We start from the raw sequence: 57,671 nt of genomic DNA on the forward strand, positions 1-57,671 counted from the left end.
CCATTGGTCGGCGGCTTTGAGCGCTTCGGTTACGCCTTCCTGCTTCGCCATAGCTTTTACAAGGCTATCCATCCGCTCGGTACATTCTTTCTCAACCTCTGCCAAATGTTCGGACAGTTTGCAAGAGGTAAGCAAGTTGGTGTAGATGATCGGGCGGTGCTGCTTTAGGTATCTCAACCGCAAATGCCCATACTTACCAATCACATATTCCTTTGCTTCGGGTAAAGATAGATTCGGGAGCAAATAATCTCCCTGTTGGCTGTATGTACCGCCAAGCTGTTCAAAAATAGTTTTCTGTTCCATAACAGGCTCCTTTCGTAGTAATAGGTTTACAGTGCGGATTGTAGATTATACTCCTTTCCTACAACTGCTTTTCAGTTTACCACAAATGAGCCGCAGTCATATATGTATTAGGCGGCAGAAACCACCCTTTACATATTAACTCTTGATTGGCAACCGAGTTGCTGTCACCTTCCACGCCGTCATCACGGGACAGGCGGCAGTACAAGGCGGTAATGCCTGCCTTATCCTGTTTCTTCTTCGACTGCAATGTTGTCCTCCTTTCCGGCAGCCGAACACACATTTTCTGCTGCCATAGTATCATTTTCCTCAGTGATTATCAAATGTGCGAAATCGCTGTTTATAATCTTTTTAACGCAGGTCGGGAAAGAGGTGTTGTCCTTTTTCCGTCCTGTGTGCTTGAACGCCGCCGACACAATGTAGGTAGCGCCGCCAATTTTGTATTCGTGTTCTTCGCCGTAAAGCGACTGAATGATGCTCATTATCGTTCCTCCCTGCTGCGCTGCCTGCGCCTATAATCGTCCTGCGCTAATTTGAGTAAGCGCTTGTAAATATCCTGTGGTGTGTATTTCTTCGGGAAATACTTGCTTATTTCATTGAGTTGGAAACTAATTTTCTCACGCTGATTTGGTTTTTCCTCGGATATGATTTTTGATATGGTTTCGCTGTCAAGTTTGCCTGCCTGAGAGAGCTTTTTCATTTGGATTGCCTGTGAGAGCGAGGGCGTTTTGTCCTCCAACTCTATTACTTCAAACAAATCCTGCTGCTCATTTTCGGTTAGATAAGATAGCTCCACGCCGACACTTAAAGCAATACGCTGTTCATCGACCATTTTGAGAATATCGGGGATAAGTTTTGTCAGACGGATGTAGCGATGAATCTGTCTTGCACTTTCGTTAGCCGACTCTGCAACTTGTTCTACGCTCCACTTCTCGCCAACTCGGCGAGAAGCACCTTGATGTGACAGGGCTTCCATCTTTAGCTTATACGCAAACGCCTTTTCCGACGGCAGCAAATGCTCTCTGTGAAGATTGCTGTCTACCACCATAATCGCCGCATCGTCACGGCTGACGGGACGAATAAAGGCAGGAACTTCTGCAATCCCTGCCTTCTGTGCCGCACGAAAACGGCGGTGTCCCGATATGATTTCATACTCATCTGTTGTGCCTTCAAGCGGTCGTACAATCAGCGGCGTCATAATGCCCTGCTGCTGAACGCTCTCGATTAAGCTGTTCATTTCTTCGTTGTCGAGCACCTGATACGGGTGGTCTCGGAATTCGTGTAATTTGTTGATTGATATATTGGTCATCGTTCATAACTCCTTTGTTTCGTTTTATTTTGGTGATAATATTTGTACTTGTATCTGCCTTGCTCCAACTGCTTTTCCTGTTCGATCAAAGCACGGAGCCGAGGCACTTTGTTTTCAATGCGCTCGCAGATAATGAGTTGCTTGCGCAAGGGTGTTAGCTTCTTTGTGATTTCTCTGCATTGTTCTTTCAAAGAATTATCTTCTTCAGGCGTTTTCGCCCTGCGGATTCGGTTGCGGATATGCTGACGCTCGGTTTCATAAGCATTGATTTGCTCGGCAATTTCCTTTCGGCAAGACACAAAATCCTCTGCGCATTCCACATTGTGGTCACGGAGGAAATAGTATTCCGCCAGCGTTCGGTCGAGATTTCTGATTTCTGCCCGCAGCTCAGGTGATACTGGACGGTAATCTCTCTTATGAACGTTGTTGCCCGTGATAAGCTTTACAATCGTGATAATCAGGTCGAACAGCGCAGTGATAACATCGGGCTCTGTTCTTTTCTCAAAATCCCTGATTCTCACTATCAGCGGTTGGCGCTGATAATAAGATTTCGGCGTATAGGAATAGAAATCCACAAAGTATTTATCCTCACGCTGAGATTGCAGCCTCCTGAGTATCGCTTCTCTGGAGTAATCCTTGCCAAGACTGCTTAACCTGACAGGCTTCCGCCAGTCGGGAGCGATCACGGAAGGATGCTGATATTTGAAAGTCCGCACAAACTGATAGCCGAGCGAGCGCAGATATAATTCAAAATCAAACGGCTTGATCGTATTGGCTAAGGCTTCATCAACATCGTGCCGCAGCATATCCTTGTGTGGTATTCGTCCGCTCCTGCGTACCCAATACGCCTTGTCACCGCCGTAGAACGGAGCGTTTTCAAGCACAGATTTTCCATATTCACGACAGATCTCGTCGGAAATCTCACGCAGCTTGTAATGGTCGGAAATGTGATTTTCAAACTTTCTCCCGGTGCGGAATGATACACTATTTACGACGATATGATTGTGTAGGTTTGCCGTATTTAGATGCGTCGTTACAACTATCTCATAGTCATCGCCCCACATTCGCTTGGCAGTTTCAATGCCGATACGGTGCGCTTCTTCGGGTGTGACTTCGCCTGCCTGAAAGCTCTGATAACCGTGATACGCTACGTTACCGCCGAGTTTACCGTAACGCCGCTTGGTAGCCATCATCTGCTCATAGGCTCGCTTCTTCGTGCAGTTGATACCGCTGACATACATTGTCTGATCTGTTTTGCTGCTGTTCTCAACGTAATTGAGGGTAGCAGCTAAGTCATCATCAAGATATTTGCGCTCGATTGTTTTATCGGGGTTCTCTGCGTAATTGATAACATCCTTTAACCGTCCTTTGACGGGCCAGAAGCCTGTTGTCGCCACGTCGCTACCTCCTCACGGATTTGCTTGGCGGTAGATTTTACTGGCAACAAAAGCTGTCGTTGAATTTCGTCTACGACTTCAAGCAGGCTTTGCTCAGTATCCGGAGATACCTTATCGGCGACCTCGTCACACAAGCGGCAGAGCATTTGGTAGAATTGAAAAAAGACATCAGGCAGCACCGTCCTTGGTGCGTAGCCTAATGTCCTTTGTCTAACATATTCAGATTGAGATAAGCCGCAGCTCTCGGCGAGCCGGGCTATCTTCTTTTTCTCGGACTGCGTAACACGCAGCTCGATTCTTGCGTTTTTATCTGTCATTTTATTCCTTCTTTCTTCGGGTGTTAGGGTTTCCCTAAAGATTTACAACAGCTTTGGGCTGTTGTATTTGGAATTTGCCGTACAAATTCCCTGCTTGCTACAGTATAAGACAAACCCGCCCTGCGGTGATACAGGACGGATTATGTTTGCCTTATACTTTGTATAGCGCTGTCTTGATATACTCAAATATCTCGGTGACAAAAGTGCAGTCAATCTTTCGACAAATGTCGCCGTAAATATCGGGATTTGTACCGTATAATAAAAGCGGTGACATATTGCCTGATAATTGGCTATCTTTTGACAGCAAAAGTGTGCCTAAAAGCTATCGAGGAACTCAAGCATATTTTTTTCTGCAGCACTGTCTTTTTTCTCCGAAACAGTAACAGCCTGCTGTGGCTGTGCAACAGGCTGAGTAAGTGTAAGCAAATTCAGCAAAGGCGTGAGCGCTTTCAGATTGTCCTGAATCGTAGCGGTAACACGGTCAAGAAATCTGTCCTCATTCTTTCGTTCCTCTATCAAATCGAGATACTCATTGATAGAATGTACCGCTTCCTTACTGATAGAGCGCTCGGAATTTTGAAGATAGTCATATACCCGTCTCTCCGCTTCAACATCCAAGTTGAGTCGGAGCTTTAAGTTCTTAATCATACCGCACCGCCGTTCTTGCTGAGCTTGGTGTAGGCGATATACTCATAGCCCTTTGCAGTTGCGCAAATATCGGAATTGACAAATACTCTGTCTTTATCGTACTCTCCGAAATGGCGGATCAGACAACCGCCGCCACCGACAGCATATAGCTTCATCAGCTTTGGGTTGTAGTCGTGTTCACGGAGCTTTCGAAAAATCTCGGCAGTATAGACTTTCGCTGCCGTAATGATTGTCTTAAGATATTCACCGTCAATATCCGCCGTTCCTTTCTTGAGAACTTCCGTGATGATACTCTCGTCAAGGTTAGTGTGGTGTTCTCTCATCATCGCTTCACGGACGGCGAGAGTACATTGATATACGCCGTATTTCTCGGTATACATATTGAGCATATCGGGCTTACGGTCGGAAATCTTCAAGAGATTCATCGTACCGTTACCGATATCGCAGAGCATTGTCGTACCCTTAAATTCACCGAGCCTTTCGGCAATCGCCGCAAAGCCCTGCGGAAATACGTCAGCTCCGATGATTTCAATATGATAATCAGTCTTGCGGAAGTTGAAATCTACCGTTCGATGTTGAAGCAGGTATTTCTTGAATTCCTCTTTTTGCCGTGTTACCCAAGTCAGCGGAAGCCCGGCGGCGATAAATACCTTTGTATCGGTGATACGTTCACGGTTAAGCTCTCTGGCAATAGCGGCAAGAGTGAGGATATAGTAATCCTCATCAGTGAACTTGTCCGCCGTAAACTCCTTGTGCCCAACGCCGATAGAATAATACTTGTTATTCCAAATGAGTAGGTCGTTGGTAAACGGCGGCTCGTTATCACTCGCAATCACGCCTGTGGGGAAACAACAGTTTGCGGTTTTCATATTGCCGTAACCGTGGTCGATACCGATAATCTTAAAATCGTTTAGTGTTTTCATATAATCATCCTTTCAGTTTTTCGTTGTAGGCGATTATGTCGCCGTAGAGTTTTGGAAAAGCGGGCAATACGCATTTCAAAAGATAGTTGCAGTAAATGCCGTACTTGCTGATCAGCTGCACACAGCTGTGTTCTTCGCCGTCGTCGAGTAACAGGCAGTTGTTGTCAACGCAGTTGCAGCACGAATGACGAACAATGCGGTTTACCCTGTCGGACAGCTCTTCGGTAATTCTCAGTACCATAGCTTGTACCTCCTTTCGTGTATTTTTGAGGGCTTTTCGTCCCTCTACTGTATTAAATACACGAAAAAACGGAAGTTAGGGGTTTTAAGAAAACATAGTAAAAACGAAAAAGAAAACACTAAAAAACGGCTTGAATACTGAACAATCAGAATTCAAGCCGATATTTTTATACTACAGAAAACAATATTTTGAAATTTTTTTCAAAAGTTTTCTCAAAACCGGAGCAAAGGGCGTTTTATGGGACACCTGTTTTGGTAGACTTGATAGTGAGGAGGTGTTGATTTTGGAAAAAATCAGCTTTTTCAGCGCCGATTTTCGTGACGGAAGAATACGGATCGGCAATAAAACTTATCCTGCGGGAACGTTCGCTACGCACCTTTTGAATCAATATTATAAGGACGATACGGCGGCTCGGTTGGCTGTATACAAACAATACAGTTGGCATTTATACGATACGATCTCTGCCGGTTATCTTGATAACAATGATGTTTTACGATCCGGGTGGGAGATCCAACAAATCTTAAAAACCTTACCCAAGCTGCAACCGTTCACAAAGCTGGATGTTGAAGCAGAACGTATAAGAATATCTGAACTTTTTACAGAGGATAACGCAAACTTTATCCGAGATTATTTCAATGCAAAGGCTCAGATTTTAGCTATGGGAATCAATGAATCTGCTTTGGATTTACTGCCGATAAGGATTGACAAGGAACAGCAAAATAAAGCAGATAAGCTTATAGATGATATGATGACGACACTGACTTTCTATGATCGTATCAGCAACGATATGAGAGAAGCGTTTGAGGGATTAACCGAGTTCTGCGACAGACTTGACGAAGCTGAGCGCTTTGACGAGGCGCACTTGCTCCCGATAGCTCTGGATATATTCGGCAATGAAAAGCTTGATGTAACATCCGAGTATGTCGCTATACGAAAGACAGCAAAGAGCAAAACAATGGTTACAGCGAGAAGGATGTTTTTTGATAATTACTACAGCTTTGTTCTGACGGACTTTTTCGTGGGCTTGCATTACGGGCACTATCCGAGAAGGTGTCCGATCTGCAAGCGATATTTTTTGATGACTTCTGCAAGGCGGCAAGTATATTGCAACGGAACTGCTCCATACACGCTGAAAGGCAAGCCCATTACTTGCCGAAAATATGCGGCGAGGATGAAGGAAAAGGAACTTTCCGAAGGCAATCCTATCAATCCCATTTACAAAAACCGCTGTTCCGCAATTCGTGTAGAACAAAAAAGAAGCACCATCACAGCAGAGTTTGCTGCAATGGCGCTGAAGGTCGCTAAAGATTATTGGCAAAAAGCGAAGTATGATGACAACTACGCTAACGGTCAATTCAAAATTGATATGAAGCGTGAGAATTTGTATAGAGAAACGGACAGGAGAATTAAGCAAAAGTGAGCCATATCGGAAAAAAGAATTTGAAATATACCGCATTACGCCGCCACCTCCTGAAATGGATTTGCAGGAGTATATTCGTCAATATGTACAGAGCGGAGACGACAAATATTTCTATTGGTTCTTACACTATTACGAGCCGACGCTAAATGAAAAGGCGAAGTCCTTTAGGAATAAATACTCAATGGAAGATCACTTTGCCGATATAAAGCAAAGCCTTGTAACAGGCTTGTGTAAGGCGCTGATCAAATACGATATTACCATAGCTCCTTTTCTGCCGTATGCTCAGAGGTATATGGAGTGTGAGGCGCATAACTATATTCGCACAATGCGGACGGGCTATTCAGTGCAGAGCGAATTTGAATACGCCCGGCTTCGCAGAGCTATGGCAATTTACAAGGATTTAGGCGGTGATTTTACAGAAGAAACCATTTCACAGGTTGCAACGCAAATTAGCGAAAGCTATGAGAAAACAAAGTTTATCATCGAGGGCGGTATTCTTACTGAAAACTATGTAGATGTTCAGAGTAATGATGAGGACGATGAACAGACAATAGACTTTCTTCTTCCGGATTCCTCGCTCAATCCTGAAAATATTTATTTTAAACAGGAGCTTTATGATAAGCTGTATGAAGCCTATGACAGCTTGGAATATACGGAAAAGATAATGCTCGCCCAACATCTCGGCTTTTGCCCGGAGTGTTTCAGTACTCGCTACGCTGACAAGAATGATTTAGATGAAAGCGGCAAGCCAAAAGAAAAGCCAATCAAACCGCTTCCTTATACCGACATCGCCACCGATCACGGCTTTAGCGATGCGAGTACAGCAAAGAGAGTTTGTGAAAGAGCGATTACAAAAATCAAATTTCTTGTATGAAATTCATCAAAATTGATTGAGTTTTACAAAAAGCTGTGATATAATTTTCATATATTTATGAATTTTCTATCAAGGGGGTTGTGATTGTGGCTGTTAGTTATAAAAAGCTTTGGAAATTACTCATTGACAAAGATATGAAGAAAAGCGATCTTGAACGTGAGGCAAAAATCACTCATTATTCTCTGAGTAAGCTTTCACAGGGCAAGGATGTTTCTACTGAAGTCTTAGGCAAAATATGCGAAACGCTTAATTGCACGATAGACGACATTATGGAGTTCGTACCGGAAGAAAAATAATGGTTTTTATATCAAAGAATCATCTTTATTTGGTACGATAAAAAAGGAGTTATATAAATGAACAAACAGCAATTAGCGTCATTGATTTGGGACACTTGTAACGATATGCGCGGATCAATTTCCGCCGTTGAGTATAAGGATATTATTTTAGGTTTTATCTTCTACCGTTTTGTATCCGAAAATGAAGTCTCTTTCCTAAAAAAGCAGGATTGGACAATGGAGATTATGGCAGAGGAACTGACGGAAGAAGATAGTGAAACCGTCAAGCAGTGCAAAGATCACCTCGGCTATTTTATTGCTTACAATGACCTTTTCTCTACTTGGAAGGATCACACGGCAACATTTACGGTGTCTGATGTAACTGACGCCCTAAATGCATTTGTCAGAAATATTGGCAGCAATCCCGATCATCAAAAGCTTTTCAATGAGATTTTCAAATCCTTGTCTGAAAAGCTGAGCAAAATGGGTTCTATCAGCAATCAGACCTCTCATATCAAGAACATCATAAAGATAGTCAGTCGTATTCCTATGGACGAGAATCAGGGCTACGACGTACTCGGTTTTATTTATGAGTTCCTGTTGAAGAACTTTGCGTCCAACAGTAAAAAAGACGGAGAATTTTACACGCCTCACGAGATTTCGATATTGATGTCCGAAATCGTTGCTCATCATTTGCGTGACCGTGAGCAAATAAATATTCTTGATCCAACCAGCGGATCGGGATCTCTGCTTATCAACATCGGTCAGAGTGTGCAAAAGTATTTGCAGGACAGCGGCAATATCACTTATTATGCGCAGGAGTTGATTCAGGAAACCTTCAACCTGACACGAATGAATCTTGTTATGCGCGGCATCAATCCGTCCAACATCAAAGTACGTCGTGGTGATACATTAGCGAACGACTGGCCGTATTTTGATGATAATGATGAAAACAGCTACGAGTATGTCCCTGTTGATTGTGTAGTATCTAATCCGCCGTATTCACATAAATGGGATGCAGATAACCACACAAACGATCCTCGTTATAAAGAATACGGAATTGCTCCGGCTTCAAAGGCTGATTACGCTTTTCTATTGCACGATTTATACCATCTGAAAGACAACGGTATTATGTGTATCGTAATGCCTCATGGTGTATTATTCAGAGGAGGCACCGAAAAAGATATCCGCACTCAGTTGGTAGAAAACAATAATATAGAAACTATTATCGGACTGCCGTCAAACTGCTTTTACGGCACCGGCATATCAACCATTATTATGGTGTTGAAAAAACACCGTGAAGCCAGTGACGTTTTATTTGTTGACGCTTCAAAAGAGTTCTTTAAGGACGGCAACAAAAACCGTCTGTCCGGTCATCATATCAAAAAGATAGTAGACGCAGTTTTGAACAGAGAGAACATTCCACATTTTGCATCTCTTGTTTCTAAACAAACGATTAAAGATAACGACTACAACCTCAATATTCCCCGTTATGTTGAATCGGAGGAAAAGGTTCCTGTTGATTTACACGCAACCGTATTCGGCGGTATTCCGAATTATGAGGTTGAGCATCTCAAAAAGTATTGGGAAGCTTTTCCTTCATTATGTGATGAGCTGTTTACACGCATTAATGAACACACCTCAGAATTATCCTGCGATTCAGTTATTGATGCTATCAAACAAAATGCTGATGTTATCGCATTTGAAGCGTGCTACAAAAGTGCTTTCCAAGCACTGGAGGCACAGCTCTATGAGCTTTTGATTGACAATCAGGTAGAAAATGTTGCGGCTTTGAAAAAAGAAATCACTAATCGTATTTTTGAACTATGTCAGCAGTTTGGCATTGTGGACAAGTATCTTGTATATAAAGCCTTTGATGATATTTGGGAACAAATCAGCCTTGATTTGGAAGCGATTCGCTTGCAGGGCTTTGACGCCGCACGTAGTATAGAAGATATTGAAGTATATGATAAAAAGGAAAAAGACGCCGTAACCAAAGGAAAAGAAGGCAGAGTTATTCCCTTCACTTTGATTCAGAAACATCTTTTTGCCGATGAATACATACAACTGGGCAGTTTGAATAAAGAGCTGTCCGGCACAACATCGGAATATGAATCTTTCTGGGAAGAACTCGACGATGAACTCAAGGACAAACTGAAAAAGACAGATAACGGCGATGAACAATCCGAAGCAAAGCTTGATACAAAGCAGCTAAAAGCAAAGTATCAGGAAGTTTTGGCAACGCTCTCTGACGATACAACGAAGATGTATGCGGAATACGCTGCGCTGAAGCCGAAGCAGAAGGTGGAGTTTCAGGAAAGTCACCCAGAACTCGTTTGGCCCGATGATTCGGAAAAAGTTAAAAACGGCACCTATAAACAATCGGCTATCAATGCGATTGTTGAGCAAATCAAAAACAACATCGAAATTGACGAGGAAGAAGATGATTATAAGATTCGTCATTTATATCTACTCGGTCAGCAGATTTCTGCTCTGAAAAAGCAAATCAAAGAGCTCAAAACCGACCTTGATATCAAGGCACAAGAAGCGATTGTAAAGCTGTCGGATGATGAAATTAAAATGTTGCTAAAAGAAAAGTGGCTGACGCCTGCGATGGAAAACATCAACGCCATCCCGAATGCCATAATTTCCGAGATAAACCATTCCGTAAATGGTATTATTGCAAAATACGATAATCCGCTTCTTACCCTGGACACCGATATAGCAAAAACAGAAGAATCGTTATCCGTAATGCTGAACGAGTTAACAGGTGACGATTTTGATATGGCGGCAATTCAGCAATTCAAAGCACTGTTGGGAGGAAATGAAAATGAATAAAACTCCGGCAGTTAGATTTAAAGGATCTACGGAAGAGTGGGAGCATCGTAAGCTGGGAGAGCTGGTTCGCCTGAATGGTCGAATTGGATTTCGAGGTTATACACAAAATGATATAATAACGAAGGACGAGGGAGGTATTCTTACATTTAGTCCAACAAATATTATTAATAATCAGCTGATTCTCAATGTCAAAAACACTTATATTACTCAAGAAAAATACGACGAGTCCCCTGAAATAAAAATACGCAATGATGATATCTTGTTCGTGAAAACTGGCTCAACACTTGGAAAAAGCGCTTTAGTTACAGGACTTACTGAACCTGCATCAATAAACCCTCAGATTGTTGTTATGCGGACAAAGCCAGAGCTAAGACGTTATCTTTCCGCTCAGCTTACATCCGTTTTTATTCAAAAGCAAGTGACTGTCGAAAAGATTGGTGGAGCCGTGCCGACTCTGACGGAGACAAAAATTAAAAATTTCGATGTTTTTATACCAGTAGATTCAAAAGAATCAACAAGTATAGGGGATTGCTTTTCTAATATCGACTCTCTTATCACCTTTCATCAGCGCAAGTATGAAAAGTTGAAAAACATCAAAAAATCTATGCTTTACAAAATGTTCCCGCAAAACGGTAGCAAAGTACCCGAAATACGATTTGCAGGTTTTACCGACGAATGGGAACAGCGGAAGTTAGGTGAGCTTGCTGATATTGTAGGTGGCGGAACGCCTAACACTTCAAATCCCGAATATTGGAACGGCAATATTGATTGGTATGCTCCTGCTGAAATTTCCGAGCAAATTTTCGTTTCATCAAGCATAAAAAGAATCACTAATCAGGGATATGACAATAGCTCTGCAAAACTGCTTCCTGTTGGAACTGTGCTGTTCACTTCTCGCGCAGGCATAGGAAAAACAGCGATATTATGTAAAGAAGGCTGTACCAATCAAGGTTTCCAATCAATCGTTCCGCACGAAAAATTGCTAGATACATACTTCATTTTTTCAAGGACAGAGGAATTAAAAAGATATGGAGAAATAATGGGAGCTGGCTCAACATTTGTTGAGGTTTCTGGTAAGCAAATGTCCAGTATGGAGCTCATGATACCTAAAACAATAGAGGAGCAGAAGAAAATTGGAGCATTTTTCTCTCGGATCGACAATCTTATCACCCTTCATCAGCGTAAGCTGGAAAAACTAAAGCAATTAAAACAAGCAATGCTTCATAAAATGTTCGTGTAAAAAGCGGAGGCAACTATGTCATACAAAAACGAAACAGAATTTGAGAACGCCTTGATTGCCAAGCTGACGCAGCTCGACAATCAGTGGTCAAGAGAGATTCTGGAATACAAAACCGAAGAAGAGCTGATTGAAAACTGGGCAAAAATCCTTTTCAGCAATAACAATACAACCGATAAGCTCAACGGCTGTCCTCTGACCAAAACGGAAATGGGACAAATCATATCCCAAATCAACGGCGAAACTCCCTTTGCCATCAATCGCCGATTGAACGGCAAATATATCTCTATCATCCGTGATAACGCCAAGGATACACAGCATGTCGGAAAACGTGTGGACCTGTTCCTCTTTGACAAGGATGAGATTGCTGCAGGAAGAAGCGTGTACCAGATCGCACGTCAGCCAAAGCTCCCCATCTCGTCGGAAATTCTCGGCGACCGCAGAGGCGATTTGATGCTGTTGATCAACGGTATGCCGCTGTATCATATCGAGCTCAAAAACAATCCCGTACCCGTTGAACAGGCGTGCAATCAAATCAGCAAATATATGCAGCACGGCGTATTTACCGGCTTCTTTTCACTTGTTCAAGTGTTTGTCGCAATGACGCCGACCGAAACGCTGTACTTTGCGAATCCCGGACGTGAAAGAGCTTTCAACTCCGACTACTATTTTCATTGGGGTGACTTCAACAATAAGCATATTGACGACTGGGAAGAAGTTGCGGAAAAGTTCCTTTCTATTCCGATGGCGCACAGACTGATCGGTTATGGTACGATTGCGGACGGAACGGATAACATTCTCAAAGTAATGCGCAGTTATCAGTATCACGCTGCTTATAAAATCTATTCGCAGGTGGTCAAGCGAGTAGATTGGGATGATGACGGACAAAAGGGCGGCTATGTGTACCACACTACCGGCAGCGGTAAAACAGTGACGAGCTTTAAGTGCGCACAGCTGATAAAGTCCTCCGGTAAAGTTGACAAGATTGTTTTCCTAATGGATCGTGATGAGCTTTGGAAACAAACTTATGATAATTACCGAAACTTTTCGGACTGTGATGATATTGAAGATACCGCAAACACAAACAGCCTGCTCTCAAAGTTGGAGAACGACACGCCCGACTTGCTGATTGTTACGTCTATTCAGAAGATGAGTAACCTGACAACCGTCAATTCTACTCCGAACGCTGCTCGCATTGCAAAGGTGCAAAAGAAAAAACTGGTGTTTATCGTTGATGAAGCCCATCGTTCTACCTTCGGCACAATGCTCCGTGATATAAAGCTGACCTATCCGAGAGCAATGTTCTTTGGCTTTACGGGTACTCCTATTATGCAGGAGAACGCGGTTGACGGTATTACGACCGACGGCTTATTCGGCACGTGTCTGCACAAATATACAATCTCAGAAGGAATCAGAGATAAAAATGTTTTAGGGTTCAAGCCTTCAAAAGTCGTAACATTTGACGAGGAAGATTTCAGAGAAAAGATTGCTCTGATGAAGCTCGGCAAAGATAGCGTCGAAGGTCTTACCGATGAAGAATTCAAAAAATATCACGCTCTTGCTTCCCGAGATATGGACAAGGTGGAAGCAGACGTCAGCAACAGTCTGTATGCAGACGGAGATACCGGAAAAGAGCATCGCAAAAATGTGGTTCAGGATATTCTTAATAAATGGGAGCGAATCAGCTTTCGTGGTAAATTCCACTATATTCTTGCTACATCCTCCATTCGTGAAGCGATTGAATACTATCGTTTATTAAAAGACAATGACAAAGACCTGTTTGTCACTGCTGTTTTTGATCCGCATACAGATAACACAAACGATGATATCTTCAAAGATAAAGCAGTAGAAGAAATCCTAATTGACTACAATAACCATTTTAACTTTAAATTCACAGTCGGCGCTTATCGTCGATTCAAGGATGATGTTTGCTCTCGTCTTGCGCACAAAGAACCTTACAAGGATATCGACACAAGAAGAGAGGAAGCGGTTAATATCGTTATCGTTGTTAATCAGCTGCTTACCGGATTTGATTCAAAATGGATTAATACCTTGTATCTGGACAAAGAGATTGATTACGAGCAGTATATTCAGGCTGTTTCAAGAACAAATCGCCTTAATGGTTATGAAAAGCAGTACGGAATCATCGAGTATTGCAGAAAGCCGTACACGATGGAGAAAAACGCGGAAGAAGCTCTGCGACTATATGCGGAAGCTGGTTATCAAGATGTATATGTTCCGTCTTTAGGACAGAACATCATCGGAATGAATAACGATTATCAAAGCATCATCAAACTGTTCGAGAAAAACGGTATTGAGCATTTCAGTAAGCTCCCCGACAATCAGGGCGACATTAAGCTGTTTGCTGACTTGTTCAATAATATCAGCAACTACTATTATCGCTCTATTCCTCAACTGTTTACTTGGACGAAGAAAACATATATCACAGAGGATGCCGGAGAGGTAACGGTTGACCTCGACGAAAAAACCTACGAGATTCTTCATCAGAGGTACAGTGAAATACCAAGTACTGTTCAGCCCGGCGGCGATATGATATATGATATTAAGGCTTTTCTTACGGAGGTATCATCAAATGAGATTAACCGTGCGTTTATGGAATCTCAGTTTGCCGAAGTATTGAAAGACCTTTCCAATGGCGCAAAACCGGAAGAAATCAAGGCATTGCTCGATGATTTGAAATCCAGTTTTGCTCAATTGCCGGCGGAGGATCAGATTACTGCCGAAGCTATTTTGGAAGATATTTACTCCGGCGCGCTCAAAGATTTTGACAAAGGTAAAACTCTTGCTGAGTACATCGAGATTTATAAGAGAAATAACCTGAAAGCAAATATCAAAGCATTCAGCGAGGCGTTTGGTTTTGATAAAGATAAGCTGGCAAGAATTATGGTTTTCCACCTTAAGGAAGAAAAGCTGTATGAAGGCGGGCTTTTTGATCAGATAATGGAAACACTTGACCGTGCAAAAGCGAAGGAAACTATGGAAGCACTCGAAGGCTGTGTTGTCCGCCAACACCGTGTAGTTCAAAAAGCAGAAGGATATCTGAAGAAGTTTATCCTATCCGGCGGGGATGTTAGCTTTATGGAGAAATAGTATTTGCTGAATCTGAAAACTGTTTATGACTATTGATAAGAAACGAAAGAGGATATTATGCCAAAGAATATAACACAATATGAATTATTAATCTCTTGTCCTGGAGATGTTAAAGAAGAGTTACAAGCTATAAATAGGTGTGTGGATCGATTTAATGAAATGTACAGTAAAGCACTAAGCATTAATATTTTAACTCGGCACTGGAGTAAAAGCTCATACTCACAATCAGGTGACAAACCGCAGAATATTCTCAATGAACAGTTTGTAAATGATTGTGATGCTGCGGTAGCTATATTTTGGACTCGTTTTGGTACACCAACTGATCAGTATGGTTCCGGAACCGAAGAAGAAATTTGCAAAATGCTGGATTCAGGAAAGCAAGTGTTTATGTATTTTTCCGATGCACCCATTTCTCCATCTATTATGCAATCTGACCAGTATAAAAAGGTCTGTGACTTTAAGAACAAATACAAGGATAAAGGGTTGTATTTTACATATAATTCTGTTGATAATTTTGAAAATCTCTTTTTTGCACACCTCTCGAAGCACTTCTTAAGCATCGAAAAAGTAGCTGAAATCAGGAACGAGAGAGTGCCTGTTTTAAAAGTTCAATCAATAGATGAAAGTTGCAAACTTAATGATCAATTAATTGTCAATCAATTCATTCCTTGTCATAAATCTGTTAAAGACTTTGTTACTGAAGTTGAGAATAACATATCAACAATTAATTCTTTGCATTTTTCAAGAGTAGATAGCTCTAATAAAAACATGTTGATATTAGGTTCAAAAGTTGAAATAGATCAAACCGAAAAAGAGGTTTTAGAGATATTTGCAGAGACAAATAAGATAGATTTGAGCAATGATTTTTTTGACTTAGGTAATCTTAGAAATAGTGTAATTCCTTCATCTTTGGGTGGTAAGGGTATTGAAGGGACTCCCCAGGAAGAAGAAAAGTATATACTAATATCAAATACAATAAAACTAATTTACAACTATATGCTTTGGTCAGAAGTTGAAAATGCACTCTCTGGGTTATCTTGTATTAAAATGGCATTAACAAATGCCGGTACAACTTACGATGAAGATGTAGAGATCTCGTTGACCATTCCAAATGAATACTATGTAGAACTTTCAGATGTGTTTCAGTTTAATAATTCAGTTATGGGTTATCTTCTCAATGATTGTGAAATATCAACTCTGTTTGGAATAAAAAGCACAGCAGAATATTCAGATTATGAATCATCAAGCAAAACTCATCCTCCTATCATTCATTCTCCGAATCTTCCGTTTATTAATTCGGAACCAGATTATAACGACGATTTTTTTGCAGAAATAAATGACACTTTTTATTATGATGTCTTTGAGAAAGGAAACGACAAAGTTATTAAAATCAAATTCGACTATATAAAGCAACACACATCTACTGCATTCCCTTCAATAATTTTCGTAAAAGAAGGGCTAAAAAGTATAGCGTATAGAATTTCATCAAAACACAATCCAGAAATTGTTGAGGGTATTATTCGTACCGCAAATGAATAAGTGTAATAAACCTGTCGCACAAAGCACATTTTGGTTTTTATTGAATTTCTAAACGTGTGTGCTATAATGCACATAAAGAAAGAAGCAGTATGAACTATAATTCAAATCAAAAGAAGAATATACTTTGGATATAAACAAAACGCTTGAAGATATAGATAATCCCTCACATACTATAATACAACAGGGATTTCCAGCGCTGACTATTTCAAGCAAAATATTTTTCATTAATGAATGGTGCAAAGATCAAGTAAATCTTTTTTATGAAATTTCTAAACCGCAAACTTTCTTTACTATCTATGACCGTATCGCAAGAAAAATTCATTTGACTTTTTAAATTATTTTTTGTTTTCTACTTGACAAATCCTCTTAAATATGTAAAAATATATTTACAAAATTTAATTTGGAGGTAACTTCCTTGAACAACTATTCAATTAACAAGAAACTATTAAAGAGAATAGTCTATTCTATCAATAAAGCAATCACTCAAGATATTCCAGAATATTTAACTGAGAGCGCTAAGGAAACAAATAACGCCGTCATCCATCTACGTGGGGATTATATTAATCACAATTTAAGAAGATATGCCTTGTACAATAATGAAATTGATCTTATTCCTTTTCGTAGGTTCTTTTGGCAAGGAAGAATACTTCTTGATAGTACCAACAAAATAACTTATAGCATTTGCAGCTCAACAACATTGCATAGAATTCCTAAAAAGAAGGACAGATCAAATCCGCATTTTTTACAATCTATCTTGGCTGTAGAAAACAGTGAGTGCAAATGCGAATATGTTCAGGACTCTTTGTTTCCTATTGATGCTTTTGATTATGAAACTTTGGAAGACGATTACAAGAATACTTTTTCACTTTTAGCCAATTCCGAAGAAGGATTCACTCATTATGTTATTTCGTATGAAGCGAATAATAATCAGGTAATTTCAATAAATTTGGAAGTTCTCGATCCGCATTTTAATGTAGTGTTTGAAAGGTCATTAAACGATTATATTGTGCCAGATTTTGCTGATTTGACACAACCTTCCGATACGTCTAATAATACGCAAACAGAATCTGAAAGCACAAAATCATTAATTGGATTTAAACCAGGAATTAGACCTTCCCTTATTGAATTTGAAAAAGAAGGATAACGTTAGGGAGAGATAACAATGGATAAAAGCGAGTTCAGAGGAACAAGATTAAAAAGCGCACGATTATTCCGTGGGATGACTCTTACAGGATTATCCTCTGCAACCGGAATAAGCAAACAGTCAATTTCACTTTATGAAAATGATAAAAACAAACCTGAGTTTGATAATATTCAAAAGATCTCAAATGCGTTGATGTTCCCCACTGAATTTTTTTTGCAAAAGGATTCTTGTAAAACATCTACAGAAGTAACATATTTTAGATCTCTTGCAAGTGCAACAAAAATGGATAGAACATCTCAGAGTATAAAATTGGAATACGTTGCTAAGATATATGAAATTCTATCCAACTATATAGATTTTCCTTCATTGAATCTACCAACTGTGGATTTCACAGATAGCTTTAGTGATAGTTTTGAAGAGAATAACAAATTACTATGCAACGAGATTGAACGCATTTCCTCTACATTAAGAAACTATTGGGACATTGGTGATGGTCCTATCGGTAATCTACAGTTTATTCTTGAAAAAAACGGTATTATTGTTACCGGATTCGACACAAATGAAAATGCAATTGATGCTTTTAGTCAACATACTGTATTAAATAACGGCGATGTTTTTTTTATTTCGGTAGATCAAGGCAAAAAACCAGAAGGAAGAATCCGTTTTGATTTATCTCATGAACTGGGTCATATTCTTTTACATCCGTGGAGTGAAAGTTTAGACCTAATCGATAAAGACGAGTTTAAACTAAGAGAAAAACAAGCTAATATGTTCGCAAGTTCTTTTCTATTGCCTAAAAGTAGTTTCGGTAAAGAAGTCCAAGCATACCCAACAAGCTTACAATATTATGAAATGCTTAAAAAGAAATGGAAAGTTTCTATTCAGGCTATGATATATCGTAGTTATCAACTGAATATCATTTCTAATAATCAGTTTCAATATTTAATGAGACAAGTTTCAAAAAAAGGTTGGCGACAAAAAGAACCGGGCGATAAACCTTATTTTTTGAATGCGAATATTTTTCAAGGTGCTATTGATTTATTAATTGAAGAAAAAATACTATCTCCCGAAGGATTAATGCGGCTTTTTAGAAAATATGGTATTACAATGTATTCTAAAGATATTGAGTGTTTGTTATCTTTGAAAAAGGGAACGTTATCATCAAAAAATGAATTACCGCCGATTATTCAGTTGAAGTCGTATCAATAATGAATTGAAAAATAGATCCTTAACTCACAAAAACGCCTGAGTGATTCTCAGGCGTTTTTCCACTATTCGACTATCTCATTAAAACAATCAATAATATAATCTAATTGCACCACCCCATTTTCTTTATCAATCTCAATCGTTCTATTTTCTTCAGTTTTTTCTTTTGTGTCAAATGACAAAAGATAGTCCATAGACATACCTTCATAAAAACTGAAATCTTCTATGAATTTATTGATAGCATTTCTCTTTTCTGGATTTCTTTCATAAAGTACCGCCAATCCCTGCGTCATTGACAAAAATGGATGCTTTCGAATACGATCAGCACTAACTTGCCCTCCGAATCCTAATTGTTCGCAATCAAAAATACGTCTCAATATCCATTCTACAGACACAGCTTTGCCTTGCGAAAGCATAACTTGCTCTCTTTGTTTTTCATTCAACATAATAATTAACCTCCTAAAAAAATATATACTTGAAAATATATTATATACTTACAAATATATTATATCATTATCTATAAAAAAAGCAAATGGAAATAATTAATAGTCAACAATACACATATGAATTATTATATAGCTTTCTATTGAATACTATCAGCAGATAATAATCCCACTTGACGGCTGTGCAAATCAGGTGTAAATCATTTCTGCGTTGACTATCTCTATTGCTCGGTTGCGGATATTATTCATTCTCGCAACCCAGATCATCTGGTTATCTGCTTTGAGCTTTTCGTTGACGCCTTCTTGTTTTGCAAGTTGATTTACTAACCGAAAAAACATATCCTCTGCCTGTTTGTCAATATCGGTGAGGTAGGCGGTGAGCTTACAGCTCGTCAGAAGGTTAGTATAAATGATGGGATGATGTTTTTCGAGGTATCGTAAATGTCGCTTGCCCCATATACCAATCTTAACAGTTGGCTGTTCGGGCAATTTCAAATCCGGCAGCAAGTAATCTCCCTGCTGTGTGTATGTAATCTTTGTCGCCATAATTCAGACCTCCTTGAACTTAATCTTCTTTACTTTAGCTTTCGTGAGCTTGATCAACAGCTCGTCAATGACATCGGTATATTTGCCCCGTGAGATGAGGTCATTCCTCAAATCAATCAGGCTGTTGATTACCGTACGCCGCTCATCGGGCGTTAAGTAAATGTGATATTTTGGATTTCTCATAGTCATTTCCTCCTTGACTTAAATTTACATTCACATTATAGGAAGAAATTGAATAAACCACAAATGTGCGAGCGAGAAATGTGTGTAACTGCCGATAAAACCTGTATTTTTTCATAAGTCCGTTATAAACACTCGTACCAGTAAAGGTGGCCTTTTAAGCACCTTTTATTTTTTGTAATTTGAAAAATAAAATAATGAATAAAAACAGGAGTTCAAAATTCATTCAGTCTGAATCTTGAGCTCCTGTTGCCTTATGTTTAATTAAATTGCCGAAACATTCAATTTACAAAATTGTATCACTAATTTTAACAATCATTTATTTTTGAGATTTGAATGAAGATGCTTTTTAAGCGCACTGAAAGTTTCATTGCTAATGACATGCTCAATTTTGCAGGCGTCTGCGGTAGCGATGTCTTTATCTACACCTAAGAGTTCAAAAATTTGCGAAAGAACAGTATGACGCTCATATGTTCTTTCTGCAATTTCAAGTCCTGCTTCTGTCAGTTTCAAGGCGCCGTCTTTGCCAACGGTAAGGTAACCGCCTTCTTTTAAAATCCCCACAGCTCGGCTCACACTCGGCTTTGAATAATTCATTTCTTCACAAACATCAATAGAACGAACATAAGGGGATTTTTTGCTGAGAACATATATAGTTTCCAGGTACATTTCACCTGATTCTTTTAATTGCACAAAATCACTTCCAAAATATACTTATATAATAATAATACCACATTTTTGCAAGATAATCAATATTAATAATTTTTAATAAAATAATTTAGTTATCTCTGAATTGCTGAGCTAACCATATTTTTTATATTTTTGCAAAAAAACTTGATTTTACTTGCATATTGTTATAAAATAAGTTTTAATCAATTAACTATCAGCAAAGGAAGATGTAGTATGCTTACACTCGACAAAATCTACCATGCGTCATATGTTCTTAAGGACGTAATCAGACCGACACACATTGTAAAAGCACCTGCAATTACAGAGGATTGCGAAGTTTATCTTAAACCCGAAAATCTCCAGATTACGGGTTCATTTAAGGTTCGTGGAGCAGGCTACAAAATTTCCCAGCTTTCCGAAGAAGAAAAGGCAAGAGGCGTTATAGCCTGTTCTGCCGGTAATCACGCTCAGGGCGTTGCCCTTGCCGCAACAAAATACGGAATTAAATCATTGATTTGTTTGCCTGACGGCGCACCGATTTCAAAGGTAGAGGCTACCAAGGGCTACGGTGCGGAAGTTTGTATGGTAAAGGGCGTGTATGATGACGCCTATAATGAAGCTTTAAGGCTTCGTGACGAAAAGAACTATACTTTTATCCATCCGTTTGATGATGATAATGTAATGGCAGGTCAGGGTACAATCGGTCTTGAAATTCTTAATGAAATGTCCGATGTAGACGCCGTTGTCGGAGCAATCGGCGGAGGCGGACTTATGTCCGGTGTTGCCTGCGCAATCAAAAATTTGAATCCTAATATTAAGGTTTACGGCGTTCAGGCAGAAGGCGCTCCGTCAATGCTTGAATCAATTAAACACGGCAAGCCTGTTTGCCTTGACAGCGTTTCAACAATTGCAGACGGCATTCAAGTTAAGGCTGCCGGAGAACATACATTCAAATATATTCAAAAATATGTTGACGATATAGTAACTGTAAGTGATGATGAAATTTCATCTGCAATTCTAAAACTTATAGAAAGTCAAAAAATGATAGCAGAGGGTGCCGGTGCGGCTCCGCTTGCAGCTGTAATGTTTAACAAACTTCCGGTAAAAGGCAAAAAGGTTGTTTGTATTGTTTCCGGCGGTAATATTGACGTTACAATTCTTAACCGTGTAATCAAAAGAGGTTTGCTTAAATCGGGAAGACAGCAGACATTCTGCATTGAACTTCAGGATAAGCCGGGACAGCTTGTCGCTGTTTCTAAAATTATTGCCGACAGAGGTGCAAACGTAATATCAATTCACCACGAACGTGCAAGTGAGGGAACAGATATTACTGCTTGTTACCTTAGAATTGTGCTTGAAACAAGAAATTATGAACACGTAAAAGAAATCTCTGACGCTCTTACAGACGCCGGATTTAAACTTATTTAATATCTCGGAGGTAATTATTATGGAAAAGATTTATACTAAAAATGCACCGGATGCAATCGGTCCGTATTCTCAGGCAATAAAGGTTAACGGATTGGTGTTTACTTCGGGACAAATTGCAATTAATCCTGCAAGCGGAAATGTTGAAGCAAACACAATTGAGGGTCAGACAGAGCAGGTTTGCACAAACCTCAAAAATCTTCTTGAGGCTTCGGGCAGCTCACTTGAAAAGGCTGTAAAGACTGTATGCTTCCTTAAGAATATGGAGGATTTTGCAGCCTTCAATGCTGTTTACGGTAAGTATTTCACAGAGAAACCGGCACGTTCCTGCGTAGCTGTAAAACAGCTTCCAAAGGACGTTTTGGTTGAAGTTGAAGTAATTGCAGAAGCTTAATCAGTATTTTAATATCGGACTGTGTTGTTAATCGACACAGTCCTTTTTTATTTATACGAAGTATTATTAATACAATCGCAATACTGCTTTCACACAAAAATAACCGCGGCATAATATGCAGTATAGCAAATAGTCTTGATACTAATCATCTATCAATAGGCAAAACAGAATCATGGGATTAGTATTAATTGTCTGCACAAACAAAATGAGATTCGGTATGGGTTTGTCAAGTTAATATATTGGTGTGGTGTGGGTATGGTTGACGGTAAAATAAAAACTTTCGGCATAATCGGCGGAGATAAACGCCAGCTTTTTCTTGCAAAAGCAATTTCAGACAGATGTTATGAAGTCCTTCTCGGCGGTTTTGATAAATTGGAAAGCTTTGGTGCTTTGCAAATTGCAAGTTTAAAAGCAACAATTTCTAATAGTGATGCGGTGATTTTTCCTTTGCCGTCCGTCAGGGCAGATAAATCAATTAACACTCCCTTTTCAGATGAAAAAATAATACTTGATGATGACGATTGCAGGGAGTTGTGCAAGAAACCTGTCTTTGTTGCAATGCGTGAAAAATTCTTAAAAGCATATCCGATTTTAAAAGACGGCAGCGTTTTTGATTATTCGGCTCAAGAGGAGTTTGCAATACTCAATGCACTTCCGACTGCTGAGGGTGCGATTGAGTGTGCAATGCAAAATTTTGAGGGAACAATTGCAGGAAGCCGATGTCTTATTACCGGATTTGGAAGAATAGGCAAAATTCTTGCCAAACTTCTTAAAAGCCTTGGCGCTGACGTCACGGTAACCGCACGCAAAAAATATGATTTTGCCTATATTTCAGCCCTGGGCTATAAATCCAAAAACACCGAAAAGCTCAGAAGCGTGAGGGGTTATGATATTGTGTTTAACACAGTTCCCGCATTGCTTTTTGACAAGCACCTGCTTGCAAGCACCGACCGCAACACATTGATAATTGACCTTGCTTCAATGCCGGGCGGGGTGGATTTTGAAGCGGCGCACAAACTGAAACTTGACGCAGTAAGAGCCTTGTCGCTGCCCGGAAAGTGCGCCCCTAAGACAGCGGGGAAAATAATTGAAACAACAGTATTTAATATAATTGAGGAGGTTTACAGGTGACAAAAGCAACCATAGGATTTGCAATGTGCGGTTCCTTTTGCACCTTTTCAAAAGCATTTCCGCAGATGCAAAAGCTTGTAAAACTTGGATATGACGTTTTACCAATAATGTCGCAGAACGCATATTCAACAGATACTCGCTTTGGAAAAGCAGAGGAAATGATAAAAAAGGCAGAAGAAATTACGGGGCACAAAGTTTTGCACACATCAGTTGAAACGGAGCCTCTCGGACCGAAACAGCTGTGTGACTTGCTTGTAATTGCACCTTGCACAGGCAACACACTTGCAAAGCTGTCATTGGGAATAACCGATACTTCGGTGACAATGGCGGCAAAATCACACCTAAGAATACTAAGACCGGTGCTGTTATGTGTAGCAACCAATGACGCACTCGGTGCTTCAGCGCAAAATATCGGAAGACTTCTTAATACCAAGCATATTTATTTTGTTCCGCTTAAACAGGATGATATTGAGAAAAAACCAAATTCTCTTGTAGCGGATTTTGAAAAAATACCAATATGTGCAGAGTATTCTCTGTCTGGAAAACAGTATCAGCCGATTTTTGAATAACTTTTAATTTTAATAAATGGCAAATATATATAAAATTTTTATCAACTTTAACGGTGAGGTATTGCTCTCACCGTTATTTTATGTTAATATTATATCATCAATATTAGGAATGGTAACAAAATGAAGTATTGTAAAAAATGCAAACATATTCATAATGACGGAGACCAACATTGTCCTGATTGCAAAGTGCAACTTGTCGATGTTTCAGATAATAACACACCCGTTTATCTTTTATCGGCTTCGGGTTTTGAACTTGAACGTGTGAAATCTGCTCTTAATGACAGCGGAATCCCAAGTGATGCGGTTTTAAAAAAAGATAGTTCTGCTGATGCAGGAATGGGCTGTGATTTTTCAGAATATGATTTGCTTGTGCCGTTTCAGGCATACGAAAAGGCATATGATGTTTGCGTGGGAATCGGAGCAATCAAAGAAGAAAACGAAAAAATTCTTGATGAAGATGTTACAGTTCCGACAAACAGCGGTGTTAAACCTGCTGATGAGCAGTTTGAAGAGATGAGCGGTGCAAAACGCACTACCGTTAAGGTGGTTTCTGCAATTCTGTTTTTGCTTTTAGTTGCAGCAGTAATATACGGTACTGATTTTATTACCGGATTTATCAAGAATTTATTTGGATAATTGAGGAGAATTAATTATGAAAACGGAAACAAAATGTCTTCATTCGGGATACGAACCTAAAAACGGTGAACCAAGACAACTCCCGATTTGTCAAAGTACAACTTTTAAATATGATTCAAGCGATGCTATGGGCAGGCTCTTTGACCTTGAAGACAGCGGATATTTTTATACAAGACTGCAAAATCCTACAAATGATGCGGTAGCGGCAAAAATTGCCGACCTTGAGGGCGGAGTTGCTGGAATGCTTACATCAAGTGGACAGGCTTCAAACTTTTTTGCTCTGTTCAATATTTGTGAGACAGGAAGCCACATTGTTGCTTCATCTTCAATTTACGGCGGTACATACAATCTTCTCGGAGTAACAATGAAGAAGATGGGGATTGACTGTACATTTGTTGACCAAAACCTGTCGGAAGAGGAACTGGCAAAGGCTTTTAAGCCAAACACTCGTGCCGTATTTGGCGAAACCATAACTAATCCCACCGTTTCGGTGCTTGATATAGAAAAATTTGCCCGCCTTGCACATTCACACGGTGTTCCGCTTATTGTTGACAATACATTTGCCACCCCTATAAATTGCAGACCTATCGAATGGGGTGCCGATATTGTAACTCACTCTACAACCAAATATATGGACGGCCACGCAATCGGTGTCGGCGGAGCTATTGTTGACAGCGGCAACTTTGACTGGCTTGCACACTCAGACAAATATCCCGGACTCACAACCCCCGATGAATCATATCACGGAATAGTGTATGCTGAAAAGTTCGGTAAGCTTGCGTATATTACCAAGGCCACTTCCCAGCTTATGCGTGACCTCGGTTCAATTCAGTCGCCGCAAAATGCGTTTTATCTTATGAACGGCCTTGAGTCACTTGACGTAAGAATGGAAAGACATTGTAAAAATGCCATTGCAATTGCAAAATATTTAAAATCCTGCGACAAGGTCGAATGGGTTGATTATCCCGATTTGGAGGACGATAAATATAACAGCCTTGCAAAAAAATATCTGCCTAAAGGTTCATGCGGCGTAATGGCATTCGCCGTAAAAGGAGGAAGGGAAAAGGCTGTTGAGTTTATGGATAGTCTAAAGCTGATTACCATTGTTACCCATGTTGCAGACGCACGCACATGCCTTTTGCATCCTGCAAGTCACACACATCGCCAGCTTACTGATGAACAGCTGAAAGAGTCAGGTGTTGCTCCCGACTTAATTCGTTTATCGGTAGGTCTTGAAAGTGTAGATGACCTAATTGATGACCTCAAGCAGGCTCTTGAGAAAATCTGATTTTGGAGGAAGTTATGTCAGCATATGTTTCTGCAATAATTGTTGCGGCAGGCGGCTCTGTAAGAATGGGGATTGCCGACAGCAAGCAGTTTATTCCGCTTTTGTCACACCCGGCAATTGAATACACGCTTACAGCGTTTCAGAAATGCCATCTTATAAACGAAATTATAGTTGTATGTCGAAATCAGGACGCAGACAGAATTCGTGAAATATCCGACAATAACGGATTTACAAAGGTTAAAAAAATTGTTGACGGCGGTGATTCACGTGCTGAGAGCGTAAGAAACGGAATCAATTCCGCCGATGAAAAAGCAAAATATTTTGCAATTCATGACGGAGCAAGACCGCTTATTACTGTTGACGAAATACAGCGTGTGGTTGAAGCCGCATTTGATACGGGTGCGGCAACGCTCGGAACTTCTGTAACAGATACAATTAAGATTGTTGACGGATTTAATAAAATTGAGAGCACTCCTTTGCGTTCACAGCTCAGAGCAGTTCAGACTCCGCAGGTTTTTGAAAAAGATTTGTACAAATTCGCCTTAGATAACGCCGGAGATGATGTTGCAAACTTTACCGACGATTGTTCTTTAATAGAAAAAATGGGCGGCGAAGTTGAAGTCGTTAAAGGCAGCAGAGAAAACATAAAGCTGACTACTCCGATTGATGTTATTATCGCTGAAAGTATTTTGAATGCAAGAAATTCGGAGGTAAAATAATGCGTATAGGTCACGGTTATGATGTTCATAAATTTGCAGAAAACAGAAAGCTTATAATCGGCGGAGAAGAAATTCCGTTTGAACTTGGATTGCTTGGACATTCCGATGCCGATGTTTTGCTGCACGCAATTATGGATGCTTTGCTCGGTGCCGCCGCACTGGGAGATATAGGCAAGCTTTTTCCCGATACGGATGACCGATTTGAAGGGGCAGACAGCGTTGTTTTGCTAAAAGAGGTTTGCCGTGTGCTTTCCGAAAATAACTATAAAATAGTCAATATTGATTCAACCGTTATTGCCCAAAAGCCAAAGCTCAGAAACTATATTGACGCAATGCGCAGGAATATTGCCGATGCTTGTAACATAGATATTTCTTGTGTGAGCGTAAAGGCTACCACCGAAGAAAAGCTTGGTTTTACAGGCAGGCTTGAAGGAATTTCGGCACATTCCGTGTGCTTAATTGATTAATAGGCTGAAATTTGCTTATTGTATTACCCGTTACTCTAAGCAATTTAAATTTTACGGGTTGAAAGGTTAGGGAAATGTAATTATGAAAGTATGTCCAAAATGTAATACTCAATGTTCTGATGAAGCTATGTTCTGCACATCTTGCGGAACATCCTTTAACGAGAATGTAAATCAACAGGATCAAAATCCAAACGTAGGCGGACAGCCTGAACAGCAAGGCGCACCAATTCCGCCTGCACAGCAGTATTCAGACCCTTGTGACCATACTGCTGAGTTTAGTGATGCAGAAATTCATGACAATAAAATATTTGCCATCTGCGTTTATTTGTTTGATTTTCTCGGTGTTATTATCGCATTGCTTGTAAGAATTGCAAACAGGTCTTCATATCTTGACTTCCACATAAAACAGCAATTGAAAATAACAGTTGCTGAAGCTTTGGTGGCAATTATTTCCGGTGTCCTTTGCTGGACTTGTATTGTTCCGATTGCCGGCGGCATTTGCCTTATAATTCTTCTTGTACTAAAAGTAATATGCTTTGTCAGAACTTGTTCCAACAGATCGGCTGAAGTTCCGATTTTAAGCAAGTTCGGATTTATGAAATAATCATTACACATTAAATTTATAAAATCATACTTTATACACCTTGTTCATATTATTGAACGAGGTGTTTTATTATGTTAAGAAAGGCAATAATATCGGCAGTTTTGTGCATATCGTTACTTCTGCCGTCTGCTATTCCGGTTGCGGCTTTAGGTGATGACAGCGTATCGGCTCCGTCTGCGGTGCTTATGGAATCTTCTACGGGCAAAATTGTATACGAAAAAAATTCTCACGAACAGCGTCCCTGTGCTTCCGTAACAAAGGTTATGACCCTTTTGTTGGTATTTGAAGCAATTGACAGAGGAAAACTAAGTTTGGAGGATACCATAACTGCGAGCGAACACGCTGCTTCTATGGGAGGAAGCGACATCTGGCTTGAAAACGGTGAGACAATGTCTGCTGATGATATGATAAAGGCAACCGTAGTGGCTTCGGCGAATGATGCCGCAGTTGCGCTTGCAGAGCACTTGAGCGGAAGCGAGGACGCATTTGTAGAACAGATGAATAACCGTGCAAAGGAACTCGGTATGAATGACACGGTGTTTAAAAACTGCAATGGGCTTGACGAAGAGGGGCACGTTACCTCTGCAAATGACGTTGCAATAATGTCCCGTGAACTTACTAAACACGAAAAAATCTTTGACTATACGGCAATATGGCTTGACAATTTACGTGACGGAAAAACCCAAATTGTTAACACCAATAAGCTTTTAAAAACGTATAACGGCATAACCGGGCTTAAAACAGGCACAACCGATGATGCAGGTTGTTGTATGTCCGCCACGGCAACAAGGGGAGATGTATCGCTGATTTCTGTTGTTTTAGGCTGCGAAAGCGGAAAACAAAGATTTGCGGACGCGGCTGCCTTACTGGATTACGGTTTTGCAAATATTGCTGTAAAAGAATTAAAAATTCCTGAAGAAATGCCGCAGTCGCTTGATGTCGTTGGAGGTATGGAGAAAACCGTTGATTTGCAATGTGACGTCGATTCAAATGTTGTGGTTGATAAGAGTGCCGATGCCGACATAAAAACCGAGCTGGATTTACCTGAAAACCTTGAGGCTCCGGTTGAAGAAAATCAGGTTGTCGGTTCGCTTAAATTTACGGTCAACGGAGAAACCAAGATTTTTGACATAACTGCACGTCAACAGGTTGAGGAAACATCTTTCGGTTCAATATTTAACGTTGTTTATAATTCTTTGTTAGCGTTATAATCGAACCGTAAATGCTCACGACATCTGAAACAGTGGATTACATTCGGTATTTTAAGTTGAGATTTAATATTCAACTCGACCTATGATAAGGCTGACGTTCCCTTTGCACTTATTGCAATCTGTCGCAAGTTTGCCCCTTAAACGTCGCTTCAATTTAAAAAAATGACGAAATTATCTTGCAAAAAGCCTCGTGTTATAGTATAATAAAACAACAAACATATAGATTTTGTTAATAATTCTGAATTAGAATTTTGGAGGAATTTAAATGGCAACAACTCTTACAGACAAATATTTGAGAGGCTTTATCGGCGAACACGAGTATGAAGGTGTTGCGGCAGAAGTTAAAGCTGCACACAAAACTCTTCACGAGGGCTCAGGCTTGGGCAACGATTTTCTCGGATGGCTCAATCTTCCTACCGATTATGACAAAGATGAGTTCGCAAGAATTAAAGCTGCAGCAGAAAAAATCAAGAAAAACTCCGATGTATTCATTGTTATCGGTATCGGCGGTTCATATCTCGGAGCAAGAGCTGCAATCGAATTTTTGAATTCTCAGAATTACAATCTTACCTGCAAAGATACTCCGCAGATTTTCTTTACCGGAAATTCTATCAGCTCATCTGCACTTGCAGAGATTATGGAGCTTTGCGAGGGCAAGGATGTTTCAGTTAATATGATTTCAAAGTCAGGCACAACAACTGAGCCTGCTATCGCATTCCGTGTTTTCCGTGAAATGCTTGAAAAGAAATACGGCAAAGACGGCGCAAGAGAGCGTATTTTCTGCACAACTGACAAGGCAAAGGGTACTTTAAAGGCTCTTGCCGACGAAGAGGGCTACGAAACATTTGTAGTACCTGATGATGTAGGCGGACGTTTCTCTGTGCTTACAGCAGTAGGCCTGCTTCCGATTGCTGTTTCAGGCGCCGACATTGACGCTCTTATGCAGGGTGCTGCAAAGGCTCAAAAGGAATTTGATAATGATAATTTGGCAACAAACGATTGCTACAAATATGCCGCAATTCGTAATATCCTTTACCGTAAGGGCAAAGTAGTTGAAATTATGGTTGCCTATGAGCCTGCATACACAATGATGGCAGAGTGGTTTAAGCAGCTGTTTGGCGAGAGCGAGGGCAAAGACAACAAGGGTATTTATCCGTCAAGCGTTGTATTCTCAACTGACCTTCACTCACTCGGACAGTATATTCAGGACGGCAGACGTACAATGTTTGAGACTGTTGTTTTGTTTGATAAATGTAAAAAAGAAGTTACTCTTGGCACAGAGCCTGCAAATGTTGACGGCTTGAACTTCCTTTCGGGAAAAACTATGGATTATGTAAACCGTAAGGCTTTTGAAGGCACAGTTCTTGCTCATAATGACGGCGGAGTTCCTAATGTAGTTTTGAATGTTCCTGAAATGAACGAAACAGAACTTGGCTATCTTATCTATTTCTTTGAAAAGGCTTGTGCAATTTCAGGATATATGCTTGGTGTTAATCCGTTTAACCAGCCGGGTGTTGAAAGCTACAAGAAGAATATGTTTGCTTTGCTCGGAAAGCCCGGTTACGAAGACCAGAAAGCTGCTCTTGAAGCAAGATTAAAGTAATTTCTAATTATAAAGTATAAAAATGGAGGACTGTAATATGGTTACTTTACTTATCGGTAAAAAAGGTACAGGAAAAACAAAAAAGCTTATTGCTCTTGCAAATGAGGCTGTTGCAGCATCAGAGGGCAATGTTGTTGTAATTGAAAAAGGCTCAAAGCTTACATATGATGTTACACATAAGGCAAGACTTATTGATACAGAGCAGTATTCTGTATCAGGCTATGATATGCTTTTCGGTTTTGTAAGCGGTATTTGCGCAGGTAACTATGACGTTACCGACATCCTCGTTGACTCAACTTTCAAGATTTGCCCAGAGGGTATAGAGGGACTTGAGACATTTACAAAGAAACTTCAGGATCTTTCAGAGGCTTCTTCAACAAATATCGTTCTTTTGATTTCTGCTGACGAAAGCGAAATTCCGGAATCAATCAACGCTGTTTGCCAGAAAGTATAATTTCTTATTGAGAATTAAAACGGTGCAGTCTTTTGATTGTGCCGTTTTTTAATGTTTAAAAATTGGTTTTATGGGTAATATCTGATAAATACTCTAAATTGTTTGCAGAATTAAAATATATCCGTAAAATGCTTTTATTTGTGGTGTCAATATGAATAATGAACAACTTGAGATAACTTTAGATGCTCTTGATACTCTTGACAGTCAAAGTTCAATGATAATAGATATCCGTGACGAATTTTCTTTTGAGTACGGCAGTATTCCGAATGCTGTCAATAATCCATTAGACAAGCTAAAACAGGATTTTTCTGTTTTGCCAAAGGATAAATTGCTTGTAATCTGCTGCAAAAGCGGACAGATAAGTGATACCTTAGCCGAAAAACTTCGTGAGAACGGATATAATGCCGTTAACCTAAAAGAAGGATATTACGGTTGGTTAAAACGCAAAATGACTGATGAAATTTGCGCTGATGAAGTCGAAAAGAGCATACGAAAAAAGTTCAGCAAAACAATATGGAGCCGTTTTACTGCCGCCGTTGTTGAATATGAACTTGTAAAGCCGAACGATAAGATAGCTGTTTGCATTTCGGGCGGAAAGGATTCCATGCTAATGGCTAAACTGTTTCAGGAGTTAAAACGGCACAACAAGTTTCCGTTTGAGCTTGTGCATCTTGTAATGGACCCGGGATATAGCCCAGTCAACCGCAGTGTAATTGAAAGTAATGCACGCAAACTGAATATTCCGATTACTGTGTTTGAAACCAATATATTCGAGTCGGTTTACAATGTTCAAAAATATCCCTGCTATTTATGTGCAAGAATGAGAAGAGGGTATCTTTACAAACAAGCTAAATTACTGGGCTGTAACAAGATTGCCCTCGGTCATCACTATGATGATGTAATTGAAACTATTCTTATGGGAATGCTCTACGGCGGTCAGGTGCAAACTATGATGCCCAAACTTCACAGTACCAATTATGAGGGAATGGAGCTGATTAGACCGCTGTATCTTGTTCGTGAAAATGAGATAAAGCGTTGGCGTGATTATAACAACCTGAACTTCATTCAATGCGCCTGCCGATTTACCGATAACTGTACAACCTGCAATAACGGCAACACCGGCTCGAAGCGACAGGAAATCAAACAACTAATAGCCAATTTAAAAAATATAAACCCACAAATTGAAAGCAACATATTTCACAGCGTTGAAAATGTGAATCTTGAGACAATAATTTCATATAAACGCGGCGAGGAAAAGCACAGTTTTCTTGATGATTACGACACCGATTGATGTCTAAACACAAAATTAATTCCTGCAAAGAATTATGCGTCAGATTAACAGGTTTTAACAAAAAATAATGCCGATTTTACCGCAATTTTTAGTTGACAAAGCCTTAAACCTTTTGTATAATAATAAACAGCGTTTTAATATGCGTTTATGCGGTCAACTTCGAGGTGCAGTTATGCTGTTTGAGCTTAAGTCCGTCTTTCAGAATGACGGCGAAACAAAAGAACTAAGCTATAAACTTGATATTGCAGACATTGATATTGACGGCGTTTTTCCATTCAAAACACCGGTTAATGTTACTGCAAAGGCTCATAACAGAGCAAGCCTTGTTACACTTTATCTTGAGTGCGGTTTTGATTATGTCAGAAACTGCGACAGGTGCGGCGAAGAGTTTACAAAGCATATGAAGATGGAGTTTTCTCATAAGCTTGCACAGACTCTTGTTGACGATGGCAATGACGATTATATTGAAACACCGGATTTCAAACTTGAGCTTGACGAAATTGTCGTAACCGATATTCTTTTGTCTTTACCTCAAAAGAACTTGTGCAAGGACGATTGCAAGGGCTTGTGCCAAATTTGTGGTCAGAACCTTAACAAAGGCGAGTGTTCCTGTGATAAGCGACAAATTGACCCAAGACTTGAGATTCTTAAACAGTTTATTGACTAACATATATTTATAAGGAGGTCTTTGTAATGGCAGTACCTAAGAGTAAAACATCACACGCAAGAAAGAGTTCAAGACGTTCAACAGTATGGAAGCTTGACGCTCCGGCACTTACAACTTGTCCAAACTGCGGTGAGCTTACAGCAGCTCACAAGGCTTGCAGCAACTGTGGTATGTATAACGGCAGACAGGTTATCGTTAAGAAAGATGCACAGTAATCATTTTTGCATTTAAGAACACTATGGGCGGCAGGCATCTGTACGCCCTTTTGTTTTGTCTGAGAATAATTTGGCATACTATTATTTAGCGGTTGCAAAGGCAAACGCATTAATAATATGCTTATAATATAGAAAGGTAATGTGGTTATATGAACAAACCCGTAATAGCCATAGTGGGACGCCCAAATGTGGGCAAGTCAACGCTTTTTAACAAACTTATCGGTCAGCGAATGTCTATTGTTGACGATACCCCCGGCGTTACCCGTGACAGAATTTACGGCGAGGTTGAGTGGTGCGGAAAAAAGGCATTTGTTGTAGATACAGGCGGTATTGAGCCTAATTCTGATGATATTATTTTATCGCAAATGCGCCGTCAGGCTCAGCTTGCAATTGATACGGCAAGCGCAATTATCCTTGTTACGGATTTAAAGTCTGGACTTGTTGCAACCGATATGGAGGTTGCTCAAATGCTTCAGAAGTCGGGAAAGCCGGTTGTTGTCTGTGTAAATAAATGTGACGGAGTTGGTGAGCCTGACCCTGATTTTTATGAATTTTATAATCTCGGACTGGGTGACCCCGTTCAGGTATCTGCCGTTCACGGTCACGGCACGGGTGATTTGCTTGACCGAGTTTTTGAGCAGATAAATTTCGGTGACGAGGAATTTGACGATGATTCAATAATCAAGGTTGCGGTAATTGGCAAGCCGAATGCAGGAAAATCATCGCTTATCAATAAAATTACCAACGAGGAACGCTGTATAGTTTCTGACATTGCAGGTACCACAAGAGACACAATTGATACCATTGTTGAAAACAAGTTCGGTACATTCAGCTTTACAGATACCGCAGGTTTGCGCAGACAGAGTAAAATTTACGATAATATCGAAAAATACAGCATTATTCGTGCAAAAATGGCAATTGAACGCAGTGATGTATGTGTTATTATGATTGACGCAACCGAGGGAATAACCGAACAGGATACCAAAGTTGCAGGTCTTGCTCACGAGGCGGGCAGAGCTTGTATTTTGGCAGTAAACAAGTGGGATGCCATCGAAAAGAACGATAAGACGATGCAGGAGTTTCGCAAAAAACTTGACGCAGACTTTGCGTTTATGTCTTATGCTCCGCAGGTGTTTATTTCTGCCAAAACAGGAATGAGGCTTGATAAGCTGTTTGAGCTTATCATCAGTTCAAATGAATCCGCCAATCGCCGCATAAGAACCGGAATGCTTAATGAGCTTTTAGCACAGGCTACCACAAGAGTTCAGCCTCCGTCAGATAAAGGAAAAAGGTTAAAAATCTTTTATATGACTCAGGCATCAGTAAAGCCGCCTACCTTTGTTTTCTTTTGCAATGACGCCCAGCTGTTCCATTTTTCATATCAACGCTATCTTGAAAACAGAATCCGTGAAACCTTTGGGCTTGAGGGTACTCCTATAAGAATAATCATCAGAGAACGAGGAGAAAGATAATGGATTTTTATTTAACCTTTTTTGTCGAAAATTGGTGGAGATTTTTATTAGCTGCAATTTCAGCCTATCTTCTCGGCAGTATTAATACCGCAATCGTAGTCACAAAGATTGTGACAAAGGGCAAACAGGACATCCGTCAGCTTGGCAGCGGAAATGCAGGTTTTACCAATGTTTTAAGGAGCATTGGTAAAGTTCCCGCAATTATAACAATAGTCAGCGACGCACTCAAATGTATTATTGCTGTTTTAATCGGCGGTTTTATATTTTCTTCCATTTCGGCAGATACCCAGATGTTACAGGGAGAATTTATAAACTGCGGCAAGTATGTTGCCGGAATTTTCTGTATTCTCGGTCATTCATATCCTGTCTATTTCCACTTTAAAGGCGGTAAGGGTGTCGTAGCTGCAGCGGCGTTAATGGCAACTGAAGACTGGCGAGTGTTTATTTTAATAATAACAACCTTTTTGATATTGTTTTTTGCCACAAAGATTATTTCACTTTCAAGCATAATTTGCTCAGGTCTTTATCCGATTTACACATTCTTGATAACATTTATATTCGATTATCTTAACTCTGATTATTCAGTTTCATATGTTGTCCTGTCAACGCTGGCAACGTTAATTATCGGCGTGTTTGTAATTGTTAAACACAAGTCTAACATAGGACGGCTTATAAGAGGAGAAGAAAAGAAAATCACAGCCAAAAAGAAATGATATATTGACCTTGTACAATATTAGTTGTAGAATATATACGGAATATTTATGAAAGGAAGATTAGCTTGGCTGATTGTATTTTTTGCAAAATAGTTGACGGCTCAATTCCGTCAAAAAAGGTTTATGAGGACGATAAAATCCTTGCTTTCTATGACCTTGAACCACAGGCACCCGTTCATGTGCTTGTTGTACCAAAACAGCACATTTGCTGTGCAAATGAAATTAATGAATCAAATGCAGAAATTGTTGCATACATATTCACAAAAATTCCGGAAATAACCAAAAAGCTCGGACTTGACAATGGATACCGTATTGTCAATAACTGCGGCGAGGACGGTTGTCAGAGTGTAAAGCATCTGCACTTCCATATTCTCGGAGGTAAAAAGCTTAACGGTGCTATGTGTTGAGGAGAGTTGAAAAGATGAAATCATATAAAATGAAAATTGCCGGACTTGAGCGTGAGCTTGAACTTTTTCCGGTAGACGACAAAATTGACATTGCGGCATTCATTATGTTCGGCGATGTTGAAATCACCAAAAAGGTTGCGGAAGAACTTTTGAAAATTTGCCCCGAACACGACGTAGTTGTTACAGCCGAGGCAAAAGGTATTCCGCTTTGCTACGAAATGGCACGCCAGGGCTGTCAGAATTATGTTGTTGCCCGCAAAGGCTTAAAGGTTTATATGCGTAATCCTATCGAAGTTGAGGTTAATTCTATTACTACCCTTAAAACGCAGAAACTCTATTTGGGCGAAAATGACGCCGAGTTCCTTAAAGGCAAGCGTGTACTCATAGTTGATGACGTTGTATCAACAGGAGAAAGCCTTAACGCTCTTGAAAAACTTGTAAAACTTACCGGAGCCGAGGTTGTGGGTAAGGCTGCTGTTCTTGCCGAGGGTGACGCTAAAAACAGAAAAGATTTTGTTTACCTTGGTGAACTTCCTCTGTTCTTTAAATAATTGCTACTAAATTATAATAAAAAGTATTACTTGTATTAATTGTTGATTTAATATTGGAGAATCACTATGAAACGACCGCTTGGATTGATTGGAATAACCTATCTGTCTGTCCTTGCGGTCGTTTTTTACTTTTATAACAGCGTGATTATTATTGCAGTCTTATGTCTGTCTGCCTTATCTGTAATAGTTGCGTTTGTTTTAAAACTTCGCAGTTATAACAAAGCAATTTGCAATTCCTTAATTGCAGTTGGAATTACTTCACTTTGTGCAATAGCTGCAATTACCCTGTATACAAACTTTGTTTATAACCCTATTATACAGGAATATTCTGATAAAGAAATAAAAATCAGCGGCTATGTGTGCGACGAAGTGCAAAAGCGTGAAAAATCCTGCACATATACAGTGCACGCTGATGAAATAAACGGCGAAAAAGCAAATGTAAAAATTAACTTTATCTCTTACAGTTATTTGGATATATCGGAATTTGACCGCATTACCGCAACGGTCACGCCGCAGGCAAACGATACATCTTACCTTTTGAGTAAAGGTATATATTTTTCGGCATATGAGGATAGTTTTGAAATTTCAAGTACAGGCGAAAAACAATTTTCATTGTACGGTTATGCAGTGAACGCACGCAAAGCCCTTAATAATTCACTTGACAGCCTGATGTCCGAAAGTCCGTCATCACTATGCAAAGCGGTTTTGCTTGGCGAAAAGCAAGCACTTTCCTATGATGTTAAAGACATTTTTTCAAAAACCGGAACTTCGTTCTTAATTGTAGTTTCCGGAATGCATTTGGCTATTGCGATGGGACTCATTTTATTTCTGATAAAGATAATCACAAACAATCAAATCGTACATTGCGTTGCGGTTCTGCTGATTGTTACTGCGTATTCTGCTGTTACGGGATTTACTCCGTCAATAGTGCGTTCGGGTATTATGGTTGGACTTACGTACTTGGCTCCTGTCTTTTTCAGCCAATCCGACAGTCTTAATTCACTTGGCATTGCCGCAATTATTTTAACGGCGTTTAATCCTTATTCGGTCGGAGATATAGGAATATTACTTTCGTTTTCTGCAACTCTCGGAATAATATTGTGGGCAAAAAGAATTTATGTTTACATAATAACAAAATTTAAACTTAGACGGAGAATATTAAAAAACTTGGTTAAAGCAATTGCTGTTTCACTTTCAGCTACATTGTGGGTAATTCCGATAACTGTTATCGCATTTGGCACAATTTCTCCGCTTACTGTATTTATTGCATTTATTTGCGAGCCTTTGGTCAGCCTTATACTTGACTTTGCGTTGATAGCTTCGGTTTTGTATATTTGTCCGATAATATCGTTTTTGGCTTATCCGTTTGGTTTGGCGGCAGGCATAGTCAGCAAATTTGTTATACAAATAATGAAGTTGTTTGCCAAGGTTCCGTTTTGCACCGTGCAGGCTGATAAAATTTATTTTTATGTTTGGCTTGCAGTTTCTGTTGTGCTGGTTATAGTTGGCTATTTGATTAAGGTAAAAATATTCTACATAAGAACTTCGGTTGCTCTGTCGGCGGTCACACTTGTGCTTGGCTGGGCATTATATTCGATAGTTGATTACAACAGCGTAACTTTAAATGTTTATTACAGCCAAGGTGTTACTGCGGTTGTCAGGAACGGAAACAATGCCACAATTCTGTCTTGCGGCGGAACAAATAAGTATCGATATGCTGTTACTCAGTCCTTATCAACCGACTTAAGTTCTGTTGATAATATAATAATTCCAAATCAGAAAAATAAATATTCTAAATATCTTCCGTCATTACTTGATGAATTTGACGTATCCAATGTTTTGGTATATGATAAGAACAGCGAAAATCAGGAAATGCTTGAAAACTATGACGGATTCAGGCGCAGCGTCTTTGGGGACAATGTCAGTTTTTCGCTTAGGCTCAACTCTAATACTAACGACACGATATACGCTTTTGACGGAATAACCGTGCAGTATATAGTGACAAACAATTCCTCAATATTATTCCTACCGTCGGGTGCCGATATATCTAAATTGCCCGAAAATATTTTAAGCGTTGATTATATCTTGACGGACGGAGTATCTGAAAATTCTGACCTGCTTAACTGTCAGAGCATAATTTTTGCGGGTAAAGAAGAAGATTTTGAAAAATCAGAGTATGAGCTGAGTTTGATTTCAGAAAATATTATAACGGCGTTTGATGATAAAACCGAAATAAAACTTTAACGGAGGAAAAATGGCTTCTATAACCGAAACTGAACTAAAAAAACAAATTAAATCAAAACAATTTTCACCCGTTTATCTTATTTACGGTTCCGAGCAAATGTTTGTAAAGCATTACACGCAAAAGCTTGTCGATGCGATAGTCGGCAAAAAGCCGTCCGAGTTTGGATTTCATCAGTTTAGCGGACAGATAAATCTTACCGATTTTGCGGTAGCTGTTCAGGCTGCGCCGTTTTTCAGCGAGTATAATTGTGTTCTTGCGACAGATGTGTTTTTTGATTTGATGAAACCGTCCGAAATTGACTATTTTAAGGAGATTGCCCAGTCAGTCGGCGGCGCTTCGGTTTTAATAATTTCTATGCCGTCCTATGTTCCGATAAAGCAGGCAAAGGCATTTCAGTCTATTGTAAAATCTGTTGAAAAGCACGGTTCGGTTTGCAAATTTGATAAGCTCAGTCAATCTATGCTTGAGCGGTATATTGCCAAATGGGCAAACGAAAACGGTAAAACTATTTCGCATATCAATGCTTCAAAGTTGATTTCTTACTGCGGACAGGATTTGAACCTGTTGAAAAATGAAACCGAAAAAATAAGTGCGTATGCCTCCGGAGCGGAGATAACGCTTGATGATATTGATAAACTTGCAACTACAACAAACGTTGAAATTAAGGTATATGCAATGTCTGACGCCGTTTTGAATAATGACGGACAAAGAGCTTTCACAACTCTTGACAATCTTATGTATCAACAGGAAAAGCCCCAGATAATCCTCAGCGCGCTTTCTTCGGCGTATGTTGATGCATATAGAATCAGGGTTGCCGACGAGTGCGGAGTTTTGCAAAATGAGCTTGTCTCCGATTTTGACGGCTACAAGTCACGGGCGTTTGCTCTTGGAAAGGCTCGAACAGCCACCAGAAGAGTGTCAACCGAAGCTTTACGCAAGAGTCTTGATGTGTTGGTTGAGGCTGATACAAAAATGAAAACAAGCCTGAAAGATCAAAAAACAACTTTCAGACCATTTATGGAACAGCTCATTGCTCGGCTTTTGCTTATTGCAAAGGAGGGCAGGGTGTAGATGATAAAAATTAAAGAAGCGGTAATTGTTGAGGGTAGATATGACAAAATAAAACTTTCATCAATCGTAGATGCGCCGATAATTGAAACAAACGGCTTTAGGGTATTTGCGGATAAAGAAAAACAAAACCTGATTAGGCAAATTGCCGAGGCAAGAGGTATTCTTATTCTGACCGACAGCGACGGCGCCGGGTTTGTCATCCGCAATTTTCTTAACGGTGTAGTTGATAAATCAAAAATTAAGCATTGTTACATTCCTCAGATTGCAGGCAAAGAAAAACGCAAAGCACAAAAAAGCAAAGAGGGCTTTTTGGGAGTAGAGGGGATAAACGATGACGTGATTATTGATGCAATTCGCAAAAGCGGAGCAACGATAATCGGCAAATCCGAATCTCCAAATCATAACATTGAAAAGGCTGATTTATTTTATCTTGGACTTACCGGTTCGCAGAATGCTGCCGAAAATCGAAAAAAGTTATTAAAACACCTTAACTTGCCAAGCTATCTTTCTACCAATGCTATGCTTACCGCAATTAATTGTCTGTATACATATGACGAGCTGAAAAATATGCTCTGTGAAATTGGTATCAATTGATATAATCTGATTTTAAGATTGTGGGGAATATTACGTCTTTTAATGTAAGTTGTAATCTTCCGCAGGAACCAAAAGAATCTAACGCTCACTTTGAATTTGCAAGCGTTTTTTGTTTGCTATAAGCAAAGCAGAGTGTTGCTTTAATTTGAATATTTAATGCTTAACGCATAAAAATCACCGACTTTTGAAACACTAAAGTCGGTGATTTTATGATTAAATTAAAAATTAAGCATACATTAAAATTGTTTGTATTCGGAGGTACAGGCTACGGATTGCTTGAAATTCTTTGGAGAGGAAAAACGCATTGGTCAATGCTTATTACCGGCGGAATGTGTTTTGTGTGGCTTACAAGCCTGTTCAAAAAATGCGCAAAGATGAAAATGCCTAAAAAATGTTTGCTTGGCAGTGCGGTGATTACATCAGCAGAATTTGTCTGCGGATGTATTGTGAACCTAAAGTATAAAATGAATGTTTGGGATTATTCCAAGTGCAAATTTAATATCAAAGGACAGATTTGTCCGTTTTACAGTATGTTGTGGGCATTGCTATGTATCCCGATAAGCATGGTTTGTACCGTTGTTTCCAAAAAAGAAAAAGGTTGACTTATTCGTCAACCTTTTTTTCATCATCAATATCTTTTGGATTTTGGTCGTCGTTTTTAATTTCCGTTTCTGTGCCGTCAAGCTTTTTTACAACAACACGCAGGATTCTTTGGTTCTTAACTTCCATAACCGTAAATCTAAATCCGTTGGCATCAAAGCTTTCACGCTTATGCGGAATTGTTCCGGCACGCTCAAGTATAAATCCGCCGACAGTAACCGAATCGCTTTCTATTGAATCTTCGTCCATATCAAACAATCCGAGCAAATCGGAAAAATCCATATCTCCGTTAACCAAAAATTCATTTTTGCCGATTTTGTAATAGTTATGTTCAATTTCTTCGTCTTCGTCCCAAATATCGCCGACGATTTCTTCAATAAGGTCTTCCATGGTTACAATTCCCAAGGTTCCGCCGTATTCATCGGTAACTATGGCAAGATGAATTTTGGTTCGCTTAAAAGCACTTAAAATTTTTGATAATTGCTGAGATTTAAATACAAAATACGGCGGCTGTATGATGTCACGAAGTTTCGGAGCCTTGCCGTCCGCCAATGATTCAAGGTAATCCCTTGTGTGAAGGATACCGATAATATTGTCGATTGTATCTTCATAAACCGGAATACGTGAATATCTGTTTTCTATAATTATTTCTTTAATCTTTTCTTCCGAATTGGCAATATTTATAAATGTTACATCAACTCTTGGGGTGAGAATTTCTTCTGCCGTGGTTTCGTCAAAATCAAGTGCGGAACGAACCATTTCGCTTTCGCTTTCCTCAAGAACGCCCTCTTCTTCAATGCTTTCAACAATGTATTTAAGCTCGTTTTCGGTAACCGACGGCTTTGCATCCTTGCTTCCCGCAATTTTGAGTGCAAGGGTTTTCAGATTTGAAAATATGAATATTAACGGCGTGAGTATAATTGTCAAGGTTTTTAAAAAACCGGCTACTTTCATTGAGTAAGAATCACAATGTTCTTTTGCAACGCATTTTGGAATAATTTCACCAAAAGTAAGAACCAACAGCGTTGTAATACCCGTTGCAATTGCAGAACCGGCGTCTCCGAAAAGATTTAAACACAGCACGGTTGCAATTGAGGATGACGCAAGGTTTACAACATTGTTGCAGATTAAGATTGCAGTAAGCGCATTGTCAAAGTGATTGATTATATACAGCACATTTTTTGCCTTTTTATCACCGCTTTCGGCGCGTTGTTGAGTACGAATTTTGTTTACAAACGAAAATGCCGTTTCTGTCGCCGAAAAAAATGCCGATAGAGCAACAAGAATTGTGATGATGATAATCATAACAGCTTCTGATGACAAGTAAATATCACTCCATAAATTTATATATTTTCTTTTATAGTACAATAATTCTTTTAAATAATTATTACTTATTAGAAAAAAGAATAAAAAGATTGAAAAATACTGCCATAAATGGTATAATCAATTTGTAAACATTCTTAATTGTATTTAATTGTTGTATTTGTTATTCTGTATGGTATAATCATATTAAATACATTTTATCGCACTTTCGGGAGAACATATATTTCGGAGGTGCATTGTTATGAAAAATAAGCAGTCAAAGGCACGAGGTTCGATAAAAGAGCGTGATGATTTTGTAAAAAATCCGTGCGAGGGCGATGAATCCGCTTCTTCGGAAAATGATATTTCAAATTCCGACAGAATTGAAAATACAGGTTCTGTTCTTACCTGCCATAAAGACAGTGTTATTTATTGCCTTACAATCATCGGTCAAATTGAGGGCCATTATATTTTGTCTCAACAGAATAAAACAACCAAGTATGAGCACGTTATTCCGTTGCTTGTTTCAATTGAAGAGGACGAAAGAATCGACGGACTCCTTGTTATGCTTAACACAGCAGGCGGAGATGTTGAAGCAGGTCTTGCAATTGCCGAGCTTATTTCGGGAATGAAAAAGCCTACTGTTTCGCTTGTGCTTGGCGGAGGCCATTCCATCGGTATCCCTCTTGCCGTTGCCGCCAAAAAGAGTTTTATAGCCAAAAGTGCGTCAATGACCGTACACCCGGTCCGCACAAGCGGCCTTACTATCGGCGTGTCACAAACCTTTGATTATTTTAGAAAGATGCAAGACAGAATCACAACATTTGTTTGTGAAAATTCCAAAATTTCAAAGGGACGTTACAACAAACTTGTTCTCAACACAGGAGAATTGGTTATGGATGTAGGAACAATTCTTGAGGGACAGGAAGCTGTTGACGAGGGACTTATTGACAATGTCGGCACGGTTTCTGATGCAATTGACGAACTTTATTCGATGATAAAGAGCAATAAGTCAAAGCATGCAAAAGCCAAAAGAGCATCCGATAACTCAAAGGGTGCGGAAACAGACAAAAATTAGTGATTTATTTAACTGAGATAACATAAAATTTAGAGAGCTTGACCGTTAGTTTATGTGGTTAACGGTCAATTCTCTCTGTTAAAATAACATAATATTCTAATCAGTAATATCTTTATCGGTATGAAAAATTAGGTTTAGAAGGAGTACATAATTATGACAATTTTAGACGCAATCATCCAGGGCATAGTTCAGGGACTTACTGAATTTCTGCCTGTTTCTTCAAGCGGACATCTTGCAATTACACAGCATATTTTAGGCACAAGCGGAAACAGCAATTTGTTTTTTAACGTAATGCTTCACGTCGGCACCCTTATTGCTGTTATTGCATTCTATCATAAGCTTATATGGAACTTGATTAAAGAGTTTTTCAGTATGATTAAAGATATTTTTACAGGAAAATTCAAGTGGAGTCAGATGAATTATGAAAGAAATCTGATTGTTATGCTGATAATCGGACTTTTGCCGCTTTTCCTGTTATTCCTGCCGATTCCCGGAACGGACTTAAAGATAAAGGACTTTGCGGACATTCTTTCTGAAAGTCCTGTGCTCACAGTTACCTCGGTAGCACTCATCGTTACAAGTATTTTGCTTGCGGTGGGCATATACTTTAATCGCAAAAACGTCGGCAAATTCAGACACCTCAAAAATTCTTCTGAAGAATCAAACGGTCGTGAAAACTATACGGTTCTTGATGCTGTATGCGTTGGTCTTACTCAGGCCGTAGCTGCGGTTTTCCCGGGACTTTCACGTTCAGGTTCAACACTTGCAATCGGCGAAATGCGTGGTATCAACAAGCAAAAGGCACTCGATTATACCTTTGTACTTGCAATTCCGTCAATTCTTGCCGCTGCTCTTTTAGAGGGCGTTGATGCGGTAAAATCACCTGAGGCAATAAATATTGATCCGCTGATGATTATCATCGGCCTTGTTGTTTCGGCAATTGTCGGCTATTTTTCAATTGTTATCTTCAAGTGGTTCTTAAAATCCGATAAGATGATTATTTTTGTTGCGTATACAGCTATTGTAGGCGTTGCATTTTTGATAATTTCAATCATAGAGATGACTACCGGCTCTAATATTTTTACAGGCGCACCGATAGTATTTAATTAATAGGAGTGAATTTTCTTGCCAGCACCAGAAAAAAAAAAGACAGCTAAAAAGCCAGCTTCTCAAAAAAGGCCTGCTAAAAAGGCTCCGGCAAAAAAAACTGCTCCGAAATCTGCTCAAAAATCAGCAAAGAAACCTCAGAATACTCCAAAAAAAACCAAAGCAAACAACAATTCTGCAAAACAGCCGAAAGCAACCGTAAGCCCAAGAGTAAGGGCAATATGGTTTGCTACTCTTGCGGCAATATTTACGGCGCTGATTTTCTTTAAGGGTCAACATGTTTGGGCTGCAATACGCAGTTTCTTCTTTGGATTGTTCGGACTTGCAATAGTGCTTGTTCCGGTTTTCTTTGTGTATCTTTGCATAATTACCGAAAAAGAAAAAAATGTTGCAAGATTTAAAATTAAAGTTATTCTATGTATACTTACTGTACTGTTCTCAAGTGCTTCGGTATATTTGATAGACGGCGCAGAGTTTAATGACGGTACTAAAAATTTCTTTTCCTGCCTTAGCGGCCTTTATTTGCAAGCTTCCGGTGCTTCGCCGTTTATAAACTTCAGTTGCGGAATGATTGGCGGAATCTTAGGTTATCCTATGGCAGAGCTTTGCGGAAGCGGTGTTGCGCTAATTCCGTGTATACTGCTTACTGCGGCATGCCTTTCAATTGTAGCCGACATTTCAATCAAAGACGTAACGGCAGTGGCTTCACGTAAAATGCATATTGAAGCGGAAAAAATAGCCGCAAATCATAAAGCACGCCGTGAGATGAGGCTTCAGCAGCAAAATCAAGGACAAATTCCAAATGGAGCGGTTAATCAGCAGTATCAAAACCCTCACCAAAAGCAAAATCAGAGAATCATGCAAGATTCAAGACAGGCCCAAAGTGAACATCCTGAACAGCAGCATCAGTATCCCACAAAAAAGCAAAGTCCAAGGAAAATGAAAAAGCAAATGCAGAATCAAATGCAAAAGCAGTTGCAAACTCAAAATTCGGTTTCTAATGTACCAAATGTGCCGAATTTCAATCCGGGAGAGTTTTCTGGTCATATTGATATTCCGCTCGGAGACGTTAAGAAAAAACGTAACAAAAAGCAGGCAATTAATAATGCTGTTGTAGGACTCGACGTTGATTATACAGAATCCAATGAGCCGAATGCAGAAGATAAAGATTTGTCTGCGGATTTAATAAATATTATCAACCGTGCGAGCAAACCTGTTGAAAAGCAGGGCGAGTCCACCGTTGAAGATATTGCAGGTGATATATCCCAAGAAAAAATATCGGGTATACTTGTTAATAACGTGAACGGTTTGAATGTTTCAGAAGCCGAAAGAAAGTCAGAGGAGGATTCCGCTGACAAACCCGCAGGGCTTGAGAATGCGGGATATATGGCGAATATTTCCAATGAAGAAAAAAAAGAAGAAAAAGTATACCGTTTCCCGCCAATTCAGCTTTTAAAACCGAGTAACAATAATAATGACCGTTCGGCTATGGAAGAAATGCAGAATAATTCCAAAAAGCTTATTGAGACGCTTCACAGCTTTGGAGTTAATGCAAACATAACCAATATTTGTCGCGGACCTTCGGTAACAAGATACGAGCTTCAACCTGCTCCGGGTGTTAAAATCAGTAAAATTACAAATCTTTCGGACGATATAGCCCTTAACCTTGCTGCCAACGGCGTAAGAATAGAGGCGCCCATTCCGGGCAAAGCCGCAGTCGGAATTGAGGTTCCGAACAAAGTTGTTAGTATGGTTTCAATGCGTGAGCTTATTGACTCTGAAAAATTCAGAAGAGCCAAAAGTAAGCTTACCTGCGTTCTCGGACGTGATATAACAGGTGACATAGTGGTTACCGACCTTGCAAAGATGCCTCACTTGCTTATTGCGGGCACAACCGGTTCAGGTAAATCGGTTTGTGTAAACTCAATACTTATGAGCATACTTTTCAAAGCTACGCCCGATGAGGTAAAGCTTTTGCTTATTGACCCTAAAATGGTTGAGTTCTCAAAGTATAAAGGTATTCCTCATTTGCTTATCCCCGTTGTATCCGACGCCAAGAAAGCGGCAGGCGCTCTTTCTTGGGCGGTAAACGAAATGCTTCAAAGGTATAAAATTTTCTCTGAATTTGACTGCAAAGACATAGATTCATACAATGCATTGATTGATAAAAATCTTGAATACATTTCATACCATCCTCCCGTTCAAAATGAAGAAGGGGAAATGATTCAACCGGTTATGGAAGTTAACGGACTGCCGGTTGCAAAAGAGAAAATGAGCCGTGTTGTAATAGCAATCGACGAGCTTGCCGATTTGATGATGGCGGCTCCGAGTGAAGTTGAAGATTCAATCTGTCGTCTTGCCCAGATGGCTCGTGCCGCAGGTATGCACCTTATTCTTGCAACTCAGCGTCCTACCGTTAATGTAATTACAGGTCTTATTAAGGCAAACGTTCCAAGCCGTATTTCCCTAAGAGTAAGTTCAAATATGGACTCAAGAACAATACTTGACCAGGGCGGCGGTGAAAAGCTTATCGGCAGAGGCGATATGCTGTTTTCACCTGTCGGCGCACCAAAACCGATGCGTGTGCAGGGTTGTTATGCATCTGATGCAGAGATTGAGGGAGTTACATCATACATCAAAAAGTCTTATTCGGCTCAGTATAATGCTGATATTGAAGAAAAAATCAAACGCATTGCAACCGAAGAGATTGCCGCAGGTAAAAAGTCGGGAAATAATTCTGATGATGACGGACTTGACGTTGATTCAAAGATGGACGAAGCTATTCAGTGCGTTATTGAGGCAGGACAGGCTTCAACGTCATTGCTTCAGCGCAGGCTGAAAGTCGGTTACGCAAGAGCGGGAAGAATGATTGACGATATGGAACAGCTTGGAATTGTCGGCCCTCATCAAGGCTCAAAACCGAGAGATGTTCTTATGACATACAATGAATGGCTTGAACGAAGAAACGTACTTCAAAACAGGTCAGAATAATCTAAGTGCAAATGTATCTAAATCTAAGACGGCGGATTCTATTCAGTTTTTCGGCAGAAATATAAAAATAATAATTTCTGCCAACTGAAATTCTAAGAAGTTAATGCTAATTGCACTGATTGCAATCCGTCAAAGGCTTTGCTTTTTGCAAGCAAAGTATTGCTACGATTTAAATTATTAAAAATATTGTAAGACAGGAGGGTGAGTTATGGCTTTTTTGCCAATGAACAGGCAGGAGGTTATTGAACGAGGCTGGGACAGCGTAGATTTTGTCTACGTTTGCGGTGACAGCTATGTGGATCACCCTTCTTTTGGTGCCGCAATAATAACAAGAGTGCTTGAGGACTGCGGTTGCAGAGTAGCTTTTCTTGCACAGCCTGATTGGAAAAACGACAATGATTTTACCCAATTCGGCAAGCCTCGGCTTGGATTTATGGTGTCGGCAGGAAATATTGACAGTATGGTTGCTCACTATACGGTAGCACGCCGCAAACGACACGATGATGCCTATACTGCCGGCGGAAAAAACGGAAAACGACCCGACAGGGCTGTTACTGTATACTCAAATATTATTCGCAGACTTTATCCCGACAGCCCAATAATAATAGGCGGCCTTGAAGCTTCTTTGAGACGATTTGCTCATTACGATTATTGGAACAACAGCGTTATGCCGTCGGTGCTTTTTGACAGCAAGGCGGACATTATTGTGTACGGAATGGGCGAACTTCAGACTATGGAGATTGCAAAACGCCTGAGTGAGGGTAATCCTGTTGAGGCATTATATGACATCAGGGGAATTTGCTGCAAGATAAAAACGAGCGACTATGTTCCAAAATCTGTTGTTGAGCTTCCAAGCTACGAACGTGTTAAAGAAGATAAGCGTGATTACGCCATAGCTTCACGCAGAGAACTTGAGGAAGCCGACGCTGTAAGAGGGAAAACTTTGATTCAGCGTCACGGCAATTATATTCTTGTGCAAAATCCGCCTATGCCGCCGCTAAATACCAAACAGCTTGACTATGTTTACTCTTTGCCGTATGAGCGTTGGTATCCAAAGTGTTATGATAAACTCGGCGGTGTTCCGGGAATTGAAGAAGTTCTTTTTTCAATAACACATAACCGTGGCTGTTTTGGAGCGTGTAACTTTTGCTCGCTTGCTTTTCATCAGGGTCGAGCTGTAACAGTTAGAAGTGAACAGAGTGTAATTGATGAAGCAAAAAGCTTTTTAAAAAATCCTCGTTTTAAAGGTATTATCAGTGATGTCGGCGGACCGACAGCAAATTTCAGATTGCCGTCATGTGAAAAGCAAAAGCGACTTGGATTGTGCAAGTCAAGAAGATGCCTTGCGCCGACCGCCTGCCCGAATATGCAGGTGTCTCACACAGAATACCTTGATATTTTGAGAAAGCTCAGAAATATTGACGGAATTAAGCGTGTGTTTATTCGCAGCGGAATACGTTTTGATTATCTTATTGAGGACGAAAGCGACGAGTTTTTGCAGGAGCTTGTTAAGTATCACATAAGCGGTCAGCTCAGAGTTGCTCCTGAGCATTGTTCGGCGGCAGTTCTTGACAAAATGGGAAAACCGCATATTGAAGTATACAAAAAGTTCTGCGATAAATTTTATAAATATACAAATCAGGTTCATAAAGACCAGTACGTTGTTCCGTATTTAATAAGTTCGCATCCCGGTTCAACACTTAAAGATGCTGTTGAGCTTGCCTTGTTTTGCAAACGAGAAAATATACATCCAAAACAGGTGCAGGATTTCTATCCCACTCCCGGAACAATTTCTACGAGTATGTTTTATACAGGCCTTGACCCATATACGCTGAAAGAGGTTTATGTACCGAAGACCGAGAGCGAAAAAGCTATGCAAAGAGCACTCTTGCAGTATTTTATTCCCGAGAATAAGCCTCTTGTAGTTAAGGCACTTATCAAAGCCGGCAGACGTGATTTAATCGGAAATGACAAACGTTGCCTTGTAACTCCGCTTGCCGGACAGACGTCGGGCGGATACAAAAAGTCATCAAACACAAAAGGCGGCAACGGCAGAAAGAATAGGGATAAGTATGCAAAATACAGGAGGAAAAACAAAAAGTAAAATAAAGACTGTTTTTATTACTGTAATTGCATCTGTATTGTTTATATTTACTTTGTTTATCACATTCGGAAAAAGTTTTGGCGCTCCGAGTTGGAGCGATGTTTATTCGCTTTTCGGTGTAAGTGAGAATTTAAACGCTGATTTTTCGGCGAGTTTTTTAAGCGTTGGCAATGCTGACACTTGTTTTATACAGTGTGGAGATAAAAATCTGGTTATTGATACCGGGCTGAGAGCTGATTATGACAAACTGTCGTCATTTTTCCATAGGCATAATGTAACCCATTTTGATGCAATGATACTTTCACACGCCGACAGCGACCACATCGGCGGAGCCTCTGATTTGCTTAATGAGTTTAGCGTGGATACAATTTATATGCCGCAGATTCCAAGTGAACAGTTGCCGAACAGCGCTGAGTACAGCAATCTGGTTAATTCTGTTAAAGAAAATAATCTTGATATTACATATCCAGAGTTTGGAGACAATATAGCAATCGGAGGTTTAAGCATTGAGTTTATTATGCCCGATAAGGTGTATGACAATATTAATGATAATTCGCTGGTTTTTAAACTTACGTATCAAGACAATTCTTTTTTGTTTACAGGCGACATATCAAGCAAAGTTGAAGAAGATATGCTTAATTCTGCTAAAGAATTAAAATTTGATGTTCTTAAAGCGGCGCATCACGGAAGCAAAACTTCGTCAAGTGAGGAGTTTTTGTCAGCCGTTAGTCCTAAAATCACAGTCGTCAGTTCGGGAAAATCAGACGGCAGTCTGCCCGATTATACGACTATGGCTCGGCTCAATAAATTCAGCTCTGAGCTTTATTCTACGGCTGATGACAGGACCGTGGTTATAACATCTGACGGAAACAATCTTAAAGTTTCTACGGGATATTAGGGCTTGACCTTATTAAAAATTAATATTATACTATGTATTGACTGTATAATGTTTTAACAGTCAAAGGCGGCAAAGCCGCTTAACGTGTAAAAAACGGTTAGAAATACCGTTTTAATATCATCCACAAAGAAAGGAATAGATTGATGGGAGTATATGAAGAACTTGTGGCAAGAGGACTTATTGCCCAGGTAACTGATGAAGAAGAAATCAAGGAGCTTGTGAACAATGGCAAGGCTACGTTCTACATAGGTTTTGACCCAACAGCCGACAGCCTGCACGTTGGTCATTTTATGGCACTCTGTCTTATGAAGCGTCTGCAAATGGCAGGCAACAAGCCGATAGCACTTATCGGCGGCGGAACTGCTATGATAGGTGACCCGTCCGGAAGAACAGATATGCGCCAGATGATGACAAAAGAAACCATTCAGCACAATGTTGATTGCTTCAAAAAGCAGATGAGCCGCTTTATTGATTTTTCGGATGGCAAGGCACTGATTGTAAACAATGCCGATTGGCTGCTTGACCTTAATTATGTAGAGCTTTTACGTGATGTTGGAGCGCATTTCAGCGTTAACCGCATGCTCACAGCCGAATGCTATAAACAGAGAATGGAAAAGGGTCTTTCATTCCTTGAGTTTAACTATATGATTATGCAGTCATATGACTTCTATTCACTCTATCAAAAATACGGATGCAATATGCAGTTTGGCGGAGACGACCAGTGGAGCAATATGCTCGGCGGTACAGAGCTTATCAGAAGAAAGCTTGGCAAAGACGCATATGCAATGACAATTAATCTGCTTCTAAATTCCGAGGGCAAGAAGATGGGAAAAACCCAGTCGGGCGCAGTATGGCTTTCTGCCGAAAAAACTTCACCTTATGAGTTTTACCAGTACTGGAGAAACGTTGATGACAGCGACGTTATCAAGTGCCTTAAAATGCTTACATTTTTGCCGCTTGAAAAAATTGACGAACTTTCAAAACTTGAGGGCAGCGAGATAAACAAGGCAAAAGAGATTCTTGCTCATGAGCTTACAGAGCTTATTCACGGCAAAGAAGAAGCCGACAAAGCACAGGAGGCTGCAAGAGCACTGTTTGGCAACAAGGCTGACACAAACAATATGCCGTCAACAAATCTTGCTTCCGAAGATTTTACCGACGATGAAATTGCAATTCTTGATTTGCTCAAAAAGTGTTCGCTTATTCCGTCAAATAAAGAGGGAAGAAGACTGATTGAGCAGGGCGGTATTTCGGTTGACGATGAAAAAGTTACCGATGTTTACGCTAAAATCAATAAACAGTCCTTTGAAAAGGGTTATGTAATAATCAAAAAGGGTAAAAAGGTATTCCATAAGGCAATTTTGAATTAATCAAAATCAAAGAGGTGTTTAAGGTGAAAAAGTTTTTTAATGAGTTTAAAACTTTTATAATGCGCGGCAATGTGCTTGACCTTGCAGTCGGAGTTATTATCGGTGCGGCATTTCAGGCTATTGTAACTTCACTGACAAACGATATAATTTCGCCGATACTCGGTATTTTTGGCGGAATGAATTTTGACAATCTTTCAATTGACATCAACGGAGCTACGCTTGCATATGGAAAGTTTATCACCGCTGTGATTAACTTTTTGATTATGGCGTTCATCATTTTCTTAATTGTAAAGCTTGTCAACAAGGTTATGTCTTTTGGCAAAAAGAAAAAAACAGAAGAGGCTCCAACAACCAAAACTTGCCCGTTCTGTATGAGTGAAATTGACATAAAAGCAACCAGATGCCCACATTGCACAAGTGAATTGCCGACAGATGCATCTGACAACAAATAATAATTCTTAATAAGAATAAACGGCGGTCTGAATTTCAGACCGCCATTATTTATATTGTTCTATAAACGAATTATTCTGTGCGTTATATTACAAAAAGAAAAATAACGCCGCACAAAATTGATATTACAGCTCCGACGATTACATCGCTGATATAATGCACGCCTGCAAAAATCCTTGATAATGATATCAGCAAGGCAATTATAATATAAAAAATTCCTGCGTATGTGTTTATCGAAAGGACTGTCATTGCAATTATAAATGCACTTGCAGTGTGTCGGCTTGGCATACTGTCGGGTTCTGATTTTTTGGGTATTACCGGTGCAACGTCAAAGCAATCATAAGGCCGTTGCCGTTTGATAATTTTCCTCAAAACTGTTATCAGCGTAAAAACTGCCGCAGGAACCACAAGCGTTTCTAAAAATGCACTTTTTCTCCAAAAGAAAGTGTAAAAAAGCAGAATCGGATAATTTGCAAACACATAAAGAGGCAATACAGTATGTATTATTTTTAGGCATCTGTTGGCTGTTTTGTTGTTTTTAAAATAGTCAGTCATTTTAATATACTGTTCACGATTGATTTTTTACACCTCCTAGTTTTTGAAATTAAAGCAACGCTCGGCTTTACTTGCGTAAAAAGATATGGGATAGATTGCAAGCATTGAATAGATGCGTTACCTATTTAGAGTTACGTTTAAGTATTATAATTCCAATTGAAATACTTAACATTCTTTATTGTTTTAAAGGCTGGAAGCACCTGCTCTTATGTTATATTCAAATATTAACACAACATCTATATTATTTCAATATTGTATTTTTCAAACCAGTAATCTATCTCAATAATATACGCCAAAATCTGAGGTGCCTGCATCAGCTGTCCGTACCATGGCGTCGTGATTTTTTCGGGATGTTCGATTATGCTTTCCACTGCCTTTGGGTTTAGCATCTCTGTCAATGCATTTTTCTTTTTAAGAATTTTCCTTACCTTTTTTGCACATTCGTCAAAGTATATAGGATTGTGCGTTTTGGGGTAAGGACTTTTTTTTCGCCAACATATTTCATCAGGCAAAATATCCTCAAACGCTTTGCGCACAATGCCTTTTTCTCTGCCGCCGTAGGCTTTTATGTTCCAGGGCATATTGTATGCATATTCAACCAGCCTGTAATCACAAAACGGAACTCTGACTTCAAGCCCATTATACATTGAACATCTGTCTTTGCGTTCAAGCAGGCATTGCATAAACCAATAAAAGTTCAGAAAGAACATTTCGCGCATACGTTTGTCAACTTTGCTGTCTGATTTTAGTTTCGGTGCCAGTCTAATTGTATCAAGGTATTTTTGTCTTACATATTCTGCGCCGTCTTTAAGAACACCGTCTTTGAGAATATAGCTTCTAACGTCCTGACTGCGCGACCATGGAAAACAGTCTTCAAACAGAATATCGTGGTTATGATACCAAGGATAACCTCCGAAAAGTTCATCGGCACATTCTCCCGAAAGTGCAACCGTAAAGTCTTTTTTGATTTCTTTGCAAAACAACAGCAGGGAAGAGTCAACGTCGACATACCCAGGCAAATCTCTTGCCTCAACACTGTCGTACAGCGCCGCCGCTACCAATGTGTTTTCCAAAATTATTTCTCTGTGTTTTGTGTCGGCGTTTTGAGACATTAATGATATAAATTCATAATCGGGCGTAGGCTGAAATAAACTTTTCTTAAAATATTTTTGGTTGTCACGGTATTCAACCGAGTAGGTGGAAATTTTCCCAAGTTTATGCTCTTTATGATAGTTTGACGCTGTTTTTACAATAATACTGCTGTCAAGACCACCTGAAAGGAAGAAGCACATAGGAACATCGCTTATAAGCTGACGTTCAATGGCGTCCGTCAGAAGAAAACGGGTTTTTTCAATCGTTTGCTTTTCATTGTCCGTGTGTTCAGCGGCTTGAATTGAAAAGTATTTGCCAATACGCATTTCACCGTCGATATACTTTGCGTATTCTCCGGGTTTTAGCTCTTTTACACCTTTAAAAATGCCGCAGGAAGGTGTTCTTGCAGGTCCCAAGAAGAAAATTTCATACAGTCCTTGTTCGTCAATTTGCGGTTTTACAACTCCGCTTGCGAGCATTGACTTAATTTCCGAAGCGAATATAAACCCACCGTTATATTTATAATAGAACAACGGCTTTACTCCGATTTTGTCTCTGCATAAAAAGATAGACCTGTCATCTGAATTAAATATGGCAAATGCAAAGATTCCGTTGAGCTTTTCAGGACATTTTTCACCGTATTTGATATACGTTTTTAAAACAACCTCCGTGTCGCTGTGTCCTCTGAACCTGAATCCGTCGGCTTTAAGCTCCTCACGCAGGCCTTCGGTGTTGTATAATTCTCCGTTATATACAATCACATAAGTTGTGCCGCCGTGTGAAACAACCATAGGCTGTTTTCCGTTCTCTCTGTCAATAACCACAAGTCTTCTGTGTATTAATGCAGTATCTTTATTAATATAAATTCCGTTTTCATCGGGTCCCCTTCTGTCAAGCGTTTGCGACATTTGATTAATTGTTTTTAATCTGTCAGCCATATTGCTGCCCTTTTCAATCCATCCTGCTATACCACACATAAAATACCTCCATAAAATCAGTTTGTTCTATATGATTTGAGTGTAAACAAAAAGCATATTGCTACGCAGATAAGCACAGCACCCGAAATGATGCTGCCATTGAACACATCGGCATTTTCAACGGAAGAAGTTGAAAATACCGCCGTTTCGCCGATAAACAGCATTAATCCTATATGTGTGAGCAATGCTGTAATTGCCCCTTGTATAATTCTTATAATGAAAAAAATCAGTTTGTTTATTTTAATATCTCCAAGTGCAGAGAATATTTGAAAGTGTACGCACAATCCGCCAAAGCCGATTGCAAATGCCACAAGTTCAACCGGACTGTTTTGAGAAATATTATTTACCGCTGAACAAACCTCAAGCAGACAAAATATCAGGTTTTGTGTTAAGTTATCATTAATAATCTCGCCGAAAATTGCCGTGTATGCCGAAAATATTATTACAAATGAGCATATCCCGAGCATACCTTTTGAGCTGTCGGCGGCGGCTTCAACAAGTGCCGTTGAAAAAGGAAGTGTATTCTTTTTTGCTATAAAAAAATTATTATTGCTGTTCTTTCTGTCAAACAAATTTATCAGTATTCCGAGAATTATTACTGAAATAATTTGTGAAATCAGAATTATCATGCCTATGGTTTCATTGTGATATAATGAAACGCCTACAAAGTTAACAATGAATCCCGGACCCGCGCAAACAGCAAACATTGCAGCTTTTTTTACTTCGCTTTCACTTGCCGCCCCATATTTTTTAAGTGCGGAAATCCCTCTTGCTCCAACCGGGTACCCTCCAATCATACTGAGAATAATAATCGGAGCAAAATTTCCGTTTAATCCGAAAACAGCTTTTGTGATTTTAGCAAACGGTTTACCGATTTGTTCGGATAATCCGCTTTTAATCAAAAAACTTGAAGCTGCCATAAACGGAAAAAGCGACGGAATAAGCACAGTAAGGCAAAATTTAATGCCGTTTTGCGCTCCTCCTGAGCAGCTTTCTGAGAACAGCAACAGCAGTGCACACAGCATTATAACAGCAAGTGCTTTTACCACAATTTCAAATTTATGCAGAGCTGCATTAACATACATATCAATCACCGATAATATATATGATTGATTTTGCATAAAAATAAATATGAATTTGAATTTGGAGGCGATTTTTTGCAAAAAAATAAAAACAAAGACAAAGGCAAAGTCTCACCTCGCCAGTCTGTCGGATTAGATATGGGTTCAGCTCCGCTTATTGAAATGCTCGGCAACAGAAGAATTACTCTTGAGGGCTCAACCGGAATTTTGCTGTATGAAAGCGACAACATAAAAATAAATACCAATAAAATGGTTGTTTCATTTTTTGGCAGAGGTTTGTGCGTTCGTTGCATTTCAAGTTCCTGCGTAGAAATAGAGGGATTTGTCGGGAAAATAGAATTTTTGACATAACAGGGTGATAGAATGCTTGTAAATATTGTAAGATACGCAAAAGGTTGGGTTGAATTTAAAGCCACAGGAAAATTTCCTGAGCGGATGTTAAATATTACATCTCGGTTTGGAATTAATTTGTGGGATGCACACCCGTGTGACGGCGGACTCAATGCTTCAATGTCGATTAGCGATTACCGAAAAATCCGACCGATTGCACGCAAGTCAAAAGTGAAAACAAGGATTACTCAAAAACACGGTTTACCGTTTTTTGCAGAAAAATACAAGCCGAGAATAGGTATTCCAATCGGCGCGGCTGCGGGCTTAATGCTTTTGCTTATCCTATCAAATTTTGTTTGGTCAATAAGTGTACAGGGAACGAAAAACGTGAGCGATACAAAGCTGCTTGAAATTCTTGCAGAAAGCGGTGTGGAAACGGGAGCTTATAAAGATAAGCTTGATGTGAAAAAAATTGAGCGGAATGCCTTGCTCAAAGTTGATGAGATAGGGTGGATGAGCATAAATATTACCGGCAGCCTTGTGTCTGTCGAGGTCAAAGAAAAGGCACAAAAGCCTCAAATTGATGAGATTCTGAATCCGTGTAATATTAAGGCAAAGAGCGACGGTGTAATTACAAAAATCAATGCAAAAAACGGAGAAACCGTTGTAAAGATTGGAAGCGGAGTTACAAAGGGAGATTTGCTCGTAAGCGGAACAACACAAACTAAGCTTGAGACCACCCGATATGTGCACGCAAAGGCGGAAGTTTTTGCTGATGTAAATTCTGCAAAGGAATTATCAATTGCAAAGAAATATAGTTATTTTTCTTTAACAGAAAATAAAACCGACAGAAGAAGATTGCAATTTCTGTGGTGGGATTTTCCTTTTTCTGTTTCATTTAATTCATATGAAAACAGCGCATATACTCACAGTTCCAAAAATCTGTGTGTAAATAATGTTGTTTTGCCCCTTGGAATAAAAACAGAAACCGATTTGGAAGCCTTAAAAACCGAATTTGTTCTGAACGACGAAATAGCAGAAAAAGCGTTTGTAAACCGTCTTTTACTTTATGAAGTGTTTGAAAAAAGCGAGAGCAGTGTTGTAGGCAGGAACATAAATATTAGTTCCGATAATGAGAATTATTATTGTACCTGTGATTATGTGTTTAATGAAAATATTGCCGAAACCGTTGATTTCAGCGTGACAGAATAATATCTTTGTGTTAAAATAATAACTAAGAATGTAAAAAGCAGGTGTTTTGTTTGAGAATATTGTGTATAGGTGATGTTGTCGGAAGTATCGGATGTGATTTTTTACGCTCCAAGCTTCCCGCCCTGAAACAAATAAAGGGTATTGATTTTGTAATCTGTAACGGAGAAAATTCTTCAGAC

Annotated in this window: 60 protein-coding genes (1 of these 60 running past the window's edge); 43 read left to right on the forward strand and 17 right to left on the reverse strand. The window is 39.7% G+C overall.

Features of this window, described 5'->3' with window-relative positions; translation table 11 throughout:
• From BLP46_RS03875 to BLP46_RS03915, 9 genes are all read right to left on the reverse strand, one after another.
• On the reverse strand, nucleotides 1-303 hold a 303-nt coding region (locus BLP46_RS03875; RefSeq protein ID WP_092975922.1), incomplete at its 3' end, for a TnpV protein.
• A gap of 76 nt (nucleotides 304-379) precedes the next feature.
• Entirely contained in the window at nucleotides 380-550 is a 171-nt protein-coding gene (locus BLP46_RS03880; protein ID WP_207645205.1) for a hypothetical protein, read from the reverse strand.
• Entirely contained in the window at nucleotides 525-782 is a 258-nt protein-coding gene (locus tag BLP46_RS03885) for a hypothetical protein (protein ID WP_092975925.1), read from the reverse strand. The genes BLP46_RS03880 and BLP46_RS03885 overlap by 26 nt, the downstream gene beginning before the upstream one ends.
• Nucleotides 782-1,609 (reverse strand): ParB/RepB/Spo0J family partition protein, encoded by an 828-nt coding sequence (locus BLP46_RS03890; protein ID WP_092975928.1) that lies wholly within the window; start codon nucleotides 1,607-1,609, stop codon nucleotides 782-784. The genes BLP46_RS03885 and BLP46_RS03890 overlap by 1 nt, the downstream gene beginning before the upstream one ends.
• Entirely contained in the window at nucleotides 1,606-3,006 is a 1,401-nt protein-coding gene (locus BLP46_RS03895) for a relaxase/mobilization nuclease domain-containing protein (protein WP_092975931.1), read from the reverse strand. The genes BLP46_RS03890 and BLP46_RS03895 overlap by 4 nt, the downstream gene beginning before the upstream one ends.
• Nucleotides 2,967-3,323 carry a plasmid mobilization protein gene (locus BLP46_RS03900; RefSeq protein ID WP_092975934.1) on the reverse strand — a complete coding sequence of 119 codons (357 nt, stop codon included), beginning with the start codon at nucleotides 3,321-3,323 and terminating at the stop codon, nucleotides 2,967-2,969. Before BLP46_RS03900 ends, BLP46_RS03895 begins: the two co-directional genes overlap by 40 nt.
• A 315-nt stretch (nucleotides 3,324-3,638) precedes the next feature.
• Nucleotides 3,639-3,971, reverse strand: coding sequence for a hypothetical protein (locus tag BLP46_RS03905; protein ID WP_092975937.1), 333 nt, complete (start codon nucleotides 3,969-3,971; stop codon nucleotides 3,639-3,641).
• Nucleotides 3,968-4,894 (reverse strand): ParM/StbA family protein, encoded by a 927-nt coding sequence (locus BLP46_RS03910; protein ID WP_092975940.1) that lies wholly within the window; start codon nucleotides 4,892-4,894, stop codon nucleotides 3,968-3,970. The genes BLP46_RS03905 and BLP46_RS03910 overlap by 4 nt, the downstream gene beginning before the upstream one ends.
• Before the next feature lie 4 nt (nucleotides 4,895-4,898).
• Entirely contained in the window at nucleotides 4,899-5,135 is a 237-nt protein-coding gene (locus BLP46_RS03915) for a cysteine-rich VLP protein (RefSeq protein WP_092975943.1), read from the reverse strand.
• Nucleotides 5,136-5,418: 283 nt separating this feature from the next.
• Between BLP46_RS03915 and BLP46_RS03920 the strand changes: the two genes are divergently transcribed.
• From BLP46_RS03920 to BLP46_RS03965, 10 genes are all read left to right on the forward strand, one after another.
• Nucleotides 5,419-6,555 (forward strand): DUF6076 domain-containing protein, encoded by a 1,137-nt coding sequence (locus BLP46_RS03920; protein ID WP_092975946.1) that lies wholly within the window; start codon nucleotides 5,419-5,421, stop codon nucleotides 6,553-6,555.
• 181 nt (nucleotides 6,556-6,736) lie between these two features.
• On the forward strand, nucleotides 6,737-7,429 hold the full coding sequence (locus BLP46_RS03925) for a hypothetical protein (RefSeq protein WP_092975949.1): 693 nt from the start codon (nucleotides 6,737-6,739) through the stop codon (nucleotides 7,427-7,429).
• Between the two features lie 86 nt (nucleotides 7,430-7,515).
• Nucleotides 7,516-7,725, forward strand: a complete 210-nt coding sequence (locus tag BLP46_RS03930) for a helix-turn-helix domain-containing protein (protein WP_092975952.1) — start codon at nucleotides 7,516-7,518, stop codon at nucleotides 7,723-7,725.
• A gap of 57 nt (nucleotides 7,726-7,782) precedes the next feature.
• Nucleotides 7,783-10,542, forward strand: coding sequence for a type I restriction-modification system subunit M (locus BLP46_RS03935; protein ID WP_092975954.1), 2,760 nt, complete (start codon nucleotides 7,783-7,785; stop codon nucleotides 10,540-10,542).
• Nucleotides 10,535-11,782 (forward strand): restriction endonuclease subunit S, encoded by a 1,248-nt coding sequence (locus BLP46_RS03940; protein ID WP_207645203.1) that lies wholly within the window; start codon nucleotides 10,535-10,537, stop codon nucleotides 11,780-11,782. The genes BLP46_RS03935 and BLP46_RS03940 overlap by 8 nt, the downstream gene beginning before the upstream one ends.
• A 15-nt stretch (nucleotides 11,783-11,797) precedes the next feature.
• On the forward strand, nucleotides 11,798-14,890 hold the full coding sequence (locus BLP46_RS03945; protein WP_092975960.1) for an HsdR family type I site-specific deoxyribonuclease: 3,093 nt from the start codon (nucleotides 11,798-11,800) through the stop codon (nucleotides 14,888-14,890).
• Nucleotides 14,891-14,947: 57 nt separating this feature from the next.
• Nucleotides 14,948-16,429, forward strand: coding sequence for a DUF4062 domain-containing protein (locus BLP46_RS13205; RefSeq protein WP_207645204.1), 1,482 nt, complete (start codon nucleotides 14,948-14,950; stop codon nucleotides 16,427-16,429).
• 124 nt (nucleotides 16,430-16,553) lie between these two features.
• The gene (locus tag BLP46_RS03955; protein ID WP_092975963.1) at nucleotides 16,554-16,763 is read left to right on the forward strand and encodes a hypothetical protein; all 210 of its coding nucleotides are present in this window, start codon (nucleotides 16,554-16,556) and stop codon (nucleotides 16,761-16,763) included.
• Nucleotides 16,764-16,844: 81 nt separating this feature from the next.
• Entirely contained in the window at nucleotides 16,845-17,573 is a 729-nt protein-coding gene (locus BLP46_RS03960) for a DUF5986 family protein (RefSeq protein ID WP_092975966.1), read from the forward strand.
• 18 nt (nucleotides 17,574-17,591) lie between these two features.
• A complete protein-coding gene (locus BLP46_RS03965) occupies nucleotides 17,592-18,782 on the forward strand; it encodes a helix-turn-helix domain-containing protein (RefSeq protein WP_092975969.1) in 1,191 nt (396 codons plus the stop codon).
• Between the two features lie 62 nt (nucleotides 18,783-18,844).
• On the opposite strand, the gene BLP46_RS03970 is transcribed toward BLP46_RS03965, so the two are convergent.
• The 4 genes from BLP46_RS03970 to BLP46_RS03985 all read right to left on the reverse strand — a co-directional run bounded on the left by BLP46_RS03970 (nucleotide 18,845) and on the right by BLP46_RS03985 (nucleotide 20,641).
• The gene (locus BLP46_RS03970) at nucleotides 18,845-19,225 is read right to left on the reverse strand and encodes a hypothetical protein (protein ID WP_092975972.1); all 381 of its coding nucleotides are present in this window, start codon (nucleotides 19,223-19,225) and stop codon (nucleotides 18,845-18,847) included.
• A 186-nt stretch (nucleotides 19,226-19,411) separates the two neighbouring features.
• The gene (locus tag BLP46_RS03975; protein WP_092975975.1) at nucleotides 19,412-19,768 is read right to left on the reverse strand and encodes a TnpV protein; all 357 of its coding nucleotides are present in this window, start codon (nucleotides 19,766-19,768) and stop codon (nucleotides 19,412-19,414) included.
• 3 nt (nucleotides 19,769-19,771) lie between these two features.
• A complete protein-coding gene (locus BLP46_RS03980) occupies nucleotides 19,772-19,951 on the reverse strand; it encodes a hypothetical protein (protein WP_092975978.1) in 180 nt (59 codons plus the stop codon).
• A 312-nt stretch (nucleotides 19,952-20,263) separates the two neighbouring features.
• Nucleotides 20,264-20,641, reverse strand: a complete 378-nt coding sequence (locus BLP46_RS03985) for a metal-dependent transcriptional regulator (protein ID WP_092975981.1) — start codon at nucleotides 20,639-20,641, stop codon at nucleotides 20,264-20,266.
• A gap of 210 nt (nucleotides 20,642-20,851) precedes the next feature.
• On the opposite strand from BLP46_RS03985, the gene ilvA reads away from it, so the two are divergent.
• The 23 genes from ilvA (at nucleotide 20,852) to BLP46_RS04100 (ending at nucleotide 40,946) form a co-directional block, all read left to right on the forward strand.
• Nucleotides 20,852-22,045, forward strand: coding sequence for a threonine ammonia-lyase (gene ilvA, locus BLP46_RS03990; protein WP_092975984.1), 1,194 nt, complete (start codon nucleotides 20,852-20,854; stop codon nucleotides 22,043-22,045).
• Between the two features lie 19 nt (nucleotides 22,046-22,064).
• The gene (locus tag BLP46_RS03995) at nucleotides 22,065-22,436 is read left to right on the forward strand and encodes a RidA family protein (RefSeq protein WP_173311513.1); all 372 of its coding nucleotides are present in this window, start codon (nucleotides 22,065-22,067) and stop codon (nucleotides 22,434-22,436) included.
• Nucleotides 22,437-22,691: 255 nt separating this feature from the next.
• Nucleotides 22,692-23,567: a dipicolinate synthase subunit DpsA gene (gene dpsA, locus BLP46_RS04000; protein ID WP_092975990.1), complete on the forward strand. Its 876-nt coding sequence runs from the start codon at nucleotides 22,692-22,694 to the stop codon at nucleotides 23,565-23,567.
• Nucleotides 23,564-24,136: a dipicolinate synthase subunit B gene (locus tag BLP46_RS04005; RefSeq protein WP_092975993.1), complete on the forward strand. Its 573-nt coding sequence runs from the start codon at nucleotides 23,564-23,566 to the stop codon at nucleotides 24,134-24,136. Before dpsA ends, BLP46_RS04005 begins: the two co-directional genes overlap by 4 nt.
• Nucleotides 24,137-24,256: 120 nt before the next feature.
• Nucleotides 24,257-24,772: a hypothetical protein gene (locus BLP46_RS04010; protein WP_092975996.1), complete on the forward strand. Its 516-nt coding sequence runs from the start codon at nucleotides 24,257-24,259 to the stop codon at nucleotides 24,770-24,772.
• A 16-nt stretch (nucleotides 24,773-24,788) separates the two neighbouring features.
• Nucleotides 24,789-26,060, forward strand: coding sequence for an O-acetylhomoserine aminocarboxypropyltransferase/cysteine synthase family protein (locus BLP46_RS04015; protein ID WP_092975999.1), 1,272 nt, complete (start codon nucleotides 24,789-24,791; stop codon nucleotides 26,058-26,060).
• Between the two features lie 14 nt (nucleotides 26,061-26,074).
• Nucleotides 26,075-26,779 carry a 2-C-methyl-D-erythritol 4-phosphate cytidylyltransferase gene (gene ispD / locus BLP46_RS04020; RefSeq protein WP_092976002.1) on the forward strand — a complete coding sequence of 235 codons (705 nt, stop codon included), beginning with the start codon at nucleotides 26,075-26,077 and terminating at the stop codon, nucleotides 26,777-26,779.
• Complete coding sequence (gene ispF, locus BLP46_RS04025) at nucleotides 26,779-27,246, forward strand: 2-C-methyl-D-erythritol 2,4-cyclodiphosphate synthase (RefSeq protein WP_092976005.1); 468 nt, start codon at nucleotides 26,779-26,781, stop codon at nucleotides 27,244-27,246. Before ispD ends, ispF begins: the two co-directional genes overlap by 1 nt.
• A gap of 82 nt (nucleotides 27,247-27,328) precedes the next feature.
• Entirely contained in the window at nucleotides 27,329-27,850 is a 522-nt protein-coding gene (locus BLP46_RS04030; protein WP_092976008.1) for a zinc-ribbon domain-containing protein, read from the forward strand.
• 71 nt (nucleotides 27,851-27,921) lie between these two features.
• The gene (locus BLP46_RS04035; protein ID WP_173311522.1) at nucleotides 27,922-29,061 is read left to right on the forward strand and encodes a D-alanyl-D-alanine carboxypeptidase family protein; all 1,140 of its coding nucleotides are present in this window, start codon (nucleotides 27,922-27,924) and stop codon (nucleotides 29,059-29,061) included.
• Nucleotides 29,062-29,326: 265 nt separating this feature from the next.
• On the forward strand, nucleotides 29,327-30,664 hold the full coding sequence (locus BLP46_RS04040; protein ID WP_092976013.1) for a glucose-6-phosphate isomerase: 1,338 nt from the start codon (nucleotides 29,327-29,329) through the stop codon (nucleotides 30,662-30,664).
• Nucleotides 30,665-30,701: 37 nt separating this feature from the next.
• Nucleotides 30,702-31,118 carry a hypothetical protein gene (locus BLP46_RS04045; RefSeq protein ID WP_092976016.1) on the forward strand — a complete coding sequence of 139 codons (417 nt, stop codon included), beginning with the start codon at nucleotides 30,702-30,704 and terminating at the stop codon, nucleotides 31,116-31,118.
• 151 nt (nucleotides 31,119-31,269) lie between these two features.
• Nucleotides 31,270-32,409 carry a PP-loop family protein gene (locus tag BLP46_RS04050; RefSeq protein WP_092976018.1) on the forward strand — a complete coding sequence of 380 codons (1,140 nt, stop codon included), beginning with the start codon at nucleotides 31,270-31,272 and terminating at the stop codon, nucleotides 32,407-32,409.
• Nucleotides 32,410-32,581: 172 nt separating this feature from the next.
• Nucleotides 32,582-33,076: a YceD family protein gene (locus tag BLP46_RS04055; protein WP_092976129.1), complete on the forward strand. Its 495-nt coding sequence runs from the start codon at nucleotides 32,582-32,584 to the stop codon at nucleotides 33,074-33,076.
• Nucleotides 33,077-33,102: 26 nt separating this feature from the next.
• Nucleotides 33,103-33,291 carry a 50S ribosomal protein L32 gene (gene rpmF / locus BLP46_RS04060; protein ID WP_092976021.1) on the forward strand — a complete coding sequence of 63 codons (189 nt, stop codon included), beginning with the start codon at nucleotides 33,103-33,105 and terminating at the stop codon, nucleotides 33,289-33,291.
• A gap of 149 nt (nucleotides 33,292-33,440) precedes the next feature.
• Complete coding sequence (gene der, locus BLP46_RS04065) at nucleotides 33,441-34,763, forward strand: ribosome biogenesis GTPase Der (protein WP_092976024.1); 1,323 nt, start codon at nucleotides 33,441-33,443, stop codon at nucleotides 34,761-34,763.
• Nucleotides 34,763-35,476, forward strand: a complete 714-nt coding sequence (gene plsY / locus BLP46_RS04070) for a glycerol-3-phosphate 1-O-acyltransferase PlsY (RefSeq protein WP_092976027.1) — start codon at nucleotides 34,763-34,765, stop codon at nucleotides 35,474-35,476. Before der ends, plsY begins: the two co-directional genes overlap by 1 nt.
• Nucleotides 35,477-35,541: 65 nt before the next feature.
• Nucleotides 35,542-35,883: a histidine triad nucleotide-binding protein gene (locus tag BLP46_RS04075; RefSeq protein WP_092976030.1), complete on the forward strand. Its 342-nt coding sequence runs from the start codon at nucleotides 35,542-35,544 to the stop codon at nucleotides 35,881-35,883.
• Nucleotides 35,884-35,897: 14 nt separating this feature from the next.
• Nucleotides 35,898-36,434 carry a phosphoribosyltransferase family protein gene (locus BLP46_RS04080; RefSeq protein WP_092976033.1) on the forward strand — a complete coding sequence of 179 codons (537 nt, stop codon included), beginning with the start codon at nucleotides 35,898-35,900 and terminating at the stop codon, nucleotides 36,432-36,434.
• A 66-nt stretch (nucleotides 36,435-36,500) separates the two neighbouring features.
• Nucleotides 36,501-38,678: a ComEC/Rec2 family competence protein gene (locus BLP46_RS04085; protein WP_092976036.1), complete on the forward strand. Its 2,178-nt coding sequence runs from the start codon at nucleotides 36,501-36,503 to the stop codon at nucleotides 38,676-38,678.
• 10 nt (nucleotides 38,679-38,688) lie between these two features.
• A complete protein-coding gene (gene holA, locus BLP46_RS04090) occupies nucleotides 38,689-39,750 on the forward strand; it encodes a DNA polymerase III subunit delta (protein ID WP_092976039.1) in 1,062 nt (353 codons plus the stop codon).
• Nucleotides 39,751-40,344, forward strand: coding sequence for a ribonuclease M5 (locus BLP46_RS04095; RefSeq protein WP_092976042.1), 594 nt, complete (start codon nucleotides 39,751-39,753; stop codon nucleotides 40,342-40,344). It abuts the gene before it with no gap.
• A gap of 209 nt (nucleotides 40,345-40,553) precedes the next feature.
• Complete coding sequence (locus tag BLP46_RS04100; RefSeq protein ID WP_092976045.1) at nucleotides 40,554-40,946, forward strand: putative ABC transporter permease; 393 nt, start codon at nucleotides 40,554-40,556, stop codon at nucleotides 40,944-40,946.
• A 1-nt stretch (nucleotide 40,947) separates the two neighbouring features.
• Here BLP46_RS04100 and BLP46_RS04105 read toward each other — a convergent pair whose 3' ends face one another.
• Entirely contained in the window at nucleotides 40,948-42,267 is a 1,320-nt protein-coding gene (locus BLP46_RS04105; protein ID WP_092976048.1) for a hemolysin family protein, read from the reverse strand.
• Between the two features lie 241 nt (nucleotides 42,268-42,508).
• Between BLP46_RS04105 and BLP46_RS04110 the strand changes: the two genes are divergently transcribed.
• The 7 genes from BLP46_RS04110 to mscL all read left to right on the forward strand — a co-directional run bounded on the left by BLP46_RS04110 (nucleotide 42,509) and on the right by mscL (nucleotide 52,246).
• Nucleotides 42,509-43,324, forward strand: coding sequence for a ClpP family protease (locus BLP46_RS04110; protein WP_092976051.1), 816 nt, complete (start codon nucleotides 42,509-42,511; stop codon nucleotides 43,322-43,324).
• Nucleotides 43,325-43,477: 153 nt separating this feature from the next.
• Entirely contained in the window at nucleotides 43,478-44,434 is a 957-nt protein-coding gene (locus tag BLP46_RS04115) for an undecaprenyl-diphosphate phosphatase (protein ID WP_092976054.1), read from the forward strand.
• Between the two features lie 15 nt (nucleotides 44,435-44,449).
• Nucleotides 44,450-47,422, forward strand: coding sequence for an FtsK/SpoIIIE family DNA translocase (locus BLP46_RS04120; protein ID WP_318259460.1), 2,973 nt, complete (start codon nucleotides 44,450-44,452; stop codon nucleotides 47,420-47,422).
• Between the two features lie 208 nt (nucleotides 47,423-47,630).
• The gene (locus BLP46_RS04125; protein ID WP_092976057.1) at nucleotides 47,631-49,526 is read left to right on the forward strand and encodes a YgiQ family radical SAM protein; all 1,896 of its coding nucleotides are present in this window, start codon (nucleotides 47,631-47,633) and stop codon (nucleotides 49,524-49,526) included.
• The gene (locus BLP46_RS04130) at nucleotides 49,495-50,424 is read left to right on the forward strand and encodes a ComEC/Rec2 family competence protein (protein WP_092976060.1); all 930 of its coding nucleotides are present in this window, start codon (nucleotides 49,495-49,497) and stop codon (nucleotides 50,422-50,424) included. Before BLP46_RS04125 ends, BLP46_RS04130 begins: the two co-directional genes overlap by 32 nt.
• A 143-nt stretch (nucleotides 50,425-50,567) precedes the next feature.
• Nucleotides 50,568-51,794: a tyrosine--tRNA ligase gene (tyrS, locus tag BLP46_RS04135; protein WP_092976063.1), complete on the forward strand. Its 1,227-nt coding sequence runs from the start codon at nucleotides 50,568-50,570 to the stop codon at nucleotides 51,792-51,794.
• A gap of 23 nt (nucleotides 51,795-51,817) precedes the next feature.
• Nucleotides 51,818-52,246, forward strand: coding sequence for a large conductance mechanosensitive channel protein MscL (gene mscL, locus BLP46_RS04140; RefSeq protein ID WP_092976066.1), 429 nt, complete (start codon nucleotides 51,818-51,820; stop codon nucleotides 52,244-52,246).
• An 82-nt stretch (nucleotides 52,247-52,328) separates the two neighbouring features.
• On the opposite strand, the gene BLP46_RS04145 is transcribed toward mscL, so the two are convergent.
• The 3 genes from BLP46_RS04145 to BLP46_RS04155 form a co-directional block, all read right to left on the reverse strand.
• Complete coding sequence (locus tag BLP46_RS04145; protein ID WP_092976069.1) at nucleotides 52,329-52,799, reverse strand: phosphatase PAP2 family protein; 471 nt, start codon at nucleotides 52,797-52,799, stop codon at nucleotides 52,329-52,331.
• A 236-nt stretch (nucleotides 52,800-53,035) separates the two neighbouring features.
• Complete coding sequence (gene asnB, locus BLP46_RS04150; protein ID WP_092976072.1) at nucleotides 53,036-54,868, reverse strand: asparagine synthase (glutamine-hydrolyzing); 1,833 nt, start codon at nucleotides 54,866-54,868, stop codon at nucleotides 53,036-53,038.
• A 17-nt stretch (nucleotides 54,869-54,885) separates the two neighbouring features.
• Nucleotides 54,886-55,953 carry a nucleoside recognition domain-containing protein gene (locus BLP46_RS04155; protein ID WP_092976075.1) on the reverse strand — a complete coding sequence of 356 codons (1,068 nt, stop codon included), beginning with the start codon at nucleotides 55,951-55,953 and terminating at the stop codon, nucleotides 54,886-54,888.
• Nucleotides 55,954-56,025: 72 nt separating this feature from the next.
• Here BLP46_RS04155 and BLP46_RS04160 point away from each other — a divergent pair, with 72 nt between their 5' ends.
• The 3 genes in view from BLP46_RS04160 to BLP46_RS04170 are tightly spaced (at most 41 nt apart) and all read left to right on the forward strand, a layout consistent with a single transcriptional unit that may run on beyond the window.
• Nucleotides 56,026-56,301: a YabP/YqfC family sporulation protein gene (locus BLP46_RS04160; protein ID WP_092976078.1), complete on the forward strand. Its 276-nt coding sequence runs from the start codon at nucleotides 56,026-56,028 to the stop codon at nucleotides 56,299-56,301.
• 12 nt (nucleotides 56,302-56,313) lie between these two features.
• Nucleotides 56,314-57,492: a sporulation protein YqfD gene (locus tag BLP46_RS04165; RefSeq protein WP_092976081.1), complete on the forward strand. Its 1,179-nt coding sequence runs from the start codon at nucleotides 56,314-56,316 to the stop codon at nucleotides 57,490-57,492.
• A 41-nt stretch (nucleotides 57,493-57,533) separates the two neighbouring features.
• Nucleotides 57,534-57,671, forward strand: the 5' portion of a protein-coding gene (locus tag BLP46_RS04170) for a TIGR00282 family metallophosphoesterase (RefSeq protein WP_318259461.1). The gene runs 645 nt beyond the window's last position; 138 of the gene's 783 nt are visible here — the first part of the coding sequence; it begins with the start codon at nucleotides 57,534-57,536; its stop codon lies beyond the right edge, outside the window.

The sequence above is a fragment of the Ruminococcus sp. YE282 genome, assembly GCA_900101355.1.
In the GTDB taxonomy this organism is placed as follows: Bacteria; Bacillota; Clostridia; order Oscillospirales; family Acutalibacteraceae; genus Ruminococcoides; species Ruminococcoides bromii_A.

What these genes read in the sequence shown, in the direction of transcription:
- BLP46_RS03885 (WP_092975925.1), bottom strand. Translation starts at nt 782, where the DNA reads ATGAGCATCATTCAGTCGCTTTACGGCGAAGAACACGAATACAAAATT.
- BLP46_RS03890 (WP_092975928.1), bottom strand. Translation starts at nt 1,609, where the DNA reads ATGACCAATATATCAATCAACAAATTACACGAATTCCGAGACCACCCG.
- BLP46_RS03900 (WP_092975934.1), bottom strand. Translation starts at nt 3,323, where the DNA reads ATGACAGATAAAAACGCAAGAATCGAGCTGCGTGTTACGCAGTCCGAG.
- BLP46_RS03905 (WP_092975937.1), bottom strand. Translation starts at nt 3,971, where the DNA reads ATGATTAAGAACTTAAAGCTCCGACTCAACTTGGATGTTGAAGCGGAG.
- BLP46_RS03910 (WP_092975940.1), bottom strand. Translation starts at nt 4,894, where the DNA reads ATGAAAACACTAAACGATTTTAAGATTATCGGTATCGACCACGGTTAC.
- BLP46_RS03915 (WP_092975943.1), bottom strand. Translation starts at nt 5,135, where the DNA reads ATGGTACTGAGAATTACCGAAGAGCTGTCCGACAGGGTAAACCGCATT.
- BLP46_RS03925 (WP_092975949.1), top strand. Translation starts at nt 6,737, where the DNA reads ATGGAAGATCACTTTGCCGATATAAAGCAAAGCCTTGTAACAGGCTTG.
- BLP46_RS03935 (WP_092975954.1), top strand. Translation starts at nt 7,783, where the DNA reads ATGAACAAACAGCAATTAGCGTCATTGATTTGGGACACTTGTAACGAT.
- BLP46_RS03940 (WP_207645203.1), top strand. Translation starts at nt 10,535, where the DNA reads ATGAATAAAACTCCGGCAGTTAGATTTAAAGGATCTACGGAAGAGTGG.
- BLP46_RS03945 (WP_092975960.1), top strand. Translation starts at nt 11,798, where the DNA reads ATGTCATACAAAAACGAAACAGAATTTGAGAACGCCTTGATTGCCAAG.
- BLP46_RS13205 (WP_207645204.1), top strand. Translation starts at nt 14,948, where the DNA reads ATGCCAAAGAATATAACACAATATGAATTATTAATCTCTTGTCCTGGA.
- BLP46_RS03965 (WP_092975969.1), top strand. Translation starts at nt 17,592, where the DNA reads ATGGATAAAAGCGAGTTCAGAGGAACAAGATTAAAAAGCGCACGATTA.
- BLP46_RS03970 (WP_092975972.1), bottom strand. Translation starts at nt 19,225, where the DNA reads ATGTTGAATGAAAAACAAAGAGAGCAAGTTATGCTTTCGCAAGGCAAA.
- BLP46_RS03975 (WP_092975975.1), bottom strand. Translation starts at nt 19,768, where the DNA reads ATGGCGACAAAGATTACATACACACAGCAGGGAGATTACTTGCTGCCG.
- BLP46_RS03980 (WP_092975978.1), bottom strand. Translation starts at nt 19,951, where the DNA reads ATGAGAAATCCAAAATATCACATTTACTTAACGCCCGATGAGCGGCGT.
- ilvA (WP_092975984.1), top strand. Translation starts at nt 20,852, where the DNA reads ATGCTTACACTCGACAAAATCTACCATGCGTCATATGTTCTTAAGGAC.
- BLP46_RS03995 (WP_173311513.1), top strand. Translation starts at nt 22,065, where the DNA reads ATGGAAAAGATTTATACTAAAAATGCACCGGATGCAATCGGTCCGTAT.
- dpsA (WP_092975990.1), top strand. Translation starts at nt 22,692, where the DNA reads ATGGTTGACGGTAAAATAAAAACTTTCGGCATAATCGGCGGAGATAAA.
- BLP46_RS04010 (WP_092975996.1), top strand. Translation starts at nt 24,257, where the DNA reads ATGAAGTATTGTAAAAAATGCAAACATATTCATAATGACGGAGACCAA.
- BLP46_RS04015 (WP_092975999.1), top strand. Translation starts at nt 24,789, where the DNA reads ATGAAAACGGAAACAAAATGTCTTCATTCGGGATACGAACCTAAAAAC.
- ispD (WP_092976002.1), top strand. Translation starts at nt 26,075, where the DNA reads ATGTCAGCATATGTTTCTGCAATAATTGTTGCGGCAGGCGGCTCTGTA.
- ispF (WP_092976005.1), top strand. Translation starts at nt 26,779, where the DNA reads ATGCGTATAGGTCACGGTTATGATGTTCATAAATTTGCAGAAAACAGA.
- BLP46_RS04030 (WP_092976008.1), top strand. Translation starts at nt 27,329, where the DNA reads ATGAAAGTATGTCCAAAATGTAATACTCAATGTTCTGATGAAGCTATG.
- BLP46_RS04035 (WP_173311522.1), top strand. Translation starts at nt 27,922, where the DNA reads ATGTTAAGAAAGGCAATAATATCGGCAGTTTTGTGCATATCGTTACTT.
- BLP46_RS04040 (WP_092976013.1), top strand. Translation starts at nt 29,327, where the DNA reads ATGGCAACAACTCTTACAGACAAATATTTGAGAGGCTTTATCGGCGAA.
- BLP46_RS04045 (WP_092976016.1), top strand. Translation starts at nt 30,702, where the DNA reads ATGGTTACTTTACTTATCGGTAAAAAAGGTACAGGAAAAACAAAAAAG.
- BLP46_RS04050 (WP_092976018.1), top strand. Translation starts at nt 31,270, where the DNA reads ATGAATAATGAACAACTTGAGATAACTTTAGATGCTCTTGATACTCTT.
- BLP46_RS04055 (WP_092976129.1), top strand. Translation starts at nt 32,582, where the DNA reads ATGCTGTTTGAGCTTAAGTCCGTCTTTCAGAATGACGGCGAAACAAAA.
- rpmF (WP_092976021.1), top strand. Translation starts at nt 33,103, where the DNA reads ATGGCAGTACCTAAGAGTAAAACATCACACGCAAGAAAGAGTTCAAGA.
- der (WP_092976024.1), top strand. Translation starts at nt 33,441, where the DNA reads ATGAACAAACCCGTAATAGCCATAGTGGGACGCCCAAATGTGGGCAAG.
- plsY (WP_092976027.1), top strand. Translation starts at nt 34,763, where the DNA reads ATGGATTTTTATTTAACCTTTTTTGTCGAAAATTGGTGGAGATTTTTA.
- BLP46_RS04080 (WP_092976033.1), top strand. Translation starts at nt 35,898, where the DNA reads ATGAAATCATATAAAATGAAAATTGCCGGACTTGAGCGTGAGCTTGAA.
- BLP46_RS04085 (WP_092976036.1), top strand. Translation starts at nt 36,501, where the DNA reads ATGAAACGACCGCTTGGATTGATTGGAATAACCTATCTGTCTGTCCTT.
- holA (WP_092976039.1), top strand. Translation starts at nt 38,689, where the DNA reads ATGGCTTCTATAACCGAAACTGAACTAAAAAAACAAATTAAATCAAAA.
- BLP46_RS04095 (WP_092976042.1), top strand. Translation starts at nt 39,751, where the DNA reads ATGATAAAAATTAAAGAAGCGGTAATTGTTGAGGGTAGATATGACAAA.
- BLP46_RS04100 (WP_092976045.1), top strand. Translation starts at nt 40,554, where the DNA reads ATGATTAAATTAAAAATTAAGCATACATTAAAATTGTTTGTATTCGGA.
- BLP46_RS04110 (WP_092976051.1), top strand. Translation starts at nt 42,509, where the DNA reads ATGAAAAATAAGCAGTCAAAGGCACGAGGTTCGATAAAAGAGCGTGAT.
- BLP46_RS04115 (WP_092976054.1), top strand. Translation starts at nt 43,478, where the DNA reads ATGACAATTTTAGACGCAATCATCCAGGGCATAGTTCAGGGACTTACT.
- BLP46_RS04125 (WP_092976057.1), top strand. Translation starts at nt 47,631, where the DNA reads ATGGCTTTTTTGCCAATGAACAGGCAGGAGGTTATTGAACGAGGCTGG.
- BLP46_RS04130 (WP_092976060.1), top strand. Translation starts at nt 49,495, where the DNA reads ATGCAAAATACAGGAGGAAAAACAAAAAGTAAAATAAAGACTGTTTTT.
- tyrS (WP_092976063.1), top strand. Translation starts at nt 50,568, where the DNA reads ATGGGAGTATATGAAGAACTTGTGGCAAGAGGACTTATTGCCCAGGTA.
- BLP46_RS04145 (WP_092976069.1), bottom strand. Translation starts at nt 52,799, where the DNA reads ATGACTGACTATTTTAAAAACAACAAAACAGCCAACAGATGCCTAAAA.
- asnB (WP_092976072.1), bottom strand. Translation starts at nt 54,868, where the DNA reads ATGTGTGGTATAGCAGGATGGATTGAAAAGGGCAGCAATATGGCTGAC.
- BLP46_RS04155 (WP_092976075.1), bottom strand. Translation starts at nt 55,953, where the DNA reads ATGTATGTTAATGCAGCTCTGCATAAATTTGAAATTGTGGTAAAAGCA.
- BLP46_RS04165 (WP_092976081.1), top strand. Translation starts at nt 56,314, where the DNA reads ATGCTTGTAAATATTGTAAGATACGCAAAAGGTTGGGTTGAATTTAAA.